This is a genomic window from Afipia sp. GW823-FHT06G09 (assembly GCF_058794875.1).
On the sequence record NZ_JBXAHF010000003.1, the window covers coordinates 856,046 to 906,810 of the forward strand.

The window sequence follows — 50,765 nt, forward strand, 5'->3', positions numbered from 1 at the left end:
CATCGGCTATTCCGCCGCGACCGGTGCAATGGTGATTGTGCTGGCGTGGCTGGGCGTGATCTCGCTGCTGCTCAATCTGGTGCCTGTCGTCGCGATCCTGCCGATCCTGCTTTACATCGGCATGCTGGTCGGCGCGCAGGCGTTCCAGGCGACGCCCGCCAGCCATGCACCGGCCGTTGTGCTCGCGCTGACGCCGCATCTGGCCGCATGGGGCAAGACCCTCGTGGACGGCGCGCTCACAGCAGCGGGCACCAGCGCCGCAGCCCTCGGCATCGACAAGCTCGGCGCGACCGGCGTGCTCTATCACGGCCTCGAAATCCTCGGCGAAGGCTCGATCCTCTCAGGGCTGGTGCTGGCGGCGATGGCTGTGTTCGTGATCGAACGCGATTTCGTCAAAGCCTCCGCATTTGCCGCCGCCGGTGCCGTGCTGACATTCTTCGGCTTCATGCATGGCCCCGCCGTCGGCATCGCCGTGACACCCGGCGTGGCGCTGGCCTACGCTCTGGTCGCGGCGGGTTTCTTCGCTTACGCCAGATCCGGCGCAGCCATGGCAGCGATGCCGAGACCTGCCGTCGTGCCTGCGGAATAAGATCAATCAACAAAATGACAGGAAGCGATTTGTGACCGAGACTGTTGCCGAGATCGTTGCCGCGCACCGCGCGCGAACATCATCACCTGCCAAGACCGTTGCGCGCAGCTTCCGGCGCATTCGCGACCATGGCGATCCCGCTATTTTCATCAGCCTGCGCGATGAAGCCGAGGCGATTGCCGAAGCCGAAGCACTGTCCGCCAAAGGTGACATCTCGCTGCCGCTCTATGGCGTTCCGGTTGCGGTGAAGGATAACATTGACGTCGCGGGCCTTCCGACCACCGCCGCCTGCCCGGCGTTTTCATACAAGCCGGCACAAGACGCCAACACCGTGGCGCGATTGCGCGCTGCAGGCGCCATCGTGATCGGCAAGACCAACCTCGATCAGTTCGCGACAGGACTTGTCGGCGTGCGCTCGCCTTATGGCATTCCGAAAAATCCGGTGAATGGCGATCTCGTCCCCGGCGGATCGAGTTCAGGCTCGGCGGTCGCCGTCTCGGCCGGTCTCGTGCCGCTGTCGCTTGGCACCGACACTGCGGGCTCCGGCCGCGTGCCCGCGATGCTCAACAATATCGTTGGCCTCAAGCCATCGCTCGGCCTGATGTCGACCTTCGGCGTGCTGCCAGCCTGCCGCACGCTGGATTGCGTGTCGATTTTCTCTCTCAACGTCGATGACGCCATGATCGCGCTCAACGTCATGGCCGGATATGACGAAGCCGATCCCTATTCGCGCGACCGCTTTGTCGGCCCGGTGACGGGTTTTCCACCCAGCATCCGGATCGGTATTCCGCGCAAGGGCCAGTTGAAATTCTTCGGGGACGCCATCTCGGAGGAAAGTTACGACGCTGCGGTCGGACGACTGATCGCGCTCGGCGCGGTGCCTGTCGAGTTCGACCTCGCGCCATTCTATGAGACCGCGCGGCTGCTCTATGACGGCCCGTGGGTGGCGGAGCGTTATCTTGTGATCCGCGATCTGCTCGCAAAAGATCCCGACGCTGTGCATCCGGTCACTCGCGAGATTACGCTCAAGGCCGAGAAAATCACCGCCGCCGATACGTTCGCGGCGCTCTACAAGCTCGAGGCGATGCGGCAGATCAGTCGCAAGACCTTCGAGAGTATCGACGCGATGGTGCTGCCGACTGCACCGACCGCCTATACGGTCGATGACGTGCTGGCGAACCCGATCGAACTCAACAGCCGCAACGGCACCTATACCAATTTCGTCAATCTGCTCGATATGTGCGGCCTCGCGGTGCCTGCGGCGATGCGCGCCGACGGCATTCCGTTCGGCATCACCCTGCTCGCGCCTGCGGGGCAGGACGCCAAGCTCGCCAGCATCGGACGCGTGTTTCACGCCGACACGAAGCTTAAAGCCGGTGCGAAGGGTGTCACTCAACCGCCGCTCGCGCCGGCCGCAAAGCAGCCCGGCAAGGATGAAGTGGCCATCGTTGCAGTCGGCGCGCATCTGTCCGGCATGGCGCTGAATCACGAACTGCTGTCGCTCGGCGGACGCCTGCTTGAGGCAACATCGACCACACCGGACTACAGGCTCTACGCGCTGAAGGGCACGGCGCCGCCCAAACCGGGAATGCTGCGGGTCGATGCCGGCACCGGCTCCGCCATCGCTGTCGAAGTGTGGGCGCTGCCGACAAAGGCATTCGGCGCATTCGTCGCCGCGATCCCCTCGCCGCTGTCGATCGGCACCGTGCGTCTTGCCGACGGCTCCGGCGTCAAAGGCTTTCTGGTCGAGGCCAACGCAACCGAAGGCGCACGGGACATCACATCGTTCGGCGGCTGGCGTGCCTTCATCGCCGCGCAGGCGAAGTCGGCGTAGGCCGCGTCGAAGTCAGAGCGCCAACACGACCAGCGAACGCAGCGATCCTATCTCGTCATTGCGAGGAGCACTTGCGACGAAGCAATCCAGTCCTTGCTTGTTCAAAGCTGGATTGCTTCGCTTCGCTCGCAATGACGATGAACGGGAAACCACGCCCTACATCTCCGCCCATTGGCGAAGCATGTTGTGATAGAAGCCCGTCAGTGAAACCAGCGACGGATGATTGGGCACATCCTGATTCAGCCGGATAATCGCCATGTCCAGATCGAACAGCATCGCGCGATGGCTGACGTCGCGGATCATGCTCTGAGTCCAGAAAAATGAGGCGATGCGTGAGCCGCGCGTGATCGGCGTCACATGATGGACGCTGGTCGCGGGATAGATGATGGCATCGCCTGCCGGAAGCTTGACGCTGTGGCTGCCGTAGGTGTCTTCGACGACGAGCTCACCGCCGTCGTAATCCTCAGGCGACGAAATGAACAGGGTGGTCGATACGTCGGTCCGAATCCGCACCGGCTGCTGCGAATGGGTGCGGATCGCATTGTCGATATGCGAGCCGAAGGTCATGCCTGCATCGTAACGGTTGAACAACGGAGGAAAGACCTGCAGCGGCAGCACCGCCGACATGAACAGCGGATTGCGCAGCAGCGCGCCGCGCACCATGTCGCCGAGATCCCGCGCCTCGGCTGACTGCTCCGGCAGTTGCAGGTTGAACTTGACCTTGCCGGACTGGTGACCGGCGGTGATGTTGCCGTCGACCCACGCGGCCTTGGTCATGACCTCCTTGCAGCGCGCGACCTGCTCGGGCGTCAGCACATTGGGGATGTGCAGCATCATGGCGTCGGCTCCTTCATTGACGCGACTTCGTTAACGCCGAAACACGTTTCGTCCAAGCCCCATTCATGGAGACCTGCTGTTCGGAAAACAAACGGCCGCCCGAAGGGCGGCCGGATTGGTAGCCTCGCCGGATCGCGCTCAGAACGAAGCACGCCCCGTCAGCGCGACATATCGGCCCTGGCCGGGCACTGCATAACCCGCACCGGCCAGCGTGTCGTAGTAATACTCATTCGCGATGTTGTAGATGTTGAGCTGCATGGTGAAATTCTTTGTCACCTTGTAGGCCGCCATCGCGTCGAATCGCCAGTAGCTTGGAACGCGCCCGTCGTTGGTCACGCTGGTCCAGCGCGAATCGAGGAAGACAGCGCCACCGCCGACCGTGAGCAGTGGCGTGATGTCGTATGTCGACCAGATCGAGAACGAACTCTGCGGCGTATTGGCGAGCTCGTGACCGATATTCGTCGGGGTCAGAGAATTCGTCAACTTGGACTTCAGATAGGTGTAGCCGCCGTAGATGGCCCACTCGTTCGTCAGCCTGCCCTGCGCTCCAATCTCGAAACCCTCGACCTGAGAATCACCGATCGCGACATAGTCAGGCGCGGCTGTGGTGCCCCTGTTTTCGTAATCGTTCTTTTTCTGGGTGCGGAAAATCGCCGCGTTCACATCAAGACGATTGTTCAGCAAGCCAATCTTGACGCCAACCTCGTCGGTTTCCGACAGGACCGGAGCGAGCGATTGCTGACCGTTGGTAATGGTGGTGAATTCCGCCGGCGGGTTAGCCGACGTTCCGTGCATGTAGTACACGCTCGAATTCTCGGTCGGGTGAACCACAACGCCGGCGCGGTAGGTCGTAAAATTGTTGGTGGCATTGAGATTGGTCGGCGTGACTGCGGGCGTCGCAGGACCACCGGTGAACCGATTGAAACTGTAGGTCTGGGCGCTTGCCGTATAATTATCAAACCGAACGCCGCCGAGAAGTTCAAGCCATTTGGTGATCTTGATCTGATCCTGCGCGTAAACACCAATCGTGTTCGACGAAGATATCGTCGCCGCGGTGGTTGGAGACAATGTCCCCGTCACATAGGGATTTGGATTGGCGACATTGATCCGATAGGTATCGGTGAAGTTTGTGCGATACTGGTCGCGATCCTCGCGGCTGACTTCCATGCCGACCAGCACATTGTGCTCCAGTATGCCCGTGTTGAACTTGGCATTCAGGTCACTGACGTTACTGACAAGCTGGTTGGTGGTCTGGTTCTGAAAGTGATTGGTATTCGCGATCCAGATGTCGCTCAAAGGCGTGCCGGGCGGAAGATTGGTGCCGTAGGCAACACCGCCGGACGGCGTGGGGAACAGGTTCGATCCATTTGCAGCGATCTGCACCGGCCGCGTCCGGTTGAAGCGATCGACGTAGGAAAAGCCGGTCGTGTTCGTGAACTTCAGTCCCGGAGCAAACTCATGCTCGAACTTGTTCATGAGGTTATGGGCCTGAGTCTGCTCGATGTCGTTCTGACCCGGCGTCAACACGCCAAAGTAGGTGTTGCGCGGCACCGGCGCGGGCTGTCTGTACGACGTTCCGAAATAGGAGCCGGGCAGCATCGGAATGCCGCGATCCGCGATGTTGTCGTCATTCTGGTAAATATAACTGAACGTGTTCTTGGTCTGGTTGGTGATCTGATACGAGATCGACGGCGCGAAGCCATAGCGTCTGATATGCGCGGCGTCGCGGCCTGCAATGTCGGTATCATAGCCAAGTGCAGCGAGTCGCACCGCGATGTCACCGAAAGTCTTGTTCACATCGACGGTGGCGCGGCCACCGGCTGCCGACGTACCCGTTCCTTCGATGACGGCAAAGTCACGATTCTGCGGCAGCTTGGACACGATGTTGATTGCGCCGCCGGTCGAACCACGACCGAACACGAACGACGACGGCCCCTTGTAAACCTCGACCCGATCGAAGCTGAAGGCATCGCGTGCATACCAGCCTGGATCGCGAATGCCGTCGCGGTAGATATCGTTACGTGCGGTATAACCACGAATGTTGATCTGATCGCCTTGGACGCCGCCTTCACCAGCCGTGAAGGTGATACCCGGCACGTTGCGCAACGCGTCCTGCACCGAGGTTGAAGCCTGATCCTGCATCACCTGCTGGGTCACGACGTTAACTGTCTGCGGTGTATCGCGCAGCGGAACCGGCATGCGCGAAAGCTGGGATGTTGCCGGAGCCTGATAACCGCTACCATTGCCGCCGGTTTCCTGCACGTCGATGGTTGGAAGCGTTTCCTGCGCCATCGCGTTGGTCGCCATCATCACCGACGCAAGGCCAAGCATCGCGGTGCCGGGTTTACGCACCGACGAGCGGATGAAGGGGGACGATGACGGCGATGCGGCGTTAACCTGCGGCGCGGCGGCGACGGTATCGCCCTTCTGACTCTTCTTCTTTGACTTGATAACCCTGTTGAATCTGTTCCGCATCGCTTGCCCCGCAACTCAATCTGCCGCGCGTTCATCAGAACGGCGAATTCAGGGCAGCTTTTGGAAAATGCAGGCGAACAGGGCAACCCTTTGAACTTAGAACCTCTGCAAACTGCGAAAACCAGCGCGTTAGGCAATTGCGGCGATATGCGCTGTGTGACTAGAAGAACTGGAGCGCGCGTATTCCCAAAGCGCTTCCCTAGAATCTCTCTAGAGCAGAAATTAGAAACAATTTAAATGCCGAGCACAATTTCAAATCACCGGCGCGGATCGCTGAAGCGGCTCTGGCGCAATATCCATCTGTGGCTCGGCATTGGTCTATTCATTCTGCTCGTGCCGGTCGCGCTGTCGGGTGCGGTTCTCGTCTATCACGACGACATCGGTGAATATCTGAGCACGCCGCGCGGCGCAGTGGTGCCATCGAAACCGACGGACCTCACGCTTGCCATCGCAAATGCCCGCAAGGCGGCGGGTGACGGCTTCACGCCGATGTCCATCAGCTTCCCCGAAGATAACCGGGTTCCGCTGACGATCGCATTGCGCGGCCCCGCGGCGAAGGGCGAACGCCCTGTGCGCCTCACCGCGACCATCGACCGCCACGATGCGCGCGTTCTCAGCATTGTCGATTTCCGCCAGACGTTTTTCGGCTTCATGCACGTGTTTCATGAGAACCTGACGATCCCCGACTACGGGCGCAGCATCGTCGGATGGACCGGCGTAGCGATGCTGACGCTGTCGCTCACCGGTCTTTACCTCTGGTGGCCGCGGCATGGTCAATGGTCGCGTGCTTTCGTGTGGCGGCGCAGCCCCGCCACATCGTCCAACCTGCATTACATGACCGGCTTCTGGATCTGTTTTCCGCTGACGCTGATCTCGCTGACCGGAATCTATCTGGCCTGGCCGCAACAGGGACGAGAACTCCTGTCGTCGGTCGCGCCGATGACGGAGCAGCAGCGCGGCGGACCGCGCGCTCAGGTGATGGCCAACACCGCGCGTTCGCCAGCCGAGATTTTCGCCACCGCATCCGCGCGGCCGAATTCAGCGGTCGATGCGATCTCCTACCCGAACCCGCAGACCGGTGCATGGCGCGTCCGGCTGCGTGAAGACGGCAAGACAGAGCCCGTGACGATCCTGATCAACGACCGCAGCGGCGATGTCAGTGTCGTCCAGCCACTGTCGGGAGACCGGACTGCATCATGGATCCGCTGGCTGCATGAAGGCAGCCACTCCGGAGAAATCTGGCGCTTTGTCGTATTCCTGAGCGGCATCATGCCTGCGGTGCTCGGCGTCACCGGCATCCTGATCTGGCTCCGCCAGCGCCGTCAGCGCGCGCTGATCAAGAAAGGTGGCCCGCAGACGACGGCGAAGACTCCGCCGCAGTCCGTCGGACGCGCCGCACCCGCGGAGTAATCACAACCATTCGAGCGATATCGGTTTCACCCGCAGCGGAACGCGCTTACGCGTCTGCGGCGCGTTGCCGTCGCATGCCCCTTTTCCAGATATCCAGCGCAGTCGCTTATTGAGAATCAATCGCAAATCTCTTATTGCGAATAGTTCGCATTTGCATTATCAACTTCCCGCGAAGGGCGTTGCGTGGGGTAAAAATGCGTTTGAAATCATGGGTTTCTGCGGCGGGCATGGCCTGCGTGTCGGTCACAGCCGCGGATGTTGGCAGCAGTCTGGCCCAAGAGGTGCTGCCCGAAATCGCGGTATCGGCACCAGCCCCCACCGGAAACACATCTGACGACGGCTTGCAGCGCGGACCAGTCAACGTCATCGACAATACTTATCAGTCAGCCACCGCTATCACCGGTCGCGAAATCCAGCGCAGCAATGCTGCCTCGCTCGCCGATCTTCTTTCCGGCTTGCCGGGAGTTTCGGCATCGACGTTCGCGCCGGGCGCAAGCCGCCCGAACATCCGGGGCCTCGATGATTATCGCGTGCGCGTGCAGGAAAACGGCATCGGCACCCAGGACGCCTCCGACTTCAGTCAGGATCACGTGGTTCCGGTCGATCCGCTCGCCGCCGACAAGGTCGAGGTGATCCGCGGACCCGCTACGCTGCGCTACGGCTCACAGGCGATCGGCGGTGTGGTGAGCGCCACCAACAACCGCATTCCGGAAAAGCTGGTGGAGGACGGCTTCAGCGCACGCTTCAAGGGCGGCGCATCGTCAGTCGATAACGGGCTCGACGGCGCGGTCAGCCTCGATGCCAGCGGCAGCAATGTAGCCATCCATGCCGATGCTTACGGCCGACGCGCGGGCGATTACCGGATTCCCGGCGGCGTGCAGGCCAACACGCGACTGAATACGGAAGGGCAAGCCGTCGGCGGTTCCTACATTTTCGACGGCGGCTATATCGGCACCGCGATCCAGCACATCACCAGCCTCTATCACATCCCCGGCGTGGCCGATGCGCAGCAGAATTCTCGCATCGACATGGAACAGACAAAATGGACCAGCAAGGGTGAATGGCGCGCGCCGGTCGACGGCATCGATGCATTTCGATTCACCTTCGGCGCCAGCAACTACAAGCACAATGAACTCGGTCTCGACGCCAACGGCGTCGACGCCTTGAAAAACGTCATCAAGAACCGTGAACTGGAAGGCCGCTTCGAGTTCGACCATGCGGCGGTTGCGACCGGCATCGGCGCACTCACCGGAACGTGGGGCGCGCAGTTCGGTCATCGCGAACTCGGCACCGACGGCAGCCTCGGCGGCCTTCTGGCCCAAACAAATACAAACACCGCAGCGGTCTTCGCATTCGAGCAGATCAGGTTCACCGACACACTGCGCATGCAGGCCGCGGGCCGCATTGAAAATCATATTGTCAAGGGACTGGCGCCGACCTTCCCGGCGGATTTTCTTCCTCCTCCCGACACGTTCTCGGAAGAACCTGCGCGGCGCACCTTCACACCGAAAAGCACCAGCCTCGGCGTGCTGAAGGACCTGCCATGGGACATGGTGGCAACACTCAACGCTCAATATGTCCAGCGCGCGCCCGCAGCGCCCGAACTGTTCTCCCGCGGCTCGGATGGCGCGTCAGGAACGTTCGTGATCGGAAATCCGAACCTCAAGATTGAAACCGCGCAAACTGCCGAGATCGGACTCAAGCGCGCGAAGGGGCAACTGCGGTTCGAGACCAGCATCTACTACACCTTCTACAAAGACTTCATCTTCAAGCAGGTGACCGGCAATTTCTGCACCGACACCTTTGCGAGTTGCGGCGCCGCCGGGCCGCTGACGCAGGTGGCCTATGGCCAGCGCGATGCAGTTTTCCGGGGCGCCGAAGTCGCAGCCCAGCTTGATGTGACACCGCTCGGTAATGGCGTGTTTGGCGTCGACGGCCAGTACGACATCGTCCGCGCGACCTTCACCGATGGAACCAACGTGCCGCGCATCGCACCGATGCGGCTCGGCGGCGGCGTGTGGTGGCGCAACGCCGAATGGTACGCGCGGGTGGGGCTGCTGCACGCCTTCGCGCAGAACGACGTGGCAGTGAACGAAACCCCGACCGACGGTTACAATCTGCTCAAGGCAGAGGTGAGCTACACGCATACGTTCAGCAGGACCGATAGCGGGCCGCGCGAACTGGTCATCGGCCTGGCCGGCGACAACCTGCTTAATGAGCAGATTCGGAACCATATTTCGTTCAAGAAGGCAGAGGTTTTGCAGCCCGGGCTCGGCGTGCGGCTGTTCACGAATGTGAAATTCTGAGGGCCGATCAATCTGGAATCGTTCCAGTTTCGGCAAAATCTAGGTCCCTGGTGGCGACAAGGGCATCGCAGTGCATTATTCTGAAAATGAAACTCGCCTCCCGTCAAACGGCTATGGCCGCAGCGCCTCGCTGCGGGTTCATCGACGAGAGCTTTGGACCAAAACTGCACGACGGCGAAAACTGCGAAACAGCGATCAACCCGACGTTCATCCGATGTCGGCAGCAAACGCGATTTGAAAGAAGCGGAGAGCATATGACCAACCCCAGGAAGGCTGCCGGATCTCTGGTCCTGCTCGCCGCCGCAACTTCGTTGATGATTGCGCAGGCTTTTGCACAAACCCCCGCTTCGCCCACGCCATCGGCACAAACGCCAGCTGCGCAAGCCCCCGTCGCGCAGCCGGCTGCGCCAACTGCTCCGGTGGCCGCTGCACCGGCGACCCCGGCGCCTGCTGCTCAGACCCCCGCGTCGCAGCCCGCCGTCGTTGGCCAGACCGCGAAAAATCCAGCCCTGCCGCACAATCTGTCCCCGTGGGGCATGTTCATGGGTGCGGATATCGTCGTCAAACTCGTCATGATCGGCCTTGCAATCGCGTCGCTCATCACCTGGACGATCTGCGTCGCAAAACTTCTTGAACTGCGTCATGAAACTCGGCGTGCGAAGAAACGCATCAAGGTTCTCGCCAACGACATCTCGCTGGCCGAAGCCGAGCGTGACGCCCGCAGCGGCAAGGACGCCGTATCCCGGCTGGTGCAATCTGCCGCGGCGGAAGCGGAGCTGTCGGATACCGTCAACGACGAAGGCTTCAAGGAGCGCGTTGAACTGCGGCTCAGCCGCGTCGAGGCGGCGATGTCGCGGCGGATTTCGCGCGGCACCGGCATGCTCGCCACCATCGGCGCAACCGCACCATTCGTCGGCCTGTTCGGCACGGTATGGGGCATCATGAATTCGTTCATCGGCATTTCCGAAGCCCACACCACCAACCTCGCGGTTGTCGCACCCGGCATTGCCGAAGCGCTGCTTGCCACAGCGATGGGCCTGATCGCTGCCATCCCTGCGGTCGTGATCTACAATCACCTTGTCCGCATGATTACCGCCTATCGCGCGCTGCTCGGCGACGCCACCGCGCAGGTCATGCTGCTCATCAGCCGCGACCAGGGCCGCCGCTCACTGCGCATCGCGCGCGCTGCGGAGTAAGTCATGGGAGCGCGTCTGGGTGGAAAAGTCGGGGCAGATGACGATCTGTCCGAGACCCACGAAATCAACGTCACGCCGTTCATCGACGTGATGCTGGTGCTTCTCATCATCTTCATGGTTGCCGCGCCGCTGGCAACTGTCGATCTCGGAGTCGAACTCCCCGCCTCGACGGCGACACCGCCACCACGGCCCGACAAGCCGGTCTTCATCACCGTGAAGCCCGATCTCTCGGTCGCGGTCGGCGAGGATATCGTTCCGCGCACCACACTGATCGGCGCGCTTGACACCGCCACCAGCGGCAAGAAATCCGATCCTGTCTATCTGCGCGCCGACAAGAGCGTTCCTTACGGCGACCTGATGGACGTAATGAACCTGCTGCGCAACGCGGGCTACCTCAAGGTGGCGCTCGTCGGGCTCGACGCAAGAAACTAACGGCAGAGAGCCACGCTGCAATGAACACACTCGTCCTGCACGGACCACCCGACATTTCCGATGTCCGCCGCTGGGGTCTCGCGGCGGCGCTGGTGGTGGCGACGCATGTCGCGCTGGTCGCGGGATTTATCCTGTACACACCATCGACACCCGATGCGATCGGTACGGCGTCCGAGCCGATCATGCTCGATCTGGAATCCGCGCCGCAAACGCCAGAGCCGGTGCAGCAGGACATCGCGCCGGGTCCGCAGATGCAGGAAGCCGAACCTCCTGCGCCGGAGCCGGAAAAGCAGCCGGAGGTCGTCGAAGAGCAGATTCCGCCGACCCCGCTGCAGGAAAAGGCTGAAATCGTCGCGCCTCCGGAGAAGCCGAAACCCGCACCGGAGCCGGTGAAGAAAAAGCCCAAGCCCGTTGTCGAGAAGCCCAAGAAGCCGACCGAAAATCCTGCGCCGCAGACCACGGCAACGCCGCGCGCCGCGCAGGCCGCGCGCGCGAGCTATAACGGCATCCTTTCGGCGCATCTGCAGCGCTACAAGCAGTATCCTTCCGGCGCGAGGGCGGCCGGCGAACAAGGCGTCGCGATGCTGAGTTTCACCGTCAGCCGCACTGGCGGTGTGCTCAGCGCGCGGCTTGCCAAATCATCGGGCTCTGCGGCGCTGGATGCAGAAACCATGGCCATGATCCGCCGGGCCCAGCCGCTGCCGTCGTTCCCGCCTGAAATGACCCAAAGCTCCGCAAGCTTCACTGTGCCGGTGCGATTCTTCATGCGCTGATGCCCGACCGGCACGGTCACGCCGACGTCACGAATACGTGACGCCGCATCCCGTAACATCACAGCCGTTTCTCCCGAAGATTTCCCCGAACCCAGTGATGGCGGGCGCTTCAGCGCGCCGCCCAGGAATTCGGCGGACGGTATCGTGTTCAATCTTGTTCTCGCGGCGCTGGCCGGCGTCGTCACCATTGCGGCCCCCTGCACGTTGCCGGTGCTGCCGATCCTGCTTGGCGCATCGGTCGGACAGACCAGCGTGCTCCGGCCGGCGTTCATCGCCGCCGGATTCGTGATCGCGTTTTCCGTCGTCGCGCTGGCGCTCACCGCGCTGACGCGCATTTTCGATTTCGATCCGAGCGTATTGCGTGATGGCGCGGCCGTTCTTCTTGCGATCTTCGGGCTCCTGATGATCTGGCCCGCACCGTTCGAATGGCTCTCGATCCGGTTTACCGGGCTGACGCAACAGACCTCTGCAGCACGCGACCGTCAGGGTCTGCTCGGCGGATTCATCCTCGGCACGACTCTCGGACTGGTATGGACACCGTGCGCCGGTCCGGTGCTCGGCTCAATCCTCACCGTTGTCGCGACGTCGAAGGACACCGCATGGGCCTCGTTGCTGCTGGTGACCTACGCCATCGGCGCAGCAATCCCGATGCTGCTCATCGCCTACGGCGGACAGGCCGTGACCGCACGCGTACGCAGCCTCGCGCAAATCGCACCGCGCTTGCAGCAGGGGTTCGGCGTGATCGTGATCGCCTTCGCGGCGGCAACCTACTTTCAGTACGACACACTCGCCGTGGCGTGGCTGACCCAGTTTTATCCAAGCGGCCAGACCGGCCTGTAAGAGGAGTGACCCATGCGACATCTCACCAGAGTGCTTTCAGCGGCCGCGCTCGCGCTGGCGGCTTCATCCCTACCCGGCCGCAGCGACGAGATCGCTGGCAATGCGACCCAGGTTGCGGAAGTGAATGCCTCCGCGCCCGAATTCACCGGCCTCGGCAACTGGTTCAACTCGCAGCCGCTGACGCTGGCGAGCCTGCGCGGCAAGGTCGTGCTGGTGAACTTCTGGACCTATGGCTGTGTCAACTGCGTCAACACCCTGCCGCATGTCACGCAGCTCTATTCCAAATACAAGGACAAGGGTTTCGTCGTGGTCGGCATCCACACGCCGGAATTCCCGTTCGAGCATTCATCGAACAATGTTCAGGCCGCGTTAAAGCGGCACGGCATCACATACCCTGTTGCACAGGACAACAGGTCCGCGACATGGAATGCCTGGCGCAATCAATACTGGCCGGCGCAATATATTGTCGATCAGTCCGGCCGGATCGTCTACAGCCACGCCGGCGAAGGTGCCTACGATGACATCGACCGCACCGTCGGCAAGCTGCTGAACGCCAGCAGCTAAATGCCGCAGGCGCGATTGCGTCTGAGCCATGCAACTTTGTGCACCGCGGCGAATATCAAGGTCGCGGTGCGTATGCTATAGGATTTCCAGATTGGACATGCTGGAGGTCCGCGATGCTTGATGGTTTCGACGCCATTACTTTGGCGCGCTGGCAATTTTCGTTCACGATGAGCTTTCACATCGTGTTTCCGGCCTTCTCCATCGGCCTTGCAAGCTATCTCGCGGTCCTCGAAGCGCTGTGGCTCTGGACCGGCCGCGAAGTCTTCATCAACCTTTTCAATTACTGGCTGAAAATTTTCGCCGTCGCCTTCGGCATGGGCGTCGTCTCGGGCATCGTGATGTCCTACCAGTTCGGCACCAACTGGGCGGTGTTCTCCGACAAGACCGGCCCCATCATTGGTCCGCTGATGGCCTATGAGGTCCTGACGGCGTTTTTCCTTGAAGCGGGCTTTCTGGGCGTCATGCTGTTCGGGCTCAAACGGGTCGGCCACAGGCTGCATTTCTTTGCGACCATGATGGTCGCCATCGGCACGCTGATCTCCGCGTTCTGGATCCTGTCGGCCAACTCGTGGATGCAGACGCCGACCGGCTTTGCGATGAACTCGCAGGGACAGTTCGTCGCCGCCGACTGGTGGAAGGTGATCTTCAATCCGTCATTTCCCTATCGCCTTGTCCATATGGTGCTGGCCGCTTATCTCACCACTGCTTTCGTGGTCGGCGCAGTTGGCGCTTTTCATCTGTTGCGCAATTCAAGGCATGAAGGCGCACGCGTGATGTTCTCGATGGCGATGTGGATGGCGGCCTTGGTGGCGCCGATCCAGATCTTCGCCGGAGACCAGCACGGCCTCAACACACTCGAGCATCAGCCGGTGAAGGTGATGGCGATGGAAGGGCACTTCCAAAGCCATCCGAACGGCGCACCATTGATCCTGTTCGGCTGGCCCGATCAGGACGAAGCGAAGGTGAAATACGCGATCGAAATCCCGAAGGCCTCGTCGCTGATCCTGAAACATTCACTTGATGCACCGCTAAAGGGACTCGACACGGTGCCGCGAGAGAACTGGCCCAAGGTCGGGCTGGTGTTCTGGTCGTTCCGCATCATGGTCGGCATCGGTTTCTTGATGCTGAGCATCGGCCTGTTCAGCCTGTGGGCACGCTGGCGCGGCGTTCTGTATGACTCGAAGCTGTTACATTCGTTCGCGTTGGCAATGGGACCTGCGGGCTTTATCGCCGTTCTTGCCGGCTGGGTGACGACGGAAGCAGGTCGTCAGCCATTCACGGTTTACGGCCTGTTGCGCACGGTGGATTCGGCTTCCCCGCTGGACGCGCCGGCGGTTGCGACCTCGCTGCTCGCCTTCATTGTCGTGTACTTCATCGTCTTCGGCATGGGCGTATTCTACATTTTGCGACTGATGCATGAGCCGCCGCATCATGGCGAAGAAGGTCCCCGCGCGGACGCGCCCGCACGCGCCGCGGGCATCACGCCCGCGCAGGCCGCTCACGCAGGACAGGGGTGAACGTCATGGCCGGATTCACATTCGACATCGCAACACTCTGGGCCTTCATCATCGCCTTTGCCGTCTTCATGTACATCGTGATGGACGGTTTCGATCTCGGCCTGGGTATGCTGTTTCCTTTCTTCCCGAAGAAGGAAGACCGCAACGTCATCATGAATACGGTCGCTCCGGTTTGGGATGGCAACGAGACCTGGCTGGTGCTCGGCGGCGGTGGCCTGATGGCGGCGTTCCCACTGGCTTACGCAATCCTGATGCCGGCGCTCTATACGCCGATCATCGCCATGCTGATTGGCCTGGTGTTTCGCGGTGTCGCCTTTGAATTCCGCTGGCGGACCAAGAGCGAGCGCAACCGCTGGGATATCGCCTTCGCGGGCGGCTCGCTGGTCGCGGCGATGGCGCAAGGCATTGCGCTCGGCGCGATCCTGCAAGGCGTCCATGTCGAAGGGCGTCATTACGCAGGCGGCTGGTGGGATTGGCTGACGCCCTTCAGCATTTTGACAGGCTGTGCGGTCGTCGCCGGTTATGGCCTTCTCGGCGCGACGTGGCTGCTTATGAAAACCGCGGGTGAACTGCGCGACCATGCCTATCGCCTGAGCCGGATTCTGCTGCTCGCGACGATCATCGCCATCGTCGCCGTCAGCGCGGCGACGCCGTTCCTTCAGGCGGAGTACTGGCGGCGCTGGTTCGAATGGCCGAACATCATCTTCGCGGCACCGATTCCGATTGCGGTGGCGGCGATCACGCTGTTGCTGCTGAAGAGTCTCGCTAACAAGCAGGACTACCGGCCGTTTATTCTCTCACTGGTCCTGTTCGGCATCACCTATGCTGGCCTCGGTGTCAGCATGTATCCCTATATCGTGCCGCAGAGCGTCACCATCTGGCAGGCGGCGGCGCCCGCCAACAGTCTCAACTTCATGATCTACGGCATCGCGATCCTCGTGCCGACCATTCTTGCCTACACCGCGTGGGCGTACTGGGTGTTCCGCGGCAAGGTGCACGCCGACAGCGGTTATCATTAAGGTGAGCATGACCTCGCCGCCCGAACAGCCTCGCCCCCTGGCGCAGCGTCTGCTGTGGTTCGCGGCGCTGTGGCTGCTGGGTACCGGCACTGTCGCCGCGTTTGCGTATGTCCTGCGGCTCTGGATCGCGCCGCACTGATCGCGGACGATCGCCGATTTTCAGATATATTTTAAGGATTTACGACGCATGGTCGCCCGCCTTCGAGCGCGTGTCACTTGCCAGCGGAGCACGGCTCAGGTTTGATGCGCGCGGGGCACGAATTAACGCGGGATTCTCGACATGAACATCATCCGCTCTCTGGCTCTGGCGGCGGTCGCAGCCAGCCTGTTGTTTGCGGCGCCTCACGCCTTCGCGCAGGGCCGCGAAATGAACATCGGTGACCAGCCGGGATACATTCCCGATGACGAAGAGCTCGCGCCGGAGTTCAAGCGTACCGCGGTGCTCTATCGGACCACCGAAGCGCCGGGCACTATCATCATCAGCACGTCCGAGCGCTTCCTTTATCTGATTCAGGGCAACGGCCGCGCACTTCGCTACGGCATCGGCGTTGGCCGCGAAGGATTTCAGTGGCAGGGATTGCAGAAGATCTCCCGAAAGCAGGAATGGCCGGACTGGACGCCGCCGCCGGAAATGATCGCGCGCCAGCCTTACCTGCCGCGCTTCATGGCAGGCGGACCGGGCAATCCGATGGGTGCACGCGCGCTTTACCTTGGCGCCACGGTGTATCGCATTCACGGCACCAACCAGCCGCAGACCATCGGCAGCGCCGTGTCTTCGGGATGCTTCCGTCTTGTCAATGCCGACGTCACCGATCTGTTTGAACGCGTTCCTGTCGGCACCAAGGTCATCATTCGCCAGCGTCCCGAAATCTGATCTCCCAATAACGCCCTATCCCTTTTTGCACGCATACTTGGAAGCGAGATTCATTCATGGCCCTTTTTCCCCGTACTTTTGCCTCGGGTCTTACGCTCGGAGCAGTCCTCGCGGTTGCCGTTGCTGCCGCCGCGATCGCCTACGAGCGATACGATACGCGGACACTGAAGCGGACCGTGAAACGCGACGCCGTGCTGTGCGGTGTGAACACCGGTCTGCCGGGTTTCTCCATTCCTGACGACAAGGGCAACTGGTCCGGCTTCGACGTCGATATCTGCCGCGCCGTCGCCGCCGCGATCTTCAACGATCCGAACAAGGTGAAGTTCGTTCCGCTTGACGCCAGCGAACGCTTCAAGGAATTGCGCAATCGCAAGGTCGACATCCTGTCGCGCAATTCCACCTGGAGCATGTCGCGCGAAACCGAATACGGCCTGAACTTCGCGGCGGTTGCCTATTATGACGGCGAAGGCTTCATGGTGCGCCAGTCACGCAACATTACGTCGGGTCTCGAACTCGACGGCAGCAAGGTGTGCGTGCAGACCGGCACCACGACTCAGCTCAATCTTGCCGACTACTTCCGCGCCAACAACATCAAGTATCAGGAGCTGAATTTTCCGAATCTCGATGAGGTTCTCAAGGCGTATGATTCCGGACAATGCGACGTGCTGACCACCGACGTGTCGCAGCTCTACGCGCTGCGGCTGCGCCTGACCAAGCCAGCCGAACACGCCATCCTGCCGGATGTAATCTCGAAGGAGCCGCTGGCGCCGGTGGTGCGGCAGCGCGACGACGAATGGCTTCTGATCGTGAAGTGGACGATCTACGCCATGCTGAACGCCGAAGAACTCGGCGTCACGTCCAAGAACATCGACGACGCACTGAAGTCGAAGAAGCCCGACGTCATGCGTCTGCTCGGCACCGAAGGCGCTTACGGTGAGGAAATGGATCTGACGAAGGATTGGGCCGCGCGCATTATCCGCCACGTCGGCAACTACGGCGAGGTCTACGACCGCAACGTCGGCGAGGGATCAAAACTCAAGATTCCGCGCGGCCTCAACCAGTTGTGGAGCGCCGGCGGCATCCAGTACGCGCCGCCGATCCGGTAATGCGTCTCTATATTTTATCTGGATTGTGATGGCCGGGTTTGTCCCGGCCATTTTCTTTGAGCGGCCTGCTCAGTAACCCTTCATGCGCGCCAGTTGCTCGGCGTGATAGGCACTGTCGCCGAACAACTCCTGACATACACGCGCACGCTTCATGAAGAAGCCGATGTCGAAGGCGTCCGTCATGCCGACGCCGCCATGCATCTGCACGGCCTCCTGAACGGCCAGCGTCGCGGTTGTCCCGGCTTTCGCCTTGGCGACGGCCACCGCCGCACCCGCAGCGTCGAAATCGCTGTCCAGCATCTGCGACGCCTTCATTACCGCGGCCTTGGTAATCTCGATCTCGGTGTAGAGATGCGCGGCGCGATGCTGCAGCGCCTGGAATTCGCCGATCAGCTTGCCGAACTGCTTGCGTTCTTTCAGATACGTCACCGTACGCGCGAAAGCCTCCTCGCTGAGGCCAACCATCTCCGATGCCACGGCGGCGCGGCCGACGTTGAGAATGCCTTCCAGCAGCACGCCGCCCTGATCGACTTCACCAAGCACACCATCCGCCGTCACCTCGGCATCGTTGAACACGATGCGCGCGGCGTTATGCGCATCGACCATCGCGGTGCGCTCGATCTCGATACCCTTGCTCTTGGGATTGACCAGAAACAGCGTCAACCCTTCCCGGTCGCCGCTCTCGCCCGCGGTGCGGGCGGCGACAATCAGCAGGTCTGAAACGTGGCCATCGACCACGAGCGCCTTCGCACCCTTGAGTTTGAAGCCATTGCCGGAGCGCACGGCTTTCATCGCCACCTTGGAAGGACGATGCTTGGCGCCCTCGTCCACGGCAAGCGACGCGATCAGATCGCCCTTGGCGATCCTGGTGAGATATTCGGATTTCTGCGCACCGTTGCCGCCGCGCGTCAACGCTGCCGCAGCGACGACACCGGTCGACAGAAACGGCGACGGCATCAGCGTATGGCCGATTTCCTCCATCACCACACCAGCCTCGACATAGCCCAGTCCGCTGCCGCCGAACTCTTCCGGCACCAGCAGGCCTGCAAAACCCATTTCGGCGAATGTCTTCCAGAGATCGCGCGAAAATCCGATTGCATCCTTGTCATCGCGCAGCTTGCGCAGATGCGCCACGGGCGCCTTGTCGCTGATGAGGCCGCGCGCGCTGTCGCGCAGCATTGACTGTTCTTCGTTGAGGACGAGAGCCATAGGTGTTCCAATCGATACAGATAAACCTGAGTTGAAGTAGACTGTCATTGCGAGGAGCGAAGCGACGAAGCAATCCAGCTTTACTTAAGGATGGATTGCTTCGCTTCGCTTGCAATGACGAAGTGTTTTACGCGCCGGGCAGATCGAGGATGCGCTTGGCGACGATGCCGAGCATCACCTCGCTGGTGCCGCCCTCGATCGAGTTTGCCTTTGTGCGCAGCCACGTCCGCGCCGTCAGTCCTTCGCGAGAACGAGGGCTTTCCCATTCCAGCGCGTCAATACCGCCAGCCGACATCAGAATCTCGTACCTGCGCTTGTTGAGTTCAGTGCCGTAGTACTTCAGCGCCGACGAATAAGCGGGGTGCCCCTGTCCTGCTTTCGCAAGATCGACCGCGCGTTCGGCAGCGCAGGCCATTGCGGCCTCGTCGATATCGAAGGCTGCGATCTGGCCACGCAGCATGGGATCGTCCAGTTGCCCGCGTTCATCGACGCCGATGGAGTTCGCCGCCACCTGACCCAGGGGCCGGGCGCCGCGGCGCTCACCCACCTCGCTGATCATGGAACGTTCGTGCTGGAGCAGATATTTCGCGACGTCCCAGCCGCGATTGACGGTGCCCACCACATGCGACCGTGGCACGCGAACGTTGTCGAAGAAAGTCTCGCAGAACGGCGACTTGCCCGAGATCAGCAGGATCGGCTTGGTCGAGACACCCTTCGAGGTCATATCGAACAGGATGAAGCTGATGCCGTCGTGCTTTTTGGCGCTGAAGTCGGTCCGCACCAGACAGAAAATCCAGTCGGCAAAATTCGCCATCGAGGTCCAGATCTTCTGACCGTTGATGATGTAATCGTCGCCATCGACATCCGCGCGCGTCTGCAACGATGCGAGGTCGGAGCCCGCGTTTGGCTCCGAATAGCCCTGGCACCACCGGATCAGACCGGCGGCGATCTTCGGCAGATGCTCGCGCTTCTGCGCATCGGTGCCGTATTTCAGCAGCGCCGGTCCAAGCATCCAGATGCCGAAGCTCGACAGCGGAAGCCGCGCGCCGATCGCCGACATTTCCTGACGCAGGATTTTCGTTTCCTCTGGATTGAGGCCGCCGCCGCCATACTCCTTCGGCCAGTCCGGCACGGTCCAGCCCTTGTCGCGCATCCGCTCGAACCAGAGGCGCTGCGGCTCTGAGGAGAACGTGGTGTTGCGGCCGCCCCAGAACACGTCGGCTTCGCCCGTCACCGGCTTGCGCATCTCGGGCGGACAATTGGCCTCCAGCCAAGCGCGCGTCTCGCTGCGGAATTTTTCCATATCGGCCATTCGATCGTTCCTCGGGCTGATGGGCCGCGGCGCAATGGGCGCGGCTTTGTTTATTTTCCGGGCCGGACTCTACTGTCCGCTTGGCGGATTTCAATATCTCGCTGGCGCGAAAGCTTCACTCGGTACGATATGGTAGCCATGCACGACAGCCCAGCCCATACCTCGGCGCTGCCGCGTTTAAAACAGAGGAGCCGCCATGCGCCTGAAAACGCTTTCGCCTAGCGAAATGAGCGACGATCAGAAAAGCATCTTTGAAGAATCGGTTTCAGGCAAACGCGGCACCGTCACGCCACCGCTGCGCGCATGGATTTACGCGCCTGAAGTCGCGCGACACGCCAGCCGGCTCGGCGCGTTCCTGCGTTACGACACCACACTCGGTCCGTGTCTGTCCGAGTTGGCCATCCTCGTGACCGCACGGCACTGGAACGCGCAGTACGAATGGTATGCGCACAAGAAGATGGCGCTCGCGGCGGGACTCGATCCGAATATCATCGCCGCCATCAATCATCGTCACGTTCCCGATTTCAACGACCGGAAGGCACAGCTTGTCTACGAATTCAGCGAATCGCTGCACGAAAATCACAACGTGCCAAAGCTGCTTTACAAGGAAGCCGTCGAAATGCTCGGCGAAACCGGCGTGGTCGAACTGGTCGGCCTGCTCGGCTACTACGCGCTGGTGTCGATGACGCTCAACACCTTTGAGGTCGAATTGCCCGAAGGAGAGACCTCCGACCTTGTCCCATGAGGAAGGCACTCATACATCGATGAGAGCAGCGCATCGATACAATCGGAGAGACCTGGTATGTCCGGAGAAACCAAGGCGGTATCAACGTCTTTCAAACCGATTGCGGCGGGTACGCGGATCGGCCATGTGCATCTGAAGGTCGCGGACCTCGACCGCGCGCTCGGCTTTTACCAGGACGTGCTCGGGTTCGAACTGATGCAGCGCTACGGCGATCAGGCCGCGTTCATTTCCGCGGGCGGCTATCACCACCACATCGGCCTCAACACCTGGCACAGCAAGGGCGGAAGCCCGCCGCCGGAAGGCACCACCGGATTGTTTCACACCGCGATCCTCTATCCGACACGCGCGGCGCTGGCCGATGCGCTGCACCGGGTGCTGTCCGCCGGAATTACGCTGGACGGCGCGAGCGATCACGGCGTCAGCGAGGCGCTTTATCTGCGTGATCCTGACGAGAACGGCGTCGAGCTTTACCGCGACAGGCCCGAGGCCGAGTGGCCGCGCCATCCCGACGGAACGCTGGCGATGTTCACGCACCGCCTCGACGTTGAGGCGTTGCTGCGCGAGCGCGAGGGCTGATCAAATCGCCTTCGGCGTTTTTGCACGAACCAGCACGATCGCCGCGGCAATCAGCTGCAGCGCCGCACAGGCATAGAACGGCACAGCATAACTGCCGAATGCATCGCGCAGCAGCCCCACGATTCCCGGACCGAACGCATAGGTGAACTGGCAGATCGCCGTCACCAGGCTGACAAGAACGCCGAAAGCGACCGCGCTGAATTCCCGCTGTACGATCATCGACGGTAGCGTGATCATGTTCCCCACCGAAAAGCCGAACAGTGCACTGGCCGCGAAAAGTGCGGCTTCGTTCCGGGTGTTGATCATCACAATCAGCGCGAGCGCCTGACTGACCGCCGAGGCCGCCGCCGCCTTGCGCTGGTCCATGCGGTCGACAACGAGGCCGAACAGAACCCGCCCAAGCACTGCCATCGCGGTCATCAGCGCCACCGCGATGCTGGCGCGTTCGCGGCCCATGATCGGATCGAGAAACGAGATCTGATGCACGATAAAGCCGACCTGCGCGATCAATAGCAGCGAGAACGGCACAGCGATGGTCCAGAACGAAAGACTGCTGAACGCCGCCTGGCGTATCTGCGCAATCGACCTCACGGCAGGCGCAGGCTCGGCGGCAAACACATCGGCCGGGGGCATCGCACGTTTCGGCGGCCGGCCCACCCAGATCAGAATCGTCGGTATCGCCAGCGCCATGATCACCAGCGCCGCACCGATCGACGTTGCAGGGAAGCCGAACTTGCCGATGGCGCCGACCAGCAGCGGCACGCCAAGCACACCGCCACAGCTCGCGCCATTCAGGGCCAGGCTGATCGCCATGCCGCGCTTCTTGTCGAACCACAGTCCCAGCGTGTTGTTGATCGCAGCGAGGCTGGTCCCGGCCCAGCCGAACGCGATCAGCGCATAGGCAACGTATAATTGCCACGGCGATGTGATCTGCCCGACCATCACGGTGCCTGCGGCGATGGTCACAATGCCGCCGATCAGCAGGCGGCGCGGACCCAGTGTGCGGATCGCCTCGCTGACGAACACCACCAGAACCGCGCTGAACAGATAGTAACAGGTGGTCGCCGTCGAAATCAGTGACGCCGGCCACCCATGAAGGCGTTGCAGTTCGGCAAGGTAGACGCCCTGACCGTAAAAGCCCGCAGCCCAGGCGAATGTCGCAACAAGGAAGCAGACCCCGACGACCGGCCAGCCTTCATAGCGGATCGATGTCTCGTCGACGATCTTCCCGTCCGCGGTGGGACCCGCGTGAGGTGCATTCATAGTCCGGCGTTCCCTGAAGGAGCTTGGCGCTCTTCTTTTCTGCCGATTCCGGCAGCAATGACGCCATCTGTCAGGATGCGGATCGCGGCGTCAAGCGAGACATCGTCATCGCCCGCATGAAGCCCCGTCATGTCACGCGTGGGGCTTACGCTTTCGCTGCGTTGTAGAAAAACCGCTCACGGAAAATCCTGTCGCCGCGCCATTCCTGCATGGCGATTTCATCGATATGGAGCGTCCTGCCGTCGAGGCCGACAAGATCGAAGTTCCAGTGGATCATGACGTGATCGCCCTCCACCACAGATACCAGCGCCTTGGAGTGGACCTCTTTCATTCGCGCAAGGATGCCGCGCTCATGCGCCACCAGTCCGTCGCGGCCGACGCGCGGCGGCGCGGTGTTCTCCTGCATGCTGGCATCTTCGGTGTAATAGCGCTCGATGGCGCCGGCGTGATCGCCGCTCTCGACCACCGCAATGAATTCGTCAACGCGCGCACGTGTCGGCATCTGTGTTCCCCGGTTTATCAGCAGGAAACACTTAAGCACGCAATGTACAGAACGCGACGGGGCGACGTTCCGTGTTTGTTGCAGTTTCGTGTGCATCACACGCACAGGCCTGGCGCTGGCGAGTCACGCGCTCAGCCAACGGCCTACTTGTACAGATACCCGACCGGCTGGCCTTCGGTGCGGAGAGGACGGACGTCCCTCCCTGTGATGATTTGACCGGCCAGACCATCGATCTCGTCACGCTGCGTCGGCGTCCAACTGCGAAGACTGTCCATACCCTTCAGCAGGCCAAGCCGCAGGACTTGCGTATTTTCGCCGACACCGACGAGGGAGATCGTGTTCTTGCTCGCAGTCACCACATCGCCGGCCGTAAGCTCGAAAGTCTTCCCTGCACTGTCCTTGAATTCGGCCGTGCCGCGAATGACGCGATGGATAACGACCTCGCCCTTCGTGAGAGAGGTTGCGTCCGCTGTTGCGGACGTGCTCTTGGGCAGGAGCGAGTGGCCGCGCGGATCGGTCGCGATGATGTGGCCGGTGACAAGATGACCGCTCGGAATCTCGATTCCAATATCGCGCACATAAACCGGCATGGCCGACTTGATAAGACTGTCGGGTGAGCCAGCCGCCAGCGGCTTGAACAGCGCATCCAGCGCCAATGGGTCCTGAAGCCAGAAGCCGGCATCGGCCGGGCGATCATGCAGCGGATGGCTCCACGCCACACGCGGCGTTTCATCTTCGTTGATCTGATCCGGACCCACAATCGTCGGGTTGGGAAATGTCGTGGGATCGGTAATGAAGGCTTCAAGAAATTTTCCCGAGTAGCCCATCGAAATCGGATCGGGCGCCACGGTCTGCGGCGTCTTCAGATTCTCCTCCGTCGACAACCCCGACCATGTGTAGAAGAGCTGACGATGCACGATCGCGCTTTGCAGCATCACCGCGCCGGGGCCGACGTTGTAAAAACGCCCATCGTAATCGAAGGTGAACATGCCCGACGTGACCAGCACGAGTTGGAAGCCGCCCGGCGGAAGATGAAGATGGAAATCGGTGGGACCTGTATCCGGGAGATAGATCGGCAGGTTTGTCGCGACCTCATGGAGCAGGAAGGCTTCGTTGTTCGCATGAAAACCTTCGTCCGCGCGGCTGTAGAGCGCCTGCGGGCGATACGTCGCCTCGTATGTCGTATCCTTGTGGCGATCGATGGCGACGAAGCTCTGGCTGTTCAGACGAATGGGGGCGCCGTTGGGGCGCGTGAGACCAGACGATTTTGAACCGACCGCAGCATGTACATTCATAGCATCCTCCAATCCGGGCGACCGGCGCCGGCGCAGTTGCTTCTGCAATGCATCATGCGAATTCCACGCCAGCACCCGCATCGCGAGCGGTCACAGCGTGAGGAAGTTTTGCGCAATCAAAGATGTGGCTGAGTCCGTGCGGGATTCAGCCTGACGACGATCTGGGGCCTGGCCGTCGCGCTACGCGCCGCCTCTGGCATCCCAGGAAAGCGCTCGTTCAGGCAAGCACACGCAGCCGCAACCGGCCCAGCGATCAGGCAATTGCGCAGCGCCGCTGCCTAATATTCCACCTCAAGCTCTTCGATTTCGGCCGGCTCCTGCCGCGCGGCCTCGACCCACTCCTGCATTTCAGGAAGGCTCATCACCCGCTTTGCATAGCTCGCCAAGGACGGGCTGATCTGCACGTCGTAGGTCAGGAAGCGAGTCACCACCGGTGCATACATGGCGTCCGCCATCGACCGATGTCCGAACAGGAACGGGCCGCCGGATTTTTCAAGGCAGTCGCTCCAGATCGCGCAGACCCTGTCGATGTCCGCCTGCGCCCGCGACCAGACCTTGAAGCCTGGGAAATGCCCCTTGATGTTGACCGGCAACGACGAGCGCAGCGTGGTGAAGCCCGAATGAATCTCGCCGCAGATCGAGCGGCAGTGCGCCCGCGGAATCCGCTCGGACGGCAACAGGCCCGCTTCGGGCATGAGATCGTTGAGATATTCGCCGATTGCCAGGGTGTCCCACACGACCGCGCCCTCATGGCGCAGGCAGGGCACCAGAATCGACGACGACAGCAAAAGAATTTCCGCCCGGGCCGACGGATCGTCCGCCGCCGTGACGATCTCGTCGAACTCGAGCCCCGAGAACTTGGTCAGCAGCCAGCCGCGCAGCGACCATGAGGAGTAGTTCTTGCTGCTGATGGTCAACGTGGCCTTGGCCATGGTCGCTCTCCTAACGCCTGCACATCAAAGAGGCGGATCGCACTTTTCCGCCCGGTTATGCCCGCGCCTGCCTGTTGTTTAAGCGCTTGCTCCTTTTACACACAGCAAACGACATGCCAGTCCGAATGGCCGATTGACGGGGCTTTGGCGTCAAGTTTGCATGGCACAAAGCAAGGGAATGTGCCGGATGTCGCCAATGATGTACCAGACCTATCAGAACACCATGGACATGACGGCTCCATGGCGAAACGGGGCCTCAACAGCGCTGTCCTATCTAAAAATGCTGCCCGAAGGTTTTTCGGACAAGGTCTTCGGCCGCCTCGCCGCAACACTCGAACTGATGTCGCGCAGTTCGCTGACCTACAAGCGGCCGGACTACGACATCAAGCCGGTGGCGGTCGGCAACCGGGAATGGCCGGTGATCGAGGAAGTCCCGTTCGCGACGCCGTTCGGCTCGCTGCTGCGTTTCAAGAAGGACGGCGCGCCGGACCAGCCGAAAGTTCTGCTGGTCGCGCCGATGTCGGGTCATTTCGCGACACTGCTGCGCGGCACGGTGCAGACACTGTTGCAGGATCACGACGTCTACATCACCGACTGGCACAATCCGCGCGACATTCCGCTCGATCAGGGCAAGTTCGGCCTCGACGAATATACCGAGCATCTCATCACCTTCATGGATCAGCTCGGCCCGAAGTCTCACATGGTGGCGGTGTGCCAGCCGTCGGTATCGGCGCTGGCGGCCTGCGCCATCATGTCGGAAGACAATCATCGCGCGCGCCCGGCGAGCCTCACTTTGATGGCGGGGCCGATCGATACGCGCATTGCGCCAACCAAGGTCAACGAATTCGCAACCTCGAAGCCGCTGAAGTGGTTCGAGGACAATCTGATCAACTACGTGCCGATGCAGTGCAAGGGCGCCTTCCGTAAAGTGTATCCCGGCTTCATTCAGGTCACGGCATTCGTGTCGATGAATCTCGAACGGCACGTCAAGTCGCACAAGGACCTGCTCGAGCATCTGGCGAAGGGCGAAGTCGAGAAGGCCGACACCATCAAGACCTTCTACGACGAGTATTTCGCGGTGATGGATCTGCCGGCGGATTTCTACATCGATACCATCCGCGATGTGTTTCAGGAACACCTGCTGCCGCAGGGCAAGCTCACCTACAAGGGACGCGCAGTGAACCCGGCCTCCATCAAGAAGATGGGCCTGATGACGGTGGAAGGCGAGAAGGACGACATCTGTTCAATCGGGCAGACGCTGGCGGCGCAGGATCTCTGCACCGGCGTGCGCGCCTACCGCAAGGTGCATCACATGCAGGCCGGCGTCGGCCATTACGGTGTCTTCAGCGGCCGGAAGTGGAATAGCGAAATCTATCCGTTGCTGCGGGATTTCATCCACGTCAATGCGTGACGGCTTCGCCGGAGTGGCAGGCCCAAGCTACTCCGCCAGCGCCTTCATCTCCCTGTAGAGATCGGATTTACCCTCGAAGCCGATGCCCGGCAGATCCGGCATGGTGATATGGCCGTTCTCGACCCGCACGCCATCCGGGAAGCCGCCGTAAGGCTGGAACAGATCGGGATAACTCTCGTTGCCGCCAAGGCCGAGACCCGCTGCGATGTTCAATGACATCTGATGCCCGCCATGCGGAATGCAGCGCGACGGCGACCAGCCGTGGGTCTTCAGCACATCGAGCGTGCGCAGGTATTCGCAGAGCCCATAAGACAAAGCACAGTCGAACTGCAGCCAGTCGCGATCCGGCCGCATGCCGCCGTAGCGAATGAGATTGCGCGCGTCCTGATGGCTGAACAGATTCTCGCCGGTGGCCATCGGGCCGGGATAGAATTCCGCGAGCGCCGCCTGCAACTGGAAATCAAGCGGATCGCCAACCTCCTCGTACCAGAACAGTGGATACTCTCGCAGCATCTTGGCGTAGGCGATTCCGGTCTCCAGATCGAAGCGGCCGTTGGCATCGACCGCAAGCTGCGCCTGACTGCCGATCTCCTTCAAAACCGCTTCGATGCGCTCCTGATCTTCTGCAATGGATGCACCGCCGATCTTCATCTTGACGACATTGTAGCCGCGATCGAGATAGCCGCGCATTTCACTGCGCAGTGCCGACAGATCCTTGCCGGGGTAGTAGTAGCCGCCCGCCGCATAAACGAACACGCGCGGATCGGCCGTGCGATTGTGGCGCTCGGCCAGCAGGCGAAACAGCGGCTTGCCGGCGATCTTCGCCACCGCATCCCAGATCGCCATGTCGATAGTGCCCACCGCCACCGAACGCTCGCCGTGGCCGCCGGGCTTCTCGTTGGACATCAGCGCCGCCCACGCCTTGTCGGGATCGATGTTGTCGCCGCTGGAATCCAGCAGCGTCTTCGGATCGGCTTCCAGCAGCCGCGGCGCGAAACGTTCGCGGATCAGCCCGCCCTGCCCGTAACGTCCGTTGGAATTAAACCCGTAGCCGACCACGCGCTTGCCGTCGCGAACCGCATCGGTGACAACAGCGACGAGGCTGGTCGTCATCTTCGTAAAGTCGATGTAGGCATTGCGGATCGGGGACGAGATCGGCTTGGTGACTTCGCGAACATCGACGATACGGACGGGCATGGACGACTGGCTCCTTCACTCTCGCGCGATGTCTATGCCACAAGGCAGAAAGTTCAAGCGAAACAGCGATTTTTTGCCACAGCCGAGCTCTTTTCCGCGGTTCCGCCCGTGTGGTAGAGAATGTGCCGAAAGCCCGGAGACTTATCGTGCGCGCCATGCTGCGTTCTCTGCTGATCCTGTTTGCAGTTCTCACTGCGGCGCAGTTCTCCATGACTGCCGCGCAGGCCGACAGACGCGTGGCTCTGGTGCTTGGCATCTCCGCGTATCAGCATGTCGCCAAGCTGCCGAACCCATCGAATGACGCCGATGCCATGGCAGCACTATTCCGGAAATCCGGGTTCGATGTGGTCGAGACCAGGCGCGACGTCGGCATTGCCGATCTGCGCCGTGCGGTCGGCGACTTCTCCGGCAAGGCGCAGGACGCCGATGTCGCCGTGGTATTCTTCGCCGGGCACGGCATCGAGGTCGACGGCACCAACTATCTGGTGCCCGCCGATGCAAAACTCGCGCGCGATTTCGACATCGAGGACGAAGCGCTGTCGCTCGACCGGCTGCTGAAGGCAATCGAACCGGCGAAGCGTCTGCGGCTGGTGATGTTGGACGCCTGCCGCGACAACCCCTTCGCCAAGACGATGAAGCGCACGGTCGCGTCGCGCTCGGTCGGACGCGGCCTCGCCAAGATCGAGCCAACGGTCTCGGACACCCTGATCGCGTTCGCGGCGAAGGCGGGCTCGGTGGCACTCGACGGCGACAACAGCAACAGCCCCTTCACCACCGCACTGCTTGAACATATCGCAACGCCGGGAGTCGATCTGCGCATTGCGTTCGGCCGGGTGCGGGACGCGGTGCTGACCTCCACCGCCCGCAAACAAGAACCCTATGTCTACGGCTCGCTCGGCGGCAACACGGTCGCGATTGTCGATGCGACTGTTGCTGCGGCGAAAGCCGAAACCAAGCCTGCACCCGCGCAGGTCGCGGCGGCTGACCCCGCCGCTTCCGTGGGGCCGCACGCAATTGCGGTCACGCCTGCGCCATCATCCAACGAAATCGCGGAAGCCTGGCGCGCCGTCTCCACGACCACAAGCCCCACAGTGCTGGAAGCCTTCGTGCGCCGCTTCGGCGACAGTATCTATGGCGACCTCGCCCGCGCTCGCTTGCAGGACATGAAGGCATCGGAGACAAAAGTCGCGGCAAGGTCGGATGAGCGCTCGCTGCATCCCGCGCCGATCGTCACCGCGCCGACCACCGCGCCATCAGCCGGGGCGGCGACCGCCGCTGCGAACGGCTATCTCGGATGCTTCAGGGATCAGGGCAAGCGCGATCTCGATGGCTACACCTTCTACGACGGCAAGATGACCACGCAGCTTTGCATCTCAACATGCCGCGAGAAGGGCTTCAGCCATGCCGGCACGCAATATGCCGGGCACTGCTTTTGCGGCAACAAGTATGGCGCTGCCGGCCCTGCCACGAACTGCGATGCGAAGTGCACCGGTAACCGCGACGAAATTTGCGGCGGCACTTGGGCCAACTCGATCTACAAGGTGAATTGATCGCGCTGGCGAGGTCGCGCTACTCGCAGAACCGCTTTCCGTTCGTATAAAAGCAGAACGGTGAGCTGTCCGTGGCGGGTGTGATTTCGCGGCGAATGTTCCGCCTGTTCACGATTGCCGCTCGCTGATACTTGGTCAAACGGGGACCGGGCGCCACGCAGCCGCTGCTGAGTTTTTCGTCCGTCACGTTGGCCCAGACGGCCTTGGCGCCGTCGATGGTGCAGGTCTGCATCATCGCCTTCTGCACACAGACGTTGGCGCCTTCACTGTATTTTCTGTTGTTGTAAACGCACAGAAGTGCGGCAGGCTTCGGCTCGGCCGGCATCTTTTGCTCGGCTGTATTCTTTTGCTCGATCGCAGGCTTCTGCTCCGGCGGCGTTTGCGCAGCTGCGGGCACACCGAGCAGGACAAGAAGGCAAAGCGAGAGGATGCGGATCATTTCTCTCTCTTTAGCGCGGGGCGGCCCGGCAAAGAAGGCGACCGCCACGAAAATGCTTAAGGAAAACAGCTTCAAATATCGCCAATTGAAGGATCGTATCCGGTCCGGCAACAAGCCGGACCGGATATCGTGGTCGCCTTACTTGGTCAGCGGACAGCCGCTTTCCTTCGCGGTTGGGAATGCCTTGTCGCCCGGCACCACCGCCAGCTCCTTGTAGTAGTCCCAGGGCTTCTTCGACTCGGACGGCTTCTTGACCTCGAACAGGTAGAGGTCGTGAACCATACGGCCGTTTTCGAGCACCTTGCCGCCCTGCGCGAAGTCGTCATCGACCGGCAGTTCCTTCAGCTTCTTGGCCACCGCTTCGGTGTCCTTGGTGCCTGCCGCCTTGACAGCCTTCAGATACGACAAGGTCGCAGAGTAGGTGCCGGCCTGAATCATGTTCGGCATCCGGCCGGTGCGCTTGAAGAACTTCTCACCGAAGTTGCGCGAGCGCGCGTCGCGATCCCAGTAGTAACCCTCCGTCAGCACCAGGCCCTGCGCGGCCTCGAGACCCAGGCCGTGGACTTCTGCCGCCGTCAGCAAAAGCCCCGCGAGCTTCTGGCCACCCTTGACGATGCCGAATTCCGCCGCCTGCTTGATCGAGTTGGTGGTGTCGAGACCGGCATTGGCGAGCCCGATGATTTTCGCTTTCGAGCTTTGGGCCTGCAGCAGGAACGAGGAGAAGTCGGCGGTGTTCAGCGGAATGCGAACCGCGCCCACGACTTTTCCGCCCTGCTGTGTGACGAAGTCGCCGGTGTCTTTTTCGAGCGCATGGCCGAACGCGTAATCGGCGGTCATGAAGAACCATGTATCGCCGCCGGCCTTCACCAGCGCGCCACCAGTGCCGTAGGCGAGCGCGCGGGTGTCATACGCCCAGTGGAAACCGTAAGGCTGACAGGCATCGCCGCTCAGACGCGAGGTCGCCGCACCGACAACGATGTCGATCTTCTTCATCTGCTTGGAGAGATCATGCACTGCGAGCGCAACCGACGACGTGGTCAGCTCGGTGATCATGTCGACGTTCTCGACTTCATACCAGCGGCGCGCAATGCTGACGCCGAGGTCCGGCTTGTTCTGGTGATCGGCGGAGACAACTTCAATCTTCTGACCAAGCACCGAGCCGCCGAACTCCTCGACCGCCATCTTGGCTGCTTCAAAGGACCACTTGCCGCCATAGTCGGCATAGACGCCGGACTGATCGTTGAGAATGCCGATCTTGACGCCCTGCTGCGCGGAAGCCGGCAGTGCCGTCGTCAGGCTGAACGCCGCGACCGCTGCGGCGAGAAACTTCGATGTCATATTGCGCTCCCAGTTATTCTTGTTTGAGAGGCCTTTATAGCGGCATCGGGTTCGCGCGGGGCATTGAACTTTCGCATCGGCTCTGTGCAGCGCGCGCAAAGATTTTGCGGCGCACAAGGAATTGAGACCGAGGAATCAGCGCCTGAACCGGCCGGCAGAAAGTTTGCGGAAGCGCACTCCCTTTCCGTCCGCGAGCCGGGTCGCCTCATAACCTCCATCGCGGATTGCATCCCGCTGCGGGCGCGCGTTTTCAGGGTTGCGCTCTTTCTCCCACCATGACGCCCGCTGCGACGCGCGCGGCAGCGCGAACCCCAGCAGATCCTCGATCTCCTCGAAGGTTAGCACGAGTTCGTCCTTGGTCTGCTGCGAGAGATACTCGCGGAGTGGATCGTAGTCGCCCAAACGCGGGACTCCATCATTGAAAAGAGATAAGTGAGCCGATAGGTACGTCGCATCGCCTCTCTTGAACAGGGTTTTTCGTGAATCTGTTTATCTTCGGTCTGGGCTTCAGCGGCAGAACCATCGCCGAGCGCCGTCTCGCCCGCGGTGACACCGTGACCGGCACCGTACGATCGCAGGACAAGGCGCGCACGCTGTCCGCCGCAGGCGTGACCGCGCGGGTGTTCGGACATGATGGCCGCGATGACGTTATCGATTCCGATATCGCAGCCTGCGAGGCATTGCTGATTTCTGTTCCACCGGGTACCGGCGGAGATCCCGTACTTGCGGCTTACGCCAGGCAAATCGCCTCGGCTCCCAACCTGCGCTGGATTGGCTATCTCTCGACCATCGGCGTTTATGGCGATCACGGCGGCGCATGGGTCGATGAACGGACGCCTGCGACGCCAACCAATGCGCGCTCGCGCGAGCGCGCCGCCGCCGAACAGGCGTGGCTCGCCTTCGGTGCCGCGAACAGCATTGCGGTGCAGATTTTCCGGCTTGCGGGCATTTACGGTCCGGGCCAGAGCCAGCTCGTGCAACTGGCGCGCGGCACCGCACGCCGGATCATCAAGCCCGGACAGGTGTTCAACCGCATCCATGTCGAAGACATCGCGCGCGCGGTGGACGCTTCACTCGACCGGCCGCGTTCGGGCGCGATCTACAACGTCACCGACAATGAGCCCGCGCCGCCGCAGGATGTGGTCACCTTCGCGGCCTCGCTCTGCGGCGTCGCGCCGCCGCGCGAGATCAGTCTTGAAGACGCCGGCCTGACGGAGATGGGCCGCTCGTTCTATGCCGAAAGCAAGCGCGTGCGGAACGATCTGCTGCGCAACGAACTTGGCGTCACGCTCGCCTATCCGACCTATCGCGAGGGCTTGCGCGCGCTGCGCGCGGCCGGCGAAGGGCCGGGCTAGAGCAGCTTTGGTAAAAATGTCGGCGCATCCGCGGTGCTCTCCCTCTCCCCTGCGGGGAGAGGGTTGGGGTGAGGAGATCTAAATCTATCGAGAGATTCTACGCCCTCACCCGACTTCGCTGACGCGAAGTCGACCTCTCCCCACGGGAGAGGTGGGCTGAACGATAACCCTTACCTCACGCCGCCTTCGTGGCTTTGGCCTGCTGAATCGCATCCCAGATTTTCACCGGCGTCAGCGGTGTCTGCAGCGATGTGATGCCGAGATCGCTGAGCGCATCCATCACGCCGTTGACGATGCATGGCGGACCGCCGATGGCGCCGGATTCGCCGCAGCCCTTCGCGCCGAGCGGATTGGTCTTGCACGGCGCAGAGTCGTCGAGCGTCACATCGATGCTGCCCGGCATGTCGCTGGCGCGCGGGATGCAATAGTCCTGATAGCTCGCCGTGAGCAACTGCCCCGAGGAATCGTACACCACGCCTTCATAAAGCGCCTGTCCGATGCCCTGCGCGACACCGCCGTGAACCTGACCGGTGACCAGCATCGGATTGATGGCGACGCCGACGTCATCCACCGTGGTGTAACGCACCACGCGGGTCACGCCGGTTTCGGGATCAATCTCGACTTCACAGATATGCGTGCCGTTCGGCCAGGTCGGCCCGTCCACCTCGCCCTTGCTCTCGACGCTGAGGCGCGAGTCCTTCTCGTCCTTGGCGAGATCGAACAGACTGACCCGGCGGTCGGTGCCGACCACCGTCAGCACGCCATCACCGTATTCGATGTCGCCGACAGAAGCTTCGAGCACATGCGACGCCTTCTCGCGCGCCTTCTGGATCAGATCGCCGGCCGACACGACGGTTGCGGTGCCTCCGACGAACAGCGAGCGCGAACCGACGCTGCCGCCGCCCGTCGCCTTGTCCGTGTCGCCCTGGATAACATCGATACGGTCGAGCGGAATGCCGAGCGCGCCCGCCACCATCTGTGAGTAGCTGGTCTGAAGTCCCTGCCCCATCGCCTGGGTGCCCGACTGCAACACCACGCGGCCCTCGGCGGTCGCCGACAACGTGACCTTTTCGGTGTGCACACGGCCGCCGGTCCATTCGATGTAGCTGGTGAGACCACGTCCGTAGAGCAGGCCCTTTTTCTTCGCGGCTTTCTTGCGCGCGTTGAACCCGTCCCAGTCCGCGAGCTTCGAGGCGCGCTCCATCATGTGCGCGAAAGCACCGCTGTCGTAGACTTCGCCGACCGCGTTCTTGTAGGGCAGTTGCGAGGGCTTGATGTAATTCACCTTGCGGATCTGGCGCGGGTCCATGCCGATCTGCCGCGCGGCGGCATCCATCAATCGCTCGACGATGAACACCGCTTCCGGCCGTCCGGCGCCGCGATACGGGCCGGTCGGCGCGGTGTGAGTGAGCACCGCCTTGATGTCGAAGTGAATCAGCGGGAGATCATAAACGCCGGTGGCAACGAACGGTCCGAGCACCAGCGGAATAATCACGCCCGCGCCGGTGAGATAGGCACCGGTGCCGCCGAGCGAGCGCACACGGAACGCCAGCACGCGGCCCTTTTCATCGAGCGCGAATTCACCGGTGGATGTGAGATCGCGGCCATGCGATCCGCCGATAAAGTCGTCGATGCGGTCGCCGCGCCAGCGCACGGTGCGCTTCAGTTTCGTGGCCGCATAAGCAACGATGCCGTCTTCGGGATAGAGATTGACCTTGTGGCCGAAGCCGCCGCCGATATCGCCGACCATCACATGAACGCTGTCTTTCGGACGCTTGAGCACAACATCCGAAAGAATGTCGCGCGTTGCGGTCGGTGTCTGGCTCTGGACATGCAGCGTGAGACGGCCGGTCTTCTTGTCGACCTCCGCCATGGTGCTGCGCGGCTCCATCGCCGACGGCACCAGCCGCTGGCTGGTGATGTCGAGCGAGACGACGTGCCTGGCCTTCGCGAAGGCGGCTTCCGTTGCAGCCGCATCGCCGTAGCTCATGGCGGCGGCGATATTGTCCGGCGCATCCGGCCAGACCACAGGCGCACCGGGCGCCAGCGCATCGGCCGGACTGACAACCGCCGGCAAAATCTCGTAATCGACGACGATCGCCTCGGCGGCCGTCTGCGCATCGGCACGTGATGGGGCAAGTACAGCCGCGACCGGCTCGCCGGCAAAGCGGACAACGTCGTGCGCCAGCAGACGCCGCGGCGGCGCGGCCATCGGCGAACCGTCGGGCCGCTTGAAGATCGGCAGGGTCGGGATGGTGCCGATATCGTCCGCGACCAGATCGGCTCCGGTATAGACGGCGGCAACGCCCGGCATGGCCAGTGCTGCGCTGGTGTCGATCGCGGTGATCCTGGCGTGGGCGTGCGGCGAGCGCAGCACGTAAAGCCACAACGCGCCGTCCTGCGCCTTGTCGTCGATGAAATGTCCTTGCCCTGTGAGAAGCCGCTGATCTTCGAGGCGCTTGACGGATTGGCCCGCGCCAAAGCGCAGGTTGGAGGGCAGAATGTTCATCGGTGTTCCTTCAAACCAGACTGGACGCGAGCGAAGCCGCCGGACAGGCGGCACCCGGTCCCGATGCGGGTTCCGCTTAGCACAATCCGGCATGGGGAGTTGAGTCCGTGGAATGGTTTTCCGCCATGCGCCGGAAGTGGGGCTTTCATGGTCCCGCAGGACAGCCCTGACCTTGCATGTCCGCCCGCGCAGATTAAGGTCGCTGCAATGAATGAAATGCTCCGCCCCAAATCCGTGCCGCCAGGATCTGTGCCTCGACGGGTCGCGGCGACCGCCTGCCCGCACGATTGCCCCTCGACCTGCGCCCTTGAAGTCGACGTGCTCGACGAGCGCACCATAGGCCGGGTGCGCGGCGCGCGGGACAACGGCTACACGGCGGGGGTAATCTGCGCCAAGGTCGCCCGCTATGCCGAGCGGATTCATCATCCTGACCGCCTGACGAACCCGCTGGTCCGCACCGGCGCAAAAGGCTCCGGCACCTTCGCCCCGATTTCATGGGACGATGCGCTGGATCTGGTTGCCGGGAAATTCCTGGAGGCCGAAGCACGGTACGGCTCCGAGGCGGTCTGGCCCTATCAGTACGCAGGCACCATGGGCCTTGTGATGCGCGACGGCATCCATCGTCTGCGCCATGCCAAGAAGTACTCCGGCTTCCATTCCACCATCTGCGTCAATCCGGCCTGGACCGGATTTGTCGCCGGCACCGGCAAGCTCGCCGGTCCCGATCCGCGCGAAATCGCACAGTCCGACTGCGTCGTGATCTGGGGCACCAATGCGGTCAGCACCCAGGTCAACGTCATGACCCACGCGACGCGGGCGCGGAAGGAACGCGGCGCGAAAATTGTTGCGGTCGACGTCTACATGAACGGCACCATGGAGCAGGCCGATCTCGCGGTGCTGGTGCGGCCGGGTACCGACGGCGCGCTCGCCTGCGCGGTGATGCATTGCCTGTTCCGCGACGGCAAGGCGGATCGCGATTTTCTTGCGCAGCATACCGATGCCCCGCGCGAGCTTGAGCACCATCTGCAAAGCCGGGGCCCGGAATGGGCCTCGAAAATCGCCGGCTGCCCGGTCGAAACCATCGAGGAATTCGCGGCGCTGGTGGGCAATACGCCGCGCACCTATTTCCGGCTCGGCTACGGTTTCTCCCGCTCACGCAACGGCGCGCCGAACATGCATGCCGCAAGCTGTATCGCAGCGGTGACCGGCGCGTGGCGTCATGAGGGCGGCGGCGCATTCCACAACAACGGCGCGATCTATCACTGGGACCGTTCGCTGATCGAGGGGCTCGATGTGGTCGATCCGTCGATCCGCATGCTCGACCAGTCGCGCATCGGCGCAATCCTGTGCGGCGACGCCGACGCGCTGTTCAATGGGCCGCCGGTAACGGCGATGCTGATCCAGAACACCAACCCGGTGTCGGTCGCGCCGGACCAGACCCGCGTCAAGCAGGGCTTCGCGCGCGACGACCTGTTCGTCTGCGTGCACGAACAGTTCATGACCGAGACGGCAAAGGTCGCCGACCTCGTGCTGCCGGCCACGATGTTCATGGAGCACGACGACGTTTATCAGGGCGGCGGGCATCAATACATTATCGCGGGCCCGAAACTGATCGAGCCGCCGGGCGAATGCCGCTCCAACCATGATGTGATTGTCAGCCTCGCCAAACGTCTCGGTGCCGAACATCGCGGCTTCGACATGACGCCGCGCGAGATCATCGATTGGACGCTGCAAAAATCGGGCTGGGGCACGCTGGAAAATCTCGAGCGCGAACGCTGGATCGACTGCCAGCCGGATTTCGAGACCGCGCATTACACCAGGGGCTTTGCGTGGCCTGACGGAAAATTCCGTTTCAAGCCGGACTGGCCAACGGTGCCGTTCCGCAGTCCGGGGCTTTCTGGCCCGGTGGACGATCTCCCTCAATTGCCGGATCACTGGACGGTGATCGAGGAAGCCGACGAGCATCACAAGTTTCGTCTTGCCACGTCACCGGCGCGCAACTTCCTCAACACCACCTTCAACGAAACGCCGACCTCGCTCAGCCGCGAGCAGCGGCCGACGGTGATGATCCATCCCGACGATGCGGCGGCGCTATCGATCGCCGACGGCGACAAGGTGATCCTCGGCAACGAGCGCGGCGAAGTCCGGCTTCACGCCAAATCCTTCGATGGCATGCGGCGCGGCGTGCTGATCGCCGAATCGATCTGGCCGAACCATGCCTATGAAGACGGCCGCGGCATCAATACGCTGACGGGTGCCGATCCGATCGCGCCCTATGGCGGCGCGGCGTTCCATGACAACCGCGTCTGGATCAGGCGCGCGGCGTAGGCAGGCTCGTCGTTACATCCAGCCTCGGATCAGCATGTAGATCGCGACGCAGGAAATCACCGCCACAAAAACGTCGTTGAGCAATGTCCGCCTGCTCGCCAGCAGATGCGCTGATTTCACACCAATGTATCCACCAGCCAGACCGCCGACGATAAAGACCGCCGTCAGCGGCCAGTTCACCAGACCGGAGAATGCGTAGCTCGTTGCAGTGGTGAGACCGAAGGCCAGCACGGCCACCAGCGAGGAACTCACCGCGTACACCAGCGGCATATCGGTCGCGAACACCAGCGCCGGCACAATCAGGAAGCCGCCGCCGATACCGAAGAAGCCGGAAAGCATGCCGGTGGCAAACCCCACCCCGATGAGCGACGGGGCATTGGCCCGGCTCAACTGAACAGACTTGTTGCCGGCATAATCGCGGCGCCGCCGCATCAAGACAGCAACCACGAGCATCAGAAGCGCGAACATCGTCAGCAGCCGCGGCCCGTCGACCATCTTGCCGACCAGTGAACCGAGAAACGCTCCAATCACACCTGCGCCGGCGAGCACCGACGCGCACCCCCACTTCACCGTGCCGGTGCGCGCATGGATAAGTAGACCAAAGGCCGCGCTTGCTGCGACGGCGAGCGAGCTGGTGCCGATTGCCACATGCGCATTCGGCACGCCGACCAGATACACCATCAGGGGCACTGCAAGAATCGACCCGCCGCCGCCGATGACGCCGAGAGAAAAGCCGACAAGCGAGCCCGATGCCGCTCCAAGCAAGCCCTGCGCCAAGGAGATCATACCGGTCGCCCCCCGCCGGCGGTTCGCCGCCGTGCTGTTCCGTTCAGGACAGCATGACACGATTTCAGGGCGGGACTACCGGCAACCGCAAGATTCGCCAGCTTTCAACAAGTCTGCAAGACGCGCCGGTGGTTTGATTAAGCGGACTGGCGATTTTCCCAGTACGGATCGCGCAGCTTGCGCTTGAAGATCTTGCCGCTGGCTTCGCGCGGCAGGGCTTCAAGGAAGTTGATGTCTTTCGGCACCTTGAAGTTCGCCAGCCGCTTCCGCAGATAATCCTGCACGTCCTTCGGCGTCAGCGCGGCGCCGGTATCAGGCTCGATGCAGGCGCACAGCCGTTCGCCGAATTCGTCGTCCGGAATGCCGAACACGGCGCAGTCGCGCACGCCCTCCATCCCGATCAGTGTGTTCTCGATCTCCGCCGGATAGATGTTGACCCCGCCCGAAATCACCATGTCGCGCTTGCGGTCGCAGAGAAACAGATAGCCGTCTTCATCCAGATAGCCGACATCACCGACGCTGATCAGACCCTCACGGCCGGCTTCCTCGCGCGCACCTGCTTTGCGGTGATAATCGAAATCCGGGATCGCGGTCTGCCGCATGAAGATCTCGCCGATCTCATTGACACCGCAGGGCTCGCCGTTCGGGCCGAAAATCCTGACGATGCCGCCTTCGATAGCGCGCCCGACGGTGCCGGGCTTCGCCAACGCTTCCTGTGCCGAGTGCCAGATCGGAATCCCGGTCTCGGTCGAGCCGAAGTACTCGTGAACCACCGGCCCCCACCACGCGATCATCGCCTGCTTGACAGGAACCGGACAGGGCGCAGCACCGTGAACCGTAAATCGCAGCGACGAAAGATCGTACTTTGCCTTCACCTCGTCCGGCAGCCGCAGCAGCCGCACGAACATGGTCGGCACCATGTGCATGTGGGTGACCTTGTGCCGCTCGATAAGCTGCAGCAGATCCTCGGGATCGAAGCGCGGCTCCAGGACGATGGTGCAGCCGTGACGGAACGCCAGCATGCCGTAGGAACTGGGGGCCGAATGATACATCGGCCCGTTCATCAGAACGACCTGATCTTCATTCGGCTTCAGGCCGTACGTGATGGCGCTGACCCGTTCGGCCGCGGCCATCTGTTCCGGCAGCATGGGCAGACGCCGCACGCCCTTCGGCCGGCCTGTGGTGCCGGAGGTATAGAACATCGGCGTTGCGCGGCCCGGCGCTTCCCTGGAGGGCGCAAATCCGTCGCGCCAAACATCCCAATCCACCCGGCCCTCGGGCACGCGCGCCAGTTCAGGCGGCACACCGAAAGCCTCGGCGATTTCCGGCGGCGTTGTCACCACCAGCAATGGCAACCGCTTCGGCAGGCCGGCCTTGATCTGCGGCAACAGATCCGCGTGGCACACGAGGCTGTGCGCGCCGCTGTCGGCCAGAATATAGGCGACCTCTTCCGCCTTCAGGTGCCAGTTGATCGGCACCACCGGCGAACCCAGCATCGCCGCAGCGGCAGACGCTTCGAACAGCGCAAAATCGTTACGCAGCATCAAGCCGACAGGCGCACCGTCGCGGAGGCCGAGAGCCTTGAAGCCGGTGGCGGCGCGCGCGATACGCTCCTGGATTTCAGGCGTGCTGATCTGGCGGTCACCACTGATAATCATGACGTCGTTCCGGCTGAAGAGGGAGACCGGGCGCGCCGCATCTCTGCAGCGCGCCCTCGTTACATTTACTGATCGTCGAGAACCTTGCCGAATCCAACCCAGCTCTTGCCGTCGAAGCGGCGCAGCAACAGTTGCTGGAACGGCAGGTAATCGTCGGGCCCGGTGTTCACAGTGATGCCCGGCAACAGCAGCGGCAGCTCGACGTTCTTGAGCGAAGCAGCCTGGTGCCTGATGTTCTCGGGGCTGAAATCGTCCTTGCAGGCCTTGAGCACGGCGACCATCAATTGCGCATAGTGATAGCCGGCGGAATAGTTGGAGTTGTTGAGATCCGCATTCGGCATGTACTGCTTCATGAACGCGAAGAACTCCTTCACGCCGGGATCGTTCGCCCATTGCACATCGTTAACGTCCTTCTGGTTGCTGGACGAGATCATGCCGACGGCATTCTCCAACCCCGCCGGTGCGAGGAACGAAATCGAGGCCGCCGATGTCGGCAGGAACGTCATGTCCGGCTTCCAGCCGAGTTCGGCAATACCCTTGATCAACTGCGAGGTGAACTTGCCGAGCACCACGCCGAACAGCACGTCGGCGCCGGATGCCTTCAGTGTCGCGAGTTGCGAGTTGATGGTCGGCGCAGTCACCTCGTAGCTCGCCTCGGCTACGATCATGGTCGCGGCCTTGTCACCGAGCGCGCGCTTGAAGCCGCTGACATAGTCGCGGCCGAAGTCGTCGTTCTGCGCGAGAATGGCGATCTTCGCATTCGGTTTCGTCGCCAGGATATGCTTGGCGTAGATCACGCCCTCGGAGGCATAGGCCGCCATGCCTGGCATGGTGTAGGGGAAGCCCTTCGGATCGGCCCACTTGGTCGCGCCGCTGAGAACGAACAACTGCGGAATTTTCTTGCCGTTGAGATAACGATGCACCGCATTGTTGGTCGCGGTGCCGAGCGAAGCGAACATCACCTGCACTTCGTCCTGTTCGACCAGCTTGCGCGTGTGCTCGACCGTCTTTGGCGGCGAGTACGCGTCATCCATGCTGATGAACTTGATCTTGCGGCCGTTGATGCCACCTTCGGCATTGATCTTCTCGAAGTACGCTTCCTGCACCCGGCCGATCATACCGAAGCCCGACAGCGGGCCGCTGTAAGGCAAGGTCTGCCCGATGCGGATTTCACCCTTGTTATCCGCATGTGCCTGCGTGATTCCGCACGCGGCAAGCGTCAGCATGGCCGTCGCAAGACGTGATAAGGCCTTCATGGTGTCTCCTCCCTGATTTGTTTGTTTTCTTGTGGTGGGCCGCGCTTATGCGCGCGTGCCCCGTTTTCCGTCAGGCGCTTGCGCGCATCAGGAAATCTCCTCGCGCTTCGGCGAATTCGGTCTTGAGGCGTTCCACCAGTTCCGCGACCGGCGGAATGTCGGTGATCTGGCCGATGCCCTGTCCCGAGCCCCAGATATCGCGCCAGGCCTTGACCTTCATGTTCCCGCCGGAGCCGAAGTTCATCTTGGTCTTGTCGGCAACCGGCAGATTGTCTGGATCGAGGCCGGCGGCGGCGATCGACGGGCCGAGGTAATTGCCATGAACGCCGGTGAACAGGTTGGTGTAGACCGTGTCGTGAGCGGCATAGTCGGTCAGCGCCTTCTTGTAGGCGGGATCGGCGTTGGCCTCGACGGTCGCGATGAAGCGCGTGCCCATGTAGGCCATGTCCGCGCCGAGCGCGAGCGCCGACGCGATACCCCAGCCGTCGGAGATCGCACCGGAGAGCAGGATGGTACCCTTGAACCACTGCTTCACTTCGCGCACGAGAGCAAAGGGCGACAGCGTGCCGGCATGACCGCCCGCACCCGCGCAGACGAGGATAAGTCCATCGACGCCCTGCTCGGCAGCCTTGCGCGCATGTTTCACGTTGATGACGTCGTGGAATACCACGCCACCATAGGAGTGCGCGGCCTCGACGATTTCGGACGGCGGACGCAGCGAGGTGATGATGACCGGAACCTTGTGCTTCACACAGGTTTCCATGTCCTTCATGAGCCGGTCGTTGGAGGCGTGGCAGATCTGGTTGACCGCGTAGGGCGCGACCTTCTTGTCCGGATTCTTCGCCTGATACTCGCCGAGTTCGTCCTCGATCTGGGTCAGCCATTCGCCGAGTTTCTCGGCGGGCCGCGCGTTCAGCGCCGGGAACGAGCCGACGATGCCGGCCTTGCACTGCGCGATCACCAGCTCAGGACCCGACACGATGAAGAGCGGCGAGCCGAGAACGGGCAATTCAAGCGTACCGGTAAGCGAGGCGGGAAGCGGCATCGGATTTGTCCTGTTTGAATGTGAGCAACGATAACATCTTGACCGGCGCCCCCAATGTCCAATATTGAACAGTTTCAGCTTCAGGATTGAACAGATGGACTGGGATCTTTGCCGGACCTTCATCGCCGTTGCCGAATCCGGCAGCTATCTCGGCGCGGCGCGCCGCCTCCGCTCAAGTCATCCGACCGTGGGCCGCGAAATCGCGGCGCTCGAAACGCAGCTCGGGACCAAGCTGTTTGTCCGCTCCAATGACGGGCTGGCGCTGACAGCGCAGGGCCGCCGCTTCCGCGAACACACTATGGCTATGGAAGCAGCGGCGCTGCGGGCCGAAGCCGCGGTCTCGGCTACCGGAACGAAAGCGCGGGGTCTGGTCAAGTTCTCGATCGGCCCGACGCTAGCGGCTTACTGGCTGATGCCGCACATGGCGTCCTTCATCGAGACCCACCCCGACGTTCAGATCGAATTCGTCACGCACCCGTTCCCCGTCAGCGTCCGCAAGCGCGAGGCCGATATCGTGCTGCGCATTTATCAAAGCGGCGACGAGAACCTGGTCGGCCGCAAGATCGCGCGGCTGGGCGTCGGCTTCTATGCCTCGCGTACCTACGCCGCGCGCCATTCCCTCCCCCAGCATCGCGACGACTGGAAGCGTCACAACATCGTCGGCTTCGCGGACCGTGCCTCAAACGCCGAACTCGGACGCTGGAGCGATCATGTCGCGCGGGAAGCGACCGTGGTGATGCGCTGCTCATCGCAGGCCGACATGCTGGCGGCGGTCCGCGCCGGCGTCGGGATCTGCGCGATGTCCTGCATCGTCGCCGATGCCCACGACGACCTGATCCGCGTCGCGCCGGACAAGCTCGCCGGGATTTCCGACATCTGGCTGCTGGCGCATCCGGATCTGATCGATCTGCCGGCTGTTCGTGCGGTGATTAATTTCGTCACCCAGCGCTCGCGGGCGGATCGTGTCCTGCTCAGCGGCGCGGCAAAGGCATGAGGCTGCCTGAGCGTGAAACCCTGCTCGGCTTACACCTCGCGCCTGATCTCGAGCTCCGACCATATCCGGTTGAAGTACTCGTTGTAGAGCGGGTTGGTGCGAATGGTCACCGGGTCGCGCTCGGCGTCGGACAATTCGATGGTGTGCAGGCTGCGCACCGTCGCGGGCCGGTTGGTCATCACAACGATGCGGTCGGCCATGGTGATCGCTTCGCCGATGTCATGCGTCACCAGAATCACGCTCTTGCCGCGCTCGCGGATGATCCGTTGCACTTCACCTTGCAGCAGGAGCCGGGTCTGAAAATCCAGCGCTGAAAACGGCTCGTCCAGCAGGATCACGTCGGGATCGAACGCCAGCGTTCGCATGAAAGCCACACGCTGGCGCATGCCACCGGACAATGTCGCAGGCTTGGCTTTCTCGAAACCGCCGAGGCCATAGGATGTGATCAGCCGATGCGCGATTTCCTCGGCCTCGGCGCGCGCCACACCGCGCACTTCCAGACCCAGCGTCACATTGTCCAGCACGCTGCGCCAGGGCAGCAGCATGTCCTTTTGCAGCATGTAGCCGACGTGGCCCTTGGCGCCCGCCACCTGCACGCCGTTGACCGACACGCTGCCCATCGTCGGCGAAATCAGCCCCGCGATGATGTTGAACAGGGTGGTCTTGCCGCAGCCCGACGGTCCGACGATGGCGAGCACCTCGCGTTTGCGCAGACCGAAGGAGATGTTGCCCAGCGCGCGAACCGGATTCGCGCTCTCGGCGTTGAAGACCATGCCCACCTCATGGGCGGTCAGGACGTCTCCGGTGGCAGCGGCTGCATCAGCCATCAGGCGATCTCCGGATAGGTCAATTCTGGCGCCTGCCATTTGCGCCCGGCAATTACCGCGTCGAGATACGACAGCACGACGGCGTTGAATTGATCCGGCAGCACCACCGAGATGGCGTGGCCGCCGGTCTCGAAATAGAAGGTGTCGGCCTTGGGCATCAGCTTCGCCATCCGCTCCGAGTAGAACAGCGGCGTCAGATGATCGTCCTTGGAACAGGTGATGAGACAGGGACACGTGATCTTCCGCAACTCCTCGCCCGGCGAATACGAACAGATCGCGTCGATGCGGCTCAGCATGATGTCTGTCGGCGCCAGCGCCGCCGCTGCGGCGGGCTCTTCGGCTTCAAGGCGCGCGATATTCGCGCTGACCCACCAGGGCGGATTGAGAAACAGCGGCGTGGTCTTGACGTAATGCAGCGGACCGCTTGTCTGCAGAACGCGCTTGCGGACCTCGAAGCACCGCCTGAAGTAAGCGTCGGAGGTTGCCCATCCCGCGTACAGAACCGCGCTCTTGATACGCGACGGAAAGCGCAGCGCCATGTCGTGCGCCATAGCCGCGCCGGTCGAGTGGCCGACGATATGCGCGGCTTCGATTTTCAGTTCGTCCATCAGCGCGACCATGTCGTCGGTCATTTGCGGGACTGAATAAGTGATGCGATCCTGACGCGAGCCGCCGGTCCCGCGATGATCGTGCAGCACCACCTGATGTTTCGCGGCAATGGCCTCGATGTTCGGCTTGAAATAGCTTCCCGCGCCGCCGATGCCGGCGACCAGCAGGACGGGCTCGCCCTTGCCGATCACCTCGTAAGCGATCTCGGTTCCGTTCACCTGAGCTACCGGCATCAAACTCTCCGTTGTTCTTGCAAGTGTCTTGTCGTTGGGAGCGGCATCAGTAGCTGAGCCACCGTTCGAGCAGCGTGACGCTGTAGTCGAGCACCAGCGCCAGCAGCATCAGCGCGAACAGGCCCACCCAGACCGCGTTGAGGTCGTAGAGCGTCCCGGCGTAATAGACGAGATAACCGAGCCCCTGCTTGGCGGCGATGTATTCGCCGACCACCGCGCCGATCAGGGCGAACCCGACATTCAGCCGCAGGCCTGAGATGATCCACGGCATGGTCGCGGGGGCCACAATCTTTCTGAACGTCTGCCACCGGGACGCACCGAGGGAGCGCATCAGCCGGATCAGATCCTGATCGACCTCCTGTGCGCCGCTATAGGCGGTCATCAGCGACACGATGAATGTGATGATCGCGGCGATGGCGATCTTGGATTCGATCCCGATGCCGAACCAGACGATGATCAGCGGCGCCAGCGCAATCTTGGGCAGACCGTTGGCGGCGACGATGAACGGCCGCAGCATGAGTGCGAACCGCGGGGTCAACCACAGTCCGAGTCCGGCGACACTGCCGAAAAAGCAACCGATCACAAATCCGATCAGGGATTCGAGGCCGGTGACCAGGGTGGACTGCAACAGCGTTCCGTCCGACAGAAGCGTGACGAACTTCTTCGCGATGCCGCTCGGCTGGCCATAGAGATAGACCGGCAGCCATTCGGCCCGAATGGCGATTTCCCACAAACCAAGGAAGCCGACCGTCAGCGCGATCTGTCCCAGCAGGATCAGCAGCCACGGCGAAATGAGAAGGCCGCGCTGTTGTGCCTGTTCCGCCATGCTCAGCGGGCCTTGGGCAGATGCGCGATGGACGCGATTTCCACGAGGAATTCGGGTTTGACGAGATCCGCGCGAATGCAATAGCGCGCCGGGAATTCGTTCGGAAAGAATTCCTTATAGACCGCGTTCATGGCGGCGTAGTCGCCGAGGTCCTTGAGGAAGATCGAATTCATGGTGACGTCGGCCATCGTGCCGCCTGCGGCTTCGACGATGCTCTTGATGGACTCGAGGACGGCGCGGGTCTGCGCCGTTGCGTCGCCGACACCCACGGTCTTGCCGCTGCCATCCATGGCCAGCACGCCGGAGACATAGAGGACGTTGTCCGCCAACACACCCGGCGAATAGGGCGCCATCGGAGGAGGCGAGCCGGCGGGAACAACTGGCTTACGGGGCATATCGGGCTCCTTGGGTTCTTGGCGAATCGTTATGACTGATGGGACAGAAAACGTCAGCGGTTGGTCAAGCTTCGCAGCTCGCTGACCGTGGTGGTCCAGCCGAAAAAAGTTTCGACATTGTAGACCGTGGCCTCCTGCAAGGAGGCCGGACCGGCCTGGAGCGTGGCGTCCTTCACCATGATCGGAAAGTATTCCAGGAAATAGCCATCGCGGATGGTGGATTCCACACAGACATTGGTGGCGACGCCCACCACCACCAGATTGCGAATCCGCCGCGCCCGCAGCATTCCGTCGAGCTGGGTACCGGAGAAACCGCTGTAGCGCGGCTTCGGCAGAACGATCTCGCCGGGCAGCGGCTTGATCTTTTCAACCAGCTCGTAATCCCAGGTCCCGCGCGTGATGAGCTTGCCGTCGAGTTCCGGCCGCGCACGCATCGTTTTCAGCGCGTTCGACTTCCACCAGTTCGGAGAGTCCGGTGTGCCGGCCTCCTGTTTTTCCGCATCCCAGCCGTTCTGGAAAAAGACAATCGTAAAACCGAGTTTGCGCGAGATTTCGATGGTCTCTGCCACCGCAGCGATCACCGGCTTGGCGCCTGTCACATCGAATCCGGCAAGGTCGAGATAGCCGCCTGGCGACGCGTAGGCGTTCTGCATGTCGACAACGATGAGCGCGGTCTCATCAGGCGAGAGAGGGAATTCGTCCGGCTTGGCGCCGAGCACAAGGCTGTTGTCGTGACGCGGCAACGTCTGAGGCAGGGTCATGATGATGTTCGGTTTTGAGGTCAGCTTTTCAGTCCAAAGTCGGACGCCGCCTTGGTGGCGAACGTCGTATCAACCATGTCTTCGTAGGGCAGTGTCTTCTTGAGCGTGCCCGCGCCGCTTTCGTGCTTCATGATCGCATCCCAGTCTTCCCTGGTGATGACCGGGTTGCGTGGCACCACGTTTTTCGTGGTCATGAAGTTCTTCGCGCCGAGCTTGACGACATCCGGCGCGACGGTTGGAAATTCCTGCCGGCTGACCTCCTCGAAAGTGCTCGGGTCGGAGTGCAGCAGCTTCATCGCTTCCGCGAGAGCATTGGTGAATTTCTGAACCGTTTCGCCGTTGCTCTTGAGATACGGCTCGGTGACGAACACGGACGAGAAGGCGATAGGCCCGAGAATGTCGGCGAAGGAGTAAACCACCTCCAGCCCGAACTGGGTGACGCCGATGCTGGCGTCCCAGTCGAATGCGATGGCGAGATCGGCGCGGCCGTCTTTGACGGCGGCCGCCTGTGCACCGGGCGGCAGTTCGAGGAAATTCACGCCGGCTTCCTTCGGATCGAACCCGCCGACGCTGCGCATCAGATAAGTCGGTGTGGAAATCGTGTTGGACGGGAAGCGCAGGGTGGCAATGGTCTTGCCCTTCAGATCAGCCAGCGAATTGATCTTGAGGCCGGGCTTCGCGATCGCGAAGAGTGAAATACCGCCCGCGACCTTGGCGATGCATTTCATCTTGCCGCCTTCGAGGGTGGAGTTGACTGACATGCCGGTGCCGGTCAGCGCGAACTGCGCCCGATTGGCAAGCAATACCGAGACAGGCACAGCGATCCCGCCTGCGGTGGACAATTCAACGTCGAGGCCCTGTTTCGCGAACATCTCTTTGCGCATCGCGACATAGAGCGGCGTATAGAGCGCGATATGGATGGCCTCGGACACGATCACTTTGGTCCGGCCCTGCGCGATGCCCGGCATCGGAAATGCCGCGGACATGCCGAGGGCACCGGCGCCCATCAAGAGGCTGCGGCGAGTCGTCGCTCCTTCGGGTTTGCGCAAGGTCATACGTAGTCTCCTGACAAGATGGCCTGTTACCGGACACGACGGGCCGTCCGGGAAGAGAAGAAATCACCCCATTCGCACCGCACGAAGGTCATTCCTCCTCCCAAACACCGCAAGTGAAGGCTAGGGAGCATTTATCGTTGTTAAAAGTCGAGAATTTGTCATGCGATCCTGCAAAAAAGGCAACACCCCCTATTTGCGGGTTTTAGCCTTTGATGCCCTGATCGCCGTGGTCAGCAGCTTGAGAAATTCCTGCGCCGCATGCGACAGCGGCCTGTCCCGGTGGACGCTGATGCTGGAGCGCGCAGAAGCCAGTTCGGCATCAGCCACCGGAATGGCACGCAGCTGACCAGATCCGAGCTGGGTGATCACAGCGAGCGCCGGCTTGAACGCAATGAACTGGCCTGTGACGGCCATCGTGTTGGTGAGCTCCAGCGAATTCGTTGTCACCAGCACCCTTGGAACAAGCTTGTGTCTTGCAACCGTTCGCTCGAACGATTGTCTGATGCCGAAGCTGTGGTCGGGAAGCGCGAGGGGCTCCTTGCAGATTTCCTCGAGGGTCAGACTCTTGCGGCCTGCATACTTGTGATCGCCGGCAACCAGGCAGGAAATAGGCTCCGGAAATTCAGCGATGGTTTCGATCTCCGCGCGCGGCGAAGCATTGAACGTGATCCCGATATCGGCCTCGTCTTCCAGCAGTGCCTCGGTGATCCGATCCGTCGACGCAGTTTGAACCTTGAAGGCAACGGCAGGATAGCGACGCTGAAACTCGGCCAGAATAGTCGGCAACAAGCCCGTAACGAATCCCTCAATGACCCAGAGGCTCACTTCACCGCGGCGAAGACCGCGAAGATCGTCGATCCCGGCACGCGCGCGGTCGAGGTCGCGGAAAATACGATGGCTTTGACGGGCGAGGACTTCGCCGGCCGCGGTGAGCCGCACACCGCTTTTGGAACGTTCGAAAAGCACCGCATCGAGCTCATGCTCAAGCTGCGCGATCTGCCTGCTAACCGCCGATGGCGCGACATGAAGCCGGTCCGCTGCCTTGCGGATCGAACCAAGCTTTGCAACCGCGTTGAAGTATTTCAGCGTCAGAAAACGCATCTCACCCCCGCAAAACGCGGCCGGAAAGCGCTCGTGTGGCTGCGGCCGCCAAGCATTTTATATTTGAATCCCCTCATTGCCTGCGGGCTTCAATCCATCGCAAAGTGCGCTCCGCCACAGCAGGATATGGTACGCGTTTTAAACAAGACGTCATTTGTCACGGGAGATCAACATGGGTTTCGAGGGACTTCAGCTTCGCTCCTTGATCAAGAAGAGCGGCGAACTCGAACTGTCGCTGGCCAAGGTCAAGATTCCGGAGCCGGCGGCCGACGAAGTTATCGTCCGGGTCGAAGGCTCGCCGATCAATCCATCCGACCTTGGCCTGCTTCTGGGCACCGCCGATATGACAACGGCTAAATCGTCCGGCGCTGGCGACAGCGTCGTTGTCACAGCATCGGTTCCGGAACCGCTGATGAAAGCGATGGCAGGACGCCTCGATGAATCGATGCCTGTCGGCAATGAAGGCGCCGGTGTCGTTGTCGCGGCTGGAAGCTCCAGCAGGGCGCAGGCGATGATGGGCAAGATGGTCGCAATGATCGGCGGAGCCATGTACGCGCAATACCGCTGCATCAAGGCTGCCGACTGCATGGTACTTCCCGACGGAACGACAGCAGCAGAAGGCGCGTCGAGTTTCGTCAATCCGCTGACGGCACTGGGCATGACCGAGACCATGCGACGGGAAGGACACAAGGCACTCGTGCATACCGCCGCGGCGTCTAATCTCGGCCAGATGCTGAACAAGATTTGCATCGCGGACGGCATCGGCCTCGTCAACATCGTGCGCAATGCCGAGCAAGAGGAAATCCTCCGCAAGATCGGCGCGACCCACATCTGCAATTCCTCCGCCGCGACCTTCATGGACGATCTGACCCAGGCGCTGGTGGAAACCGGCGCGACGCTGGCATTCGACGCCATCGGCGGCGGCAAACTGGCAGGCCAGATTCTGAGCTGCATGGAAGTTGCCGCCAACAAGACTGCGAAGGTTTACAGCCGCTACGGATCGACCGTTCACAAGCAGGTCTACATTTACGGCGGCCTCGACATGCGCCCGACCGAGATCAACCGAAATTTCGGAATGGCCTGGGGCATCGGCGGCTGGCTGCTGTTTCCGTTCCTGCAAAAAATCGGACCAGCCGAGGCGCAGAAGCTGCGCGAACGCGTTGCCGCCGAACTCAAGACCACATTTGCCAGTCATTACACGCAAGTCGTGTCGCTTCAGGAAGCGCTGCAGCTCTCGAACATCGCGGCCTACGGCAAGCGTGCAACGGGTGAGAAGTTTCTCATCAATCCGAACAAGGCCTGATCGCTCCCGCTTCCAGGCAGCGGATGCGTTCGATACTTTTCGAAGTCCAACAAAAAGGCCCCGGGAAACCGGGGCCTTAAGTTGTCTGGAGAAATTATTGGTATTTCTTAGTACTTCGCGACGACCGGGCCACCCCAGTTGAAGTGGTAGTTGACGCCAACCTTCACAGTGTGGAGGTCGTCC

46 protein-coding genes and 1 pseudogene (1 of these 47 cut by a window edge) are annotated in these 50,765 nt (G+C 61.8%); 22 read left to right on the forward strand and 25 right to left on the reverse strand.

The annotated features are described in order from the left end of the window. Both AC1Q67_RS16640 and atzF read left to right on the forward strand, forming a co-directional pair. Positions 1-589 carry the 3' end of a regulator gene (locus AC1Q67_RS16640; protein WP_492236410.1) on the forward strand. Its footprint begins 998 nt before the window's first position, so 589 of the gene's 1,587 nt are visible here — the last part of the coding sequence; its start codon lies off the left edge, out of view; it ends in the stop codon at positions 587-589. Between the two features lie 31 nt (positions 590-620). After that, a complete protein-coding gene (atzF, locus tag AC1Q67_RS16645; protein WP_492236411.1) occupies positions 621-2,423 on the forward strand; it encodes an allophanate hydrolase in 1,803 nt (600 codons plus the stop codon). A gap of 156 nt (positions 2,424-2,579) precedes the next feature. Here the strand turns inward: atzF and AC1Q67_RS16650 are convergent, their stop codons facing one another. Further along, positions 2,580-3,260, reverse strand: a complete 681-nt coding sequence (locus tag AC1Q67_RS16650; protein ID WP_492236412.1) for a Fe2+-dependent dioxygenase — start codon at positions 3,258-3,260, stop codon at positions 2,580-2,582. Positions 3,261-3,398: 138 nt separating this feature from the next. Then, positions 3,399-5,735 (reverse strand): TonB-dependent receptor, encoded by a 2,337-nt coding sequence (locus AC1Q67_RS16655; protein ID WP_492236413.1) that lies wholly within the window; start codon positions 5,733-5,735, stop codon positions 3,399-3,401. 237 nt (positions 5,736-5,972) lie between these two features. Here AC1Q67_RS16655 and AC1Q67_RS16660 point away from each other — a divergent pair, with 237 nt between their 5' ends. The 12 genes from AC1Q67_RS16660 (at position 5,973) to AC1Q67_RS16715 (ending at position 17,772) form a co-directional block, all read left to right on the forward strand. Beyond that, entirely contained in the window at positions 5,973-7,145 is a 1,173-nt protein-coding gene (locus AC1Q67_RS16660; RefSeq protein ID WP_492236414.1) for a PepSY-associated TM helix domain-containing protein, read from the forward strand. Positions 7,146-7,339: 194 nt separating this feature from the next. Then, positions 7,340-9,451 carry a TonB-dependent receptor gene (locus AC1Q67_RS16665; RefSeq protein WP_492236415.1) on the forward strand — a complete coding sequence of 704 codons (2,112 nt, stop codon included), beginning with the start codon at positions 7,340-7,342 and terminating at the stop codon, positions 9,449-9,451. Between the two features lie 254 nt (positions 9,452-9,705). Next, positions 9,706-10,647 (forward strand): tonB-system energizer ExbB, encoded by a 942-nt coding sequence (exbB, locus tag AC1Q67_RS16670; protein WP_029659518.1) that lies wholly within the window; start codon positions 9,706-9,708, stop codon positions 10,645-10,647. 3 nt (positions 10,648-10,650) lie between these two features. Continuing rightward, entirely contained in the window at positions 10,651-11,079 is a 429-nt protein-coding gene (gene exbD, locus AC1Q67_RS16675) for a TonB system transport protein ExbD (RefSeq protein WP_492236416.1), read from the forward strand. A gap of 20 nt (positions 11,080-11,099) precedes the next feature. Next, on the forward strand, positions 11,100-11,852 hold the full coding sequence (locus tag AC1Q67_RS16680; protein WP_492236417.1) for an energy transducer TonB family protein: 753 nt from the start codon (positions 11,100-11,102) through the stop codon (positions 11,850-11,852). A gap of 144 nt (positions 11,853-11,996) precedes the next feature. Then, positions 11,997-12,692: a cytochrome c biogenesis CcdA family protein gene (locus AC1Q67_RS16685; RefSeq protein WP_492236418.1), complete on the forward strand. Its 696-nt coding sequence runs from the start codon at positions 11,997-11,999 to the stop codon at positions 12,690-12,692. A gap of 12 nt (positions 12,693-12,704) precedes the next feature. Beyond that, a complete protein-coding gene (locus tag AC1Q67_RS16690) occupies positions 12,705-13,256 on the forward strand; it encodes a thioredoxin family protein (protein WP_492236419.1) in 552 nt (183 codons plus the stop codon). A 113-nt stretch (positions 13,257-13,369) separates the two neighbouring features. Beyond that, positions 13,370-14,773 carry a cytochrome ubiquinol oxidase subunit I gene (locus AC1Q67_RS16695; protein WP_492236420.1) on the forward strand — a complete coding sequence of 468 codons (1,404 nt, stop codon included), beginning with the start codon at positions 13,370-13,372 and terminating at the stop codon, positions 14,771-14,773. A 5-nt stretch (positions 14,774-14,778) separates the two neighbouring features. Further along, positions 14,779-15,792, forward strand: coding sequence for a cytochrome d ubiquinol oxidase subunit II (gene cydB, locus AC1Q67_RS16700; RefSeq protein ID WP_492236421.1), 1,014 nt, complete (start codon positions 14,779-14,781; stop codon positions 15,790-15,792). A 7-nt stretch (positions 15,793-15,799) separates the two neighbouring features. Next, positions 15,800-15,931 carry a hypothetical protein gene (locus tag AC1Q67_RS16705; protein WP_006023021.1) on the forward strand — a complete coding sequence of 44 codons (132 nt, stop codon included), beginning with the start codon at positions 15,800-15,802 and terminating at the stop codon, positions 15,929-15,931. A 141-nt stretch (positions 15,932-16,072) separates the two neighbouring features. Next, positions 16,073-16,666, forward strand: a complete 594-nt coding sequence (locus AC1Q67_RS16710) for a L,D-transpeptidase (protein ID WP_024577130.1) — start codon at positions 16,073-16,075, stop codon at positions 16,664-16,666. Between the two features lie 56 nt (positions 16,667-16,722). Then, the gene (locus AC1Q67_RS16715; RefSeq protein WP_024577129.1) at positions 16,723-17,772 is read left to right on the forward strand and encodes an amino acid ABC transporter substrate-binding protein; all 1,050 of its coding nucleotides are present in this window, start codon (positions 16,723-16,725) and stop codon (positions 17,770-17,772) included. A 69-nt stretch (positions 17,773-17,841) separates the two neighbouring features. Here AC1Q67_RS16715 and AC1Q67_RS16720 read toward each other — a convergent pair whose 3' ends face one another. Then, a complete protein-coding gene (locus AC1Q67_RS16720; RefSeq protein WP_492236422.1) occupies positions 17,842-18,981 on the reverse strand; it encodes an acyl-CoA dehydrogenase family protein in 1,140 nt (379 codons plus the stop codon). Between the two features lie 127 nt (positions 18,982-19,108). Beyond that, positions 19,109-20,293 carry an acyl-CoA dehydrogenase family protein gene (locus tag AC1Q67_RS16725; protein ID WP_492236423.1) on the reverse strand — a complete coding sequence of 395 codons (1,185 nt, stop codon included), beginning with the start codon at positions 20,291-20,293 and terminating at the stop codon, positions 19,109-19,111. A 196-nt stretch (positions 20,294-20,489) separates the two neighbouring features. On the opposite strand from AC1Q67_RS16725, the gene AC1Q67_RS16730 reads away from it, so the two are divergent. Further along, complete coding sequence (locus tag AC1Q67_RS16730; protein WP_492236424.1) at positions 20,490-21,038, forward strand: carboxymuconolactone decarboxylase family protein; 549 nt, start codon at positions 20,490-20,492, stop codon at positions 21,036-21,038. A gap of 57 nt (positions 21,039-21,095) precedes the next feature. Next, positions 21,096-21,614, forward strand: a complete 519-nt coding sequence (locus AC1Q67_RS16735) for a VOC family protein (RefSeq protein ID WP_024577125.1) — start codon at positions 21,096-21,098, stop codon at positions 21,612-21,614. On the opposite strand, the gene AC1Q67_RS16740 is transcribed toward AC1Q67_RS16735, so the two are convergent. The 4 genes from AC1Q67_RS16740 to AC1Q67_RS16755 all read right to left on the reverse strand — a co-directional run bounded on the left by AC1Q67_RS16740 (position 21,615) and on the right by AC1Q67_RS16755 (position 25,606). Then, entirely contained in the window at positions 21,615-22,877 is a 1,263-nt protein-coding gene (locus AC1Q67_RS16740; protein ID WP_492236425.1) for an MFS transporter, read from the reverse strand. A gap of 145 nt (positions 22,878-23,022) precedes the next feature. Beyond that, on the reverse strand, positions 23,023-23,379 hold the full coding sequence (locus AC1Q67_RS16745; RefSeq protein WP_024577123.1) for a nuclear transport factor 2 family protein: 357 nt from the start codon (positions 23,377-23,379) through the stop codon (positions 23,023-23,025). A gap of 143 nt (positions 23,380-23,522) precedes the next feature. After that, positions 23,523-24,674 (reverse strand): hypothetical protein, encoded by a 1,152-nt coding sequence (locus AC1Q67_RS16750; RefSeq protein WP_492236426.1) that lies wholly within the window; start codon positions 24,672-24,674, stop codon positions 23,523-23,525. A 278-nt stretch (positions 24,675-24,952) separates the two neighbouring features. After that, positions 24,953-25,606 carry a glutathione S-transferase family protein gene (locus AC1Q67_RS16755; RefSeq protein ID WP_024577121.1) on the reverse strand — a complete coding sequence of 218 codons (654 nt, stop codon included), beginning with the start codon at positions 25,604-25,606 and terminating at the stop codon, positions 24,953-24,955. 187 nt (positions 25,607-25,793) lie between these two features. Here AC1Q67_RS16755 and AC1Q67_RS16760 point away from each other — a divergent pair, with 187 nt between their 5' ends. Continuing rightward, positions 25,794-27,017 carry a polyhydroxyalkanoate depolymerase gene (locus AC1Q67_RS16760; protein WP_492236427.1) on the forward strand — a complete coding sequence of 408 codons (1,224 nt, stop codon included), beginning with the start codon at positions 25,794-25,796 and terminating at the stop codon, positions 27,015-27,017. A gap of 27 nt (positions 27,018-27,044) precedes the next feature. Here the strand turns inward: AC1Q67_RS16760 and AC1Q67_RS16765 are convergent, their stop codons facing one another. Beyond that, positions 27,045-28,214 (reverse strand): mandelate racemase/muconate lactonizing enzyme family protein, encoded by a 1,170-nt coding sequence (locus tag AC1Q67_RS16765; protein ID WP_492236428.1) that lies wholly within the window; start codon positions 28,212-28,214, stop codon positions 27,045-27,047. A 155-nt stretch (positions 28,215-28,369) separates the two neighbouring features. Here AC1Q67_RS16765 and AC1Q67_RS16770 point away from each other — a divergent pair, with 155 nt between their 5' ends. Then, on the forward strand, positions 28,370-29,764 hold the full coding sequence (locus AC1Q67_RS16770; protein ID WP_492236483.1) for a caspase family protein: 1,395 nt from the start codon (positions 28,370-28,372) through the stop codon (positions 29,762-29,764). Between the two features lie 19 nt (positions 29,765-29,783). Here the strand turns inward: AC1Q67_RS16770 and AC1Q67_RS16775 are convergent, their stop codons facing one another. From AC1Q67_RS16775 to AC1Q67_RS16785, 3 genes are all read right to left on the reverse strand, one after another. Then, on the reverse strand, positions 29,784-30,278 hold the full coding sequence (locus AC1Q67_RS16775) for a DUF1496 domain-containing protein (RefSeq protein ID WP_492236429.1): 495 nt from the start codon (positions 30,276-30,278) through the stop codon (positions 29,784-29,786). A gap of 63 nt (positions 30,279-30,341) precedes the next feature. After that, positions 30,342-31,541, reverse strand: coding sequence for an ABC transporter substrate-binding protein (locus AC1Q67_RS16780; protein WP_492236430.1), 1,200 nt, complete (start codon positions 31,539-31,541; stop codon positions 30,342-30,344). 135 nt (positions 31,542-31,676) lie between these two features. Then, a complete protein-coding gene (locus AC1Q67_RS16785; RefSeq protein WP_024577115.1) occupies positions 31,677-31,943 on the reverse strand; it encodes a DUF7662 domain-containing protein in 267 nt (88 codons plus the stop codon). 77 nt (positions 31,944-32,020) lie between these two features. Between AC1Q67_RS16785 and AC1Q67_RS16790 the strand changes: the two genes are divergently transcribed. Continuing rightward, positions 32,021-32,896 (forward strand): SDR family oxidoreductase, encoded by an 876-nt coding sequence (locus AC1Q67_RS16790; protein WP_492236431.1) that lies wholly within the window; start codon positions 32,021-32,023, stop codon positions 32,894-32,896. A gap of 175 nt (positions 32,897-33,071) precedes the next feature. On the opposite strand, the gene AC1Q67_RS16795 is transcribed toward AC1Q67_RS16790, so the two are convergent. Further along, positions 33,072-35,405, reverse strand: coding sequence for a xanthine dehydrogenase family protein molybdopterin-binding subunit (locus AC1Q67_RS16795; protein WP_492236432.1), 2,334 nt, complete (start codon positions 35,403-35,405; stop codon positions 33,072-33,074). A 207-nt stretch (positions 35,406-35,612) separates the two neighbouring features. Between AC1Q67_RS16795 and AC1Q67_RS16800 the strand changes: the two genes are divergently transcribed. Next, positions 35,613-37,733 carry a molybdopterin-containing oxidoreductase family protein gene (locus tag AC1Q67_RS16800; RefSeq protein ID WP_492236433.1) on the forward strand — a complete coding sequence of 707 codons (2,121 nt, stop codon included), beginning with the start codon at positions 35,613-35,615 and terminating at the stop codon, positions 37,731-37,733. Between the two features lie 12 nt (positions 37,734-37,745). Here AC1Q67_RS16800 and AC1Q67_RS16805 read toward each other — a convergent pair whose 3' ends face one another. The 4 genes from AC1Q67_RS16805 to AC1Q67_RS16820 all read right to left on the reverse strand — a co-directional run bounded on the left by AC1Q67_RS16805 (position 37,746) and on the right by AC1Q67_RS16820 (position 42,478). After that, positions 37,746-38,519, reverse strand: a complete 774-nt coding sequence (locus AC1Q67_RS16805; protein ID WP_492236434.1) for a sulfite exporter TauE/SafE family protein — start codon at positions 38,517-38,519, stop codon at positions 37,746-37,748. Between the two features lie 137 nt (positions 38,520-38,656). Further along, positions 38,657-40,177 (reverse strand): acyl-CoA synthetase, encoded by a 1,521-nt coding sequence (locus AC1Q67_RS16810; RefSeq protein ID WP_492236435.1) that lies wholly within the window; start codon positions 40,175-40,177, stop codon positions 38,657-38,659. Positions 40,178-40,242: 65 nt separating this feature from the next. Then, entirely contained in the window at positions 40,243-41,433 is a 1,191-nt protein-coding gene (locus tag AC1Q67_RS16815; protein ID WP_492236436.1) for an ABC transporter substrate-binding protein, read from the reverse strand. Positions 41,434-41,503: 70 nt separating this feature from the next. Next, positions 41,504-42,478, reverse strand: coding sequence for an NAD(P)H-dependent flavin oxidoreductase (locus AC1Q67_RS16820; RefSeq protein WP_492236437.1), 975 nt, complete (start codon positions 42,476-42,478; stop codon positions 41,504-41,506). 94 nt (positions 42,479-42,572) lie between these two features. On the opposite strand from AC1Q67_RS16820, the gene AC1Q67_RS16825 reads away from it, so the two are divergent. Beyond that, positions 42,573-43,472 (forward strand): LysR family transcriptional regulator, encoded by a 900-nt coding sequence (locus tag AC1Q67_RS16825; protein ID WP_492236438.1) that lies wholly within the window; start codon positions 42,573-42,575, stop codon positions 43,470-43,472. Between the two features lie 29 nt (positions 43,473-43,501). Here the strand turns inward: AC1Q67_RS16825 and AC1Q67_RS16830 are convergent, their stop codons facing one another. From AC1Q67_RS16830 to AC1Q67_RS16860, 7 genes are all read right to left on the reverse strand, one after another. After that, the gene (locus tag AC1Q67_RS16830; protein ID WP_492236439.1) at positions 43,502-44,299 is read right to left on the reverse strand and encodes an ABC transporter ATP-binding protein; all 798 of its coding nucleotides are present in this window, start codon (positions 44,297-44,299) and stop codon (positions 43,502-43,504) included. After that, positions 44,299-45,141: an alpha/beta fold hydrolase gene (locus tag AC1Q67_RS16835; RefSeq protein ID WP_492236440.1), complete on the reverse strand. Its 843-nt coding sequence runs from the start codon at positions 45,139-45,141 to the stop codon at positions 44,299-44,301. The genes AC1Q67_RS16830 and AC1Q67_RS16835 overlap by 1 nt, the downstream gene beginning before the upstream one ends. A 46-nt stretch (positions 45,142-45,187) precedes the next feature. After that, a complete protein-coding gene (locus AC1Q67_RS16840) occupies positions 45,188-45,967 on the reverse strand; it encodes an ABC transporter permease (RefSeq protein WP_024577105.1) in 780 nt (259 codons plus the stop codon). Between the two features lie 2 nt (positions 45,968-45,969). Beyond that, entirely contained in the window at positions 45,970-46,362 is a 393-nt protein-coding gene (gene rutC, locus AC1Q67_RS16845) for a pyrimidine utilization protein C (RefSeq protein ID WP_492236441.1), read from the reverse strand. 53 nt (positions 46,363-46,415) lie between these two features. Then, positions 46,416-47,123, reverse strand: a complete 708-nt coding sequence (locus tag AC1Q67_RS16850; RefSeq protein ID WP_492236442.1) for an isochorismatase family protein — start codon at positions 47,121-47,123, stop codon at positions 46,416-46,418. A gap of 20 nt (positions 47,124-47,143) precedes the next feature. After that, a complete protein-coding gene (locus AC1Q67_RS16855) occupies positions 47,144-48,178 on the reverse strand; it encodes an ABC transporter substrate-binding protein (protein WP_492236443.1) in 1,035 nt (344 codons plus the stop codon). Between the two features lie 189 nt (positions 48,179-48,367). Further along, positions 48,368-49,279: a LysR family transcriptional regulator gene (locus AC1Q67_RS16860; RefSeq protein ID WP_492236444.1), complete on the reverse strand. Its 912-nt coding sequence runs from the start codon at positions 49,277-49,279 to the stop codon at positions 48,368-48,370. A gap of 172 nt (positions 49,280-49,451) precedes the next feature. Here AC1Q67_RS16860 and AC1Q67_RS16865 point away from each other — a divergent pair, with 172 nt between their 5' ends. Next, on the forward strand, positions 49,452-50,582 hold the full coding sequence (locus AC1Q67_RS16865) for a zinc-binding dehydrogenase (protein ID WP_492236445.1): 1,131 nt from the start codon (positions 49,452-49,454) through the stop codon (positions 50,580-50,582). A 107-nt stretch (positions 50,583-50,689) separates the two neighbouring features. Here AC1Q67_RS16865 and AC1Q67_RS16870 read toward each other — a convergent pair. Next, a pseudogene (locus tag AC1Q67_RS16870) lies at positions 50,690-50,765 on the reverse strand (outer membrane protein); the annotation flags it as partial.

Excerpts from the sequence above, each read along its gene's own strand:
- exbB (WP_029659518.1), top strand. The coding sequence starts at position 9,706 with ATGACCAACCCCAGGAAGGCTGCCGGATCTCTGGTCCTGCTCGCCGCC.
- AC1Q67_RS16705 (WP_006023021.1), top strand. The coding sequence starts at position 15,800 with ATGACCTCGCCGCCCGAACAGCCTCGCCCCCTGGCGCAGCGTCTGCTG.
- AC1Q67_RS16735 (WP_024577125.1), top strand. The coding sequence starts at position 21,096 with ATGTCCGGAGAAACCAAGGCGGTATCAACGTCTTTCAAACCGATTGCG.
- AC1Q67_RS16695 (WP_492236420.1), top strand. The coding sequence starts at position 13,370 with ATGCTTGATGGTTTCGACGCCATTACTTTGGCGCGCTGGCAATTTTCG.
- AC1Q67_RS16780 (WP_492236430.1), bottom strand. The coding sequence starts at position 31,541 with ATGACATCGAAGTTTCTCGCCGCAGCGGTCGCGGCGTTCAGCCTGACG.
- AC1Q67_RS16755 (WP_024577121.1), bottom strand. The coding sequence starts at position 25,606 with ATGGCCAAGGCCACGTTGACCATCAGCAGCAAGAACTACTCCTCATGG.
- AC1Q67_RS16805 (WP_492236434.1), bottom strand. The coding sequence starts at position 38,519 with ATGATCTCCTTGGCGCAGGGCTTGCTTGGAGCGGCATCGGGCTCGCTT.
- AC1Q67_RS16820 (WP_492236437.1), bottom strand. The coding sequence starts at position 42,478 with ATGCCGCTTCCCGCCTCGCTTACCGGTACGCTTGAATTGCCCGTTCTC.
- rutC (WP_492236441.1), bottom strand. The coding sequence starts at position 46,362 with ATGCCCCGTAAGCCAGTTGTTCCCGCCGGCTCGCCTCCTCCGATGGCG.
- AC1Q67_RS16720 (WP_492236422.1), bottom strand. The coding sequence starts at position 18,981 with ATGGCTCTCGTCCTCAACGAAGAACAGTCAATGCTGCGCGACAGCGCG.
- AC1Q67_RS16850 (WP_492236442.1), bottom strand. The coding sequence starts at position 47,123 with ATGACCCTGCCTCAGACGTTGCCGCGTCACGACAACAGCCTTGTGCTC.
- cydB (WP_492236421.1), top strand. The coding sequence starts at position 14,779 with ATGGCCGGATTCACATTCGACATCGCAACACTCTGGGCCTTCATCATC.
- AC1Q67_RS16795 (WP_492236432.1), bottom strand. The coding sequence starts at position 35,405 with ATGAACATTCTGCCCTCCAACCTGCGCTTTGGCGCGGGCCAATCCGTC.
- AC1Q67_RS16840 (WP_024577105.1), bottom strand. The coding sequence starts at position 45,967 with ATGGCGGAACAGGCACAACAGCGCGGCCTTCTCATTTCGCCGTGGCTG.
- AC1Q67_RS16665 (WP_492236415.1), top strand. The coding sequence starts at position 7,340 with ATGCGTTTGAAATCATGGGTTTCTGCGGCGGGCATGGCCTGCGTGTCG.
- AC1Q67_RS16710 (WP_024577130.1), top strand. The coding sequence starts at position 16,073 with ATGAACATCATCCGCTCTCTGGCTCTGGCGGCGGTCGCAGCCAGCCTG.
- AC1Q67_RS16865 (WP_492236445.1), top strand. The coding sequence starts at position 49,452 with ATGGGTTTCGAGGGACTTCAGCTTCGCTCCTTGATCAAGAAGAGCGGC.
- exbD (WP_492236416.1), top strand. The coding sequence starts at position 10,651 with ATGGGAGCGCGTCTGGGTGGAAAAGTCGGGGCAGATGACGATCTGTCC.
- AC1Q67_RS16730 (WP_492236424.1), top strand. The coding sequence starts at position 20,490 with ATGCGCCTGAAAACGCTTTCGCCTAGCGAAATGAGCGACGATCAGAAA.
- AC1Q67_RS16815 (WP_492236436.1), bottom strand. The coding sequence starts at position 41,433 with ATGAAGGCCTTATCACGTCTTGCGACGGCCATGCTGACGCTTGCCGCG.
- AC1Q67_RS16740 (WP_492236425.1), bottom strand. The coding sequence starts at position 22,877 with ATGAATGCACCTCACGCGGGTCCCACCGCGGACGGGAAGATCGTCGAC.
- AC1Q67_RS16690 (WP_492236419.1), top strand. The coding sequence starts at position 12,705 with ATGCGACATCTCACCAGAGTGCTTTCAGCGGCCGCGCTCGCGCTGGCG.
- AC1Q67_RS16680 (WP_492236417.1), top strand. The coding sequence starts at position 11,100 with ATGAACACACTCGTCCTGCACGGACCACCCGACATTTCCGATGTCCGC.
- AC1Q67_RS16860 (WP_492236444.1), bottom strand. The coding sequence starts at position 49,279 with ATGCGTTTTCTGACGCTGAAATACTTCAACGCGGTTGCAAAGCTTGGT.
- AC1Q67_RS16655 (WP_492236413.1), bottom strand. The coding sequence starts at position 5,735 with ATGCGGAACAGATTCAACAGGGTTATCAAGTCAAAGAAGAAGAGTCAG.
- AC1Q67_RS16810 (WP_492236435.1), bottom strand. The coding sequence starts at position 40,177 with ATGATTATCAGTGGTGACCGCCAGATCAGCACGCCTGAAATCCAGGAG.
- AC1Q67_RS16765 (WP_492236428.1), bottom strand. The coding sequence starts at position 28,214 with ATGCCCGTCCGTATCGTCGATGTTCGCGAAGTCACCAAGCCGATCTCG.
- AC1Q67_RS16750 (WP_492236426.1), bottom strand. The coding sequence starts at position 24,674 with ATGAATGTACATGCTGCGGTCGGTTCAAAATCGTCTGGTCTCACGCGC.
- AC1Q67_RS16855 (WP_492236443.1), bottom strand. The coding sequence starts at position 48,178 with ATGACCTTGCGCAAACCCGAAGGAGCGACGACTCGCCGCAGCCTCTTG.
- AC1Q67_RS16745 (WP_024577123.1), bottom strand. The coding sequence starts at position 23,379 with ATGCCGACACGTGCGCGCGTTGACGAATTCATTGCGGTGGTCGAGAGC.
- AC1Q67_RS16830 (WP_492236439.1), bottom strand. The coding sequence starts at position 44,299 with ATGGCTGATGCAGCCGCTGCCACCGGAGACGTCCTGACCGCCCATGAG.
- AC1Q67_RS16825 (WP_492236438.1), top strand. The coding sequence starts at position 42,573 with ATGGACTGGGATCTTTGCCGGACCTTCATCGCCGTTGCCGAATCCGGC.
- AC1Q67_RS16650 (WP_492236412.1), bottom strand. The coding sequence starts at position 3,260 with ATGATGCTGCACATCCCCAATGTGCTGACGCCCGAGCAGGTCGCGCGC.
- AC1Q67_RS16770 (WP_492236483.1), top strand. The coding sequence starts at position 28,370 with ATGCTGCGTTCTCTGCTGATCCTGTTTGCAGTTCTCACTGCGGCGCAG.
- AC1Q67_RS16760 (WP_492236427.1), top strand. The coding sequence starts at position 25,794 with ATGTCGCCAATGATGTACCAGACCTATCAGAACACCATGGACATGACG.
- AC1Q67_RS16715 (WP_024577129.1), top strand. The coding sequence starts at position 16,723 with ATGGCCCTTTTTCCCCGTACTTTTGCCTCGGGTCTTACGCTCGGAGCA.
- AC1Q67_RS16660 (WP_492236414.1), top strand. The coding sequence starts at position 5,973 with ATGCCGAGCACAATTTCAAATCACCGGCGCGGATCGCTGAAGCGGCTC.
- AC1Q67_RS16835 (WP_492236440.1), bottom strand. The coding sequence starts at position 45,141 with ATGCCGGTAGCTCAGGTGAACGGAACCGAGATCGCTTACGAGGTGATC.
- AC1Q67_RS16725 (WP_492236423.1), bottom strand. The coding sequence starts at position 20,293 with ATGGCCGATATGGAAAAATTCCGCAGCGAGACGCGCGCTTGGCTGGAG.
- AC1Q67_RS16800 (WP_492236433.1), top strand. The coding sequence starts at position 35,613 with ATGAATGAAATGCTCCGCCCCAAATCCGTGCCGCCAGGATCTGTGCCT.